Source organism: Aeromonas sp. Y318-3, assembly GCF_027706185.1.
Lineage (GTDB): Bacteria > Pseudomonadota > Gammaproteobacteria > Enterobacterales > Aeromonadaceae > Aeromonas > Aeromonas veronii.
On the sequence record NZ_JAPDCN010000024.1, the window covers coordinates 1 to 55118 of the forward strand.

A 55118-nucleotide genomic window follows, 5' to 3' on the forward strand; every position below is an offset into this window, starting at 1 on the left:
TCATGCTGAACCTTATCCCTGATGCCAAGTGGGGCTCATGATCTCACATCAGGGACTTGTTCGCACCTTCCCTAGCATTACTTCCAATACTTATGACGATGAATCAAGCACTGTATTATCAATACCTGTAAGCAAAAGAGACTTAGGTGGCTTTATAAGTGATCTGCTAGGTCAAAAACAATCTCTTGAAAGAACTTACGATGTTACATTTGAAATAGATCACTCATGGCTTATAAATTTACATGAGATGATAGATCAACGTATTTCACAACAAGCAAACTCACATTTAATAAATTTTACTGCTGTTGTTTACTTCGACAATGGGGTAAAAAGAACTATCACAACAGTTGACTCATTTCGCGCTTATAATGAAACAAAACCAGAAATTTCAAACGGTGTGAAGATTGTCTGGGAATATCTTGTTCAATTTCCTAACCGGCCTCACCCAGAAAAACAACAAATTTCGTTTACTGCCTTAATTTACAATAAAAAACCATCAGAGAAATCTCTACTCGTCGAGAGGTACACGGATCTTTTCCTATTTAGCACTAAAGATTCCCTTATTAATATTCAGATTGACCATACAGAACGGACATGGGGTGATGATATAGAAAACATTATTTCCACCTGTATTAAAGAGGTCACAGAATCTCGCCGTTTGAGAGATACGATAGTTGAATTATCCCGACTAATTATGGCATTGGCTATATTCGGACTAATGACATTTTATCCTATCTATAACGAAATAAATTCTGGAAATGATGCACTACATACCCTACAACAAGAATACCAATCTCTTATAAAAATTGAAAATATTGATATTTCGATCATAAATAAAAAACTAGACACTATATTTGATGCTGTCTCTCAGATTGAAGCGTCAAAAAGATCAAAGACTCTTTGGTGGCTGGCCTGCCTATTTTTCGCACCGATAATCACTGCCTTGTTTTTAGCTTTCACTCGTAGCGCACGACAATCACATGTATTACTTTCCAGCAAAGCAATTAAGTTAAAAGACTCTATAGATAAGAAAAGTAAAAACACTACGATAATTATAATATTTTCATATGTTGCAAGTATTGCCGCTGGAATTATAGGTAACTATGGCTTCATGTTTTTGACAAAATAACTTCAATGGTAATATACACTCGTAAGCTGGTGTAAAAAAATACCTGTACAGTTCTAGTTATCACCTAACACCGGCCTCAAACCGGTGTCTTGTTTACGCTACTATTAGTGCGTGGTGCGCACTTCCTTCGGTATCAATTTCAGACCCTTCTTGAACATGCTGTAGGGGGTTTGACCCTCCATCATCCTGCCCTGATGTGGCCGCTGGGTGTTGTAGTGCACCAGATAGCTATCCAGCTCTGTCTGCATCTGCTCTACCGACTCATACCAGGTCGTCCTCCCCTTGATGCGGAAGTGTTCATCCAGCAAGGTTCGATGCAGCCGCTCGATAAAGCCGTTGCTCTGCGGCCTGCGCACCTTGGTTGTCCGGTGCTCAATCCCCTCCAGTTGCAGGAACAGCTCGTAGGGATGGTGGTCTGGGCGCCCACAGAACTCGCGCCCGTTATCTGACAGGATGGTATAGACCCGTGCCTCATGGGCCTCGAAAAACGGCAGCACCGTTTCATTGAGTGCATGCACCGAGGTCACCGGCAGCTTGCTGGTGTAGAGCCGCCACCAAGCGTGACGACTGTAGCAGTCCAGCACGGTTTGCAGATACACCTTACCGACCCCTTGAGCGCGCCGACGAAGAAGGTGTCGACCGCCACCAGTTCCCCGGTGTAGTGGACCTCAATCTGACGTTCGCGAAACTCGGGGCTAAAACGTTCTAACAGGCGAATTTGCTCGTCATTGAGCTCAATGGTCTACTCACGGTGAGTTTTCTCAAGGCGCAAAAAGCGGTCGTGTTTGGAGAGCAAGTCGTGACGTTGCCACACGCCACGCACCCCACCGGCACTGACGTTGATGCCTTGCAGAGCCAGTTCTTGTGCGACCCGCAGCTGGCCATGGGTTGGTCTGGTGAGGGAGTAATCGAGGATGGCCTGTTCAATCTCGGGCGCAACCCGGTTGGGATGAGCCCCTTTACAGCCGGGTAATTTATCGAGCAATCCCTCGGCGCCATAGGTCTGGTAATTACGGCGAATTTCGTAGAACTGCTGACGGCTGTAGCCGATGAGCTTGCAGGCTTTGCTGACGTTATTGAGCTCTTTGGCGAGCGCTAGCAGGCTGAGTTTGCGACGTGCTACTTTCTCGTTGGTGGTCATACGGTGACTCCAGATAACACGGTAGGGGTACCGTTTTGTTATCCGGTTTGAAGCCGTATGACCACTCCCTACCATCTCCATACAGACCACAATTAAGCATTTCCACTGTTTTACCATTTTTGTTGTGCATTGATGTCACAGAATTCCGTAACCTCCCTCCCCCGCCAGCAAGCGGGTCGCAGGAAAACGCTGCGCGGGATCCTGGCTAAAGAACTGGCTCAGTTGCCGGTATACCGCGGGATAGACCTGCTGCAGCCGCAGCGGATCGGTAAAGAAGCACTCGCAGCTGACAGCAAAAAACTCGGCAGGGTGTTCGGCAGCATAGGGATCGATGGCGGTCACTTCGTCCCGGTCGAGTTGCTGGCACAGCTCATCGAAGGCGGCCTGAAAGGCCTGCTGCCACAGCTGGCTGCTCATCGGCCCCGGCAACGGCGGCGCACCGTCCGCCTCACCGCCCAGCATATCGAGCTTATGGGCCAGCTCGTGGATCACCAGATTAAAGCCGTCCCAGTCGCCATCCTGCTGCAGTTCGCTCCAGGCCAGCACCAGCGGCCCTTGCGGCCAGGATTCACCGGCGTTCTCCTCTTCAAACTCGCTCACCAGCCCGAACTCATCCTGCACCTCCTGGCGCCGGGTGACGGGCTCGGGAATAATGATGACTTCGTGAAAGCCGCAATACCAGTCAAGGCCAAGGTGCAAGATGGGCAACGCCGCCTGCAGCGCCAGCACCGCCTGTTGACGGCGGCTGAGCTCGACCCCGATCAGGGTCAGGGTCTTGCGCTTGAGCAGCTGTTGCCCCAACCCGATAAGCGTCGTCTGCTCGGTGTCGCTGAGCCCTTGCAAGATGGGCACAGCCGCCAGCGCCTGACGCCACAATGCCAACTCATCCTCACTCATGGACGTTTGCGGGCGACCACCCAGCCATTTGAACCATCCCAGCACGCCGACTCCTTCTTTTGATGCAAACAACAGGTCACAACAGTTTGACGAACCGTTTCGGCCGCTCCTGATAATCCTGCGCCAGATAGAAACGGTGGGCCGCCTCGCGCTTGAGGCTGCTGGATAGCTCCAGCTGGGCGCAACCTGCGGCCCGCGCCATCGCTTCTGCTCCTTTGAGCAAGGCTGCGCCCACTCCCGCCCCTCTTGCCCCTTCATCGACAACCAGCGCCGAGATCAGGCCCCAAGCTGGTGCAACATGCAGCGGTGCCAGCTTGTGCCACACCAGCACGCCGACCACCTTGTCGCCCTGGGAGGCGAGCAGCACAACGCTCGCGGGATCCGGCGCCAACAGGCGCGCCGTCACGTCAGCGCCTTCGGCAGGATACCCCAATTGGGTGAACAGGTGGGCGATGGCGCTCCCGTCGTCGGCCTCAGGGGGACGGATCGTCAACGTCTCAGGGTCATTTTTCATTGTTGGCCTCATGTTTGCTTTCCATTGTGTTACGCCCGTCACATTGTCCGGCGCAGATCAACAAGGAGGATCTCATCTTTACTCATAGAAAACGCTGCCTGCCATTATCCCCACACCCTTGTCAATTCACAAATTTGCAACAAGGCAACATTTTTCGCTGGGAAGCACCGATACAACTCGATATGTTACAAGCCATGCATGGCGCGTGTTTGCGCTCTGCTTACCCCCTCAACCTCGCGCTCATTTGTTAACTGGATTGTTAACAAAAAAGGGCCGAAAACAGTGACAGAGAGCGAGGCCAAGATCTCGCCAAGACAGCGCCACAAACACAACAAAGGAGTTGTTGTACATGAATGAAATCGTCAATGCCATCAATGGTGTAATCTGGAGCCCTGCGCTCATCTACCTGTGTCTGGGGGTCGGTCTTTACTTCTCCCTGCGCACCCGTTTTTTGCAACTGCGTCATATCAAAGAGATGGTGCGCCTGATGTTTGATGGCAAGAGCACCGATGCCGGTGTCTCCTCCTTCCAGGCGCTAGCCATGACCCTGGCCGGTCGCGTGGGTACCGGTAACATCGCAGGTGTGGCCACCGCCATCACCTTCGGTGGCCCGGGTGCCCTGTTCTGGATGTGGATGGTCGCCTTCCTCGGCGCCAGCTCTGCTTTCGTGGAGTCCACCCTGGGGCAGGTTTACAAAGAGAAGATCAACGGTGAATACCGCGGCGGCCCGGCCTTCTATATCGAGAAGGGACTTGGCATGAAGTGGTACGCCTGGACCTTCGCCATCGCGACCGTCTTCGCCTGTGGCGTGCTGCTGCCGGGCGTGCAGGCCAACTCCATAGGTTCAAGCCTGCAGACCGCCTTTAATATCGATCCGAATGTCACTGCCGCCGGTCTGGCGCTGCTGCTCGGCTTTATTATCTTCGGTGGCGTCAAGCGTATCGCCAACTTCGCCAGTACCGTAGTGCCCTTTATGGCGCTGGGCTACATCATCGTGGCTTGCGTCATCATCGCCCTCAATATCGGCCAGCTGCCGGGCGTGATCCTGCTGATCTGGAAGAGCGCCTTCGGTCTGGATGCCGGTTTCGGTGCCATTCTGGGTCTGGCCATCATGTGGGGGGTAAAACGCGGGGTCTACTCCAACGAAGCGGGTCAGGGTACCGGGCCGCACGCCTCCTCTGCTGCGGCAGTGAGTCACCCTGCCAAGCAGGGTCTGGTGCAGGCGTTCTCCGTCTATATCGACACCCTGTTCGTCTGCTCCGCCACCGGCTTTATGCTGCTGATCACCGGTCTCTATAACGTACAAGGGCCGGACGGCGCCGCTATCTACACGGGTATTGCCGGTATCGCAGCAGGCCCGGGCTATGTGCAGACCGCCATGGAGAGCATGATGCCGGGCTTTGGCAGCATTTTCGTGGCTATCGCGCTGTTCTTCTTCGCGTTCACTACCATCGTTGCCTACTACTACATCGCCGAAACCAACATCGCCTACATCAACCGCAAGATTAATCGCCCCTGGCTCACCTTCTTGCTGAAAATTGCGCTGATGGCTGCCACTGTCTACGGCACCGTCAAGACGGCGGATCTGGCGTGGGGCATGGGTGATATCGGGGTCGGCCTGATGGCATGGCTCAACATCATCGCCATTCTGCTGCTGCAAAAGACCGCCTTCACCTGTCTGAAGGATTATGAAGCGCAGCAGGCACAAGGGATTGACCCCGTATTCCACCCGGAGAAGCTCGGCATCAAGAACGCCGATTACTGGGTGGGCAAACGCTCCGAAGAGAACCTGGAGCGGGAGAAATCGGGCCATCAGTTCGAGCCGGATCAGGATCGCAAAACCTCCTGAACCAGAACGACATAAGACATCAATAAAAAATGGCAGCCTCGGCTGCCATCTTTATTTCTTTAATTTCAATTGTTTACATCAAAACCAAGGAGTTAAGTGCCACATAAGGGGACACTTTGGGACGTGAAAAGACACCAAAATTGGCAAAATGTGGACACTTTTTTCTGCCGATTCTCGGGGAAGATCAAGCTGGTTGAAGATGGTTTTCCAACGGGTTAAAGCGAACCGCGTCATTGAGATAATCCGGTGCAAAGTGGGCATACGTCATCGTCTGATGAATGTTCTGATGCCCCAGAATTTTTTGCAGCGCAAGGATATTGCCACCCGCCATCATGAAATGAGAAGCAAACGTATGGCGCAGCACATGAACCGCCTGCCCTGCTGGCAAATCAGGGGCCACTTGCTTGATCACATCACGCACCAGCAGATAGTCAACGTCGTGAAATAGCAGGCCGCGGTGAATACCCTGGGTGATCTCCTTTGCCAGGGCGGCCGAGATGGGTACTGTCCGGTTCTTGCCGTTCTTGGTGTTGATGTAGGTCACCCGGCTGGCAATCACATCATCCCGTCGCAGTCCTGTCGCCTCGCTCCAGCGCGCTCCGGTGGCCAGACACAACTTGACCACCTTCAGGTTGTCACCTGTCAGCGCGGCCAGCAGGCGACCAATTTCCTCATGGGTGAGATACCCCATCGCCCGGTCTACCTGTTTGACCTTTTTCAGCCCTTTAAGCGGGTGCTCGTTGTGGTAGTGCCCCAATGCGATCAACACCGAAAAGACGCCGCTGAGCCTGTCCTGCTCCCAGTTGAGCGTACTGGGCTGGCAACCGGCTTGCAGGCGCTGCGCCCGATACTCTGCAAACAACAGGCGGTTTATTTGCCGAGCTTGAGGATAGCCCAACGCCGCATCCAATTTGCACAGTCGGGTAATGGCATTTACCCCCGACTTCAGCGTCTGGCCATGGTAGCGCCACCAGAGTTCGATAAGCTCGGTGAGCGTCCGGTTATCTGCTGGGCGCTCCACCCACTCTTTATTGTGTTCGGTGGCAATCACCCAACGCTCGAACTGCTGGGCCTCGGACTTGGTCTTGAAGCGCTTGCGGATCCGCTTGCCTTCCCTCCCCTGCGGACGGATATCGACTAGGTAACCCTCGGGCGTGGACTTGATGCTCATCGCCCCCCCTTATACAAGAGGGCACCCACCCATCTCCGCTCCCCATTGCTCGACACTACACCCAATCGCAGCACTCTCACTATCATCACCCCTTCATCAAATATACTGTTATTTTACACAGCACTTGACACTACTTTAGCAGTGTTTAATTGAGGTGATTACATATATATGGATATCGAAGCACTGGACTATCGGCTGAAATATACAAAACCATTTGGGAGATATTACGGGAAAATGTCATCGAAACACGGAATAACACACGACATGAAAACATTACTTGAGAACACAAAAGCCCCCATGAAAATGGGGGCTAATCGTGATATTAGGCTATCTATTTCAAAGAAACATAGCGTCTCTTATTCAAGTTACAGCTACATGCACTATAGAATGCCTACCATAAAGTCTCTTACCTAGATAGCCTTGAAACTTCAGCACTTGCTAGTTCAATCAAGTTTGTAACTTTCAAGGATATATTTTGATAATCTTCTGTAATTTGTTCTTGGCTTTTATTTGCCAAGAAGAAAAGCTGGGCTCCAGTATTTTTCACTAAGCACACAAGTGTTGACGAATCGTCTAAGGAATTATTTTTCACCCAACGGTCAATAGCACCAGCAGATAATCCAAATAACTCTTCTTTTAACTGCAGAGCATTTACAACGTTCAACATTTTGCTCTGAGCTTTGATTCTATTCAAAAATTCACTCATAGCAAACACTCTCCGTTAGTTTCCTCACCCATGATTCTATCACATAAATATGATTTTTTACAATTTCAATTTCATCTTGCGAAATTATATCACCAACCCCCCTAGTTGAAAGTACCCTTGATTTTAGCAAAATGCGGTATACATCTTCATCTAAATCAAGTTTAGGTGTAACTAGATATGGTGAACTTCTTGAAAAAATAGGTTTCTTTTGATGCAGCGAATAGCATGTTGCTATATTTCTAATTGCTAAAAAAACACAAGACAAATAAAATACTGAACTTGTTCCTTCGTTAATTAGCAACGATGAATACTCATCGAATAACGCTTTAAACTTTAAACAATCAGATTGGGCATTACTGTAAGGATTAGGCGCTCCTAGTTCTTGAATAAAATCAGTCCCGTCAGAAGAAAAAATCAATTTAGATTCAAGATATAGATGCCACGCAAAGGGATTTCCCTGCTGCCAAAGCTCCAACAGTCGTTGATGCTCATAGATTGAAAATTTGCTGGGTTCAAAATGTGATTCATTTTCAGATCCAGACATACAAACAAGCAAGTCAATATCTGAATTTGATTCGTATTCCCCTCTGCAAATAGAACCAAAAGCATAAATATGAGTTGTCATCTTTTATTGAGCCTTTTAACAAGAAGCGCAGTGAAAAAAGCCAACAAAATCAATCGCATAACTACCAATACACATTTGAGATAATCTGGGTAAGCGTGCTCGACACCAGCCAATGTTATACCAAAAATTTCAGCAAAAGAATGTAGAATGCCATTGGCGTAAGCACTTATACTGTCCGGCATATTATGATAGTGAAGGTTATCCCATATACCTAACACTACTAGTAATGTTAGCATTAGGTACACTGGGCGGCTTGGCTTTTCACCATTACCCCATAGATAATCTAAACACTTAAACTTCAACCACCCCTTGAACTGACAAAACCTGTCATTATTTTTGTATTTTTTACGGTAATATTCTTCATCAGAAAACCACCCTTTTAACAAATGCGCTTCTGTTGCTTCCAACTCTAAAGCTACCGCTTTGTTAACCGACTCAGCATCACCTATTTGTTGATAGTTGACCTTTAGACTTCTTGCGAAAGCCATTTTTAAATTTTCTTCTGCAGGTGCTTGCTTTAAAATATCGTTATCGACGATTGTCCGCTCAAACGTTGCATACTTAAATGATGAGCCAGGAAACGTTGTTCCTCTAAAATTACATCCAATGAACTTACACCCATTGAATGAACAAGTATCAAAAACACTTTTGTGAAAATAGCAATTATCAAAAATACAATGGTCGAATACTACGCCAGCCACCCTTGTATTAGCATAACAATTCAAACGAATAAACACCTTGAATTTAAAATCATGCCTATTGCCAATAAAATCATTACTAATAACATGATCTTTAACCTCAACTCGATTACCTGGGATCACGTTAAATGACAGGGTTTGAGCTGGATTTACTTCAACAGGTTCATTGTTCGGTGGACTATTATCTTCGGTCCGGGCCACTGTGGACATCTGCATTCCTTCCTAACATGTAACATGCCTAAAACACACGGCGTAAAACATCATCACCCAATTTGTCTTTTTCTATATGATCTGTGTTCTACCATCACGCCGATGATCTGGATGTGCTGTCGGTCGGAATGCATGGTGGGGTAATCATCATTGAGGGGGACCAGTTCAAACACCTCTTGGCCGCTCTCGTCTATGCCACGGGGCCGGTACTTCTTGAATGTAGCCTCATCGCTACCATTTTTGGCCACGACGTAATCTCCAAGCTGAGGTGACTCATCAGGATCAACGATGATGAGATCCCCGTCCTTGAATAACGGCAACATGGAATCACCCCGTAACCACAGGCCAAAGCCGTATGGGCCGATCTCGCCCCCTGCTGATATATATTCGACATTGCCATCGAAGGTGGTGGCTTGCTCGCACATCTCGCGCCAGTTGCCAGCTTGGACATAGCTGAGGATCGGAACCCTGTTACCTTGCGGGATCACTGCAGGTTCCACGTTCGAAAGCTCAGGGGAACCCTTCCCTGTAGCAAGCCAATGTGCGGACACTCCAAACACCTTGGATAACTGGGCCAAGTTGTCGCCACTGGGAGAGTGCTCATCATTCTCCCACTGAGAAATGGATGACTTTTTTACACCAATGAGTTCACCAAGCTTTTGCTGGGTAAGTCCATGCTTTTTCCTGAGTTCTCTAATACGTTCACTTTTCATAGTTCAGTAATCTAAACAATTTTCAGCCTAAAGTGCTTAACCCAAAAGTCCAGACTATTTAACTTCACGTAAGATTAAGTCATTTGAACCCCGTTCAGCAAGCAGAACATTTAAGTGAGCATGAAAACTGAATTAACCGTCGTCTACTTCGGCACCAAGGCAGCCATGGCTAATACCCAGCTCAAAGCGCATTGCGGCGCGGCCCGAAGGGCAGCCGCCAGCGAAACAGGCTGTTAAGGGTGGCCCGCCACTGATTGGGACGTCCCAGGATCTGCTTCTGCAGCCGAGTCTCCTCTTTGAGCATCGCCTCGTCACTACGAGCCCAGGCCTGGCTGTAAAGCTGCTTGATCCCCGCCAGTGCATCGGGCGACTTGGTGATGAGGGTGCGGGCAAACTCTCGCGCCTCCACCAGCGGATCGGCGCAAACACGGCTCACCAGCCCGAGGGATTTCGCCTCGACGGCATCCAGCTCGCGCCCGCTCATGGCCAGCTCCATAGCGGTATCCAGCCCCATCAGGTTGCGCATGGTGACGCTACCGCTCATATCGGGAATGATGCCCCACTTGATCTCCATCACCGAGAAGCGGCAATCAGGTGTGCTGAAACGAAAATCGGCCCCGAGCGCAATCTGCAAGCCACCGCCAAAACAGACTCCTTGGGTCACCGCAATCACCGGCACAGGCAGCTGATGCCAGCCATAGGCGACCCGCTGGGCCAGATTGGTCGCTTCGTCTGCTTCACGCTTGAGAATATCGAGCGCCGCCACCGGCTGGCGCAGCATGGATTTCACATCCAGCCCGGCGCAGAAGGCCCGCCCCTCGCCATGCAGGATCACCGCCCGCAGCCCCTTGTGCCGGGCGAGCTGCGTCAATGTCTCGTCGATGGCACTGAACATGGCGCGGTCCAGCGCATTGAGTTTATCCCCCCGCGTCAGCATCACTTCGGCAATCCCGTCGTGGATCTCGCACTTGACCCTTGGTTTTTCCATCTCCCTTATCCTCTCCTTGATCCCTGAAACTGACCCACTGGTCATACCACCACGTTATCAGAGTGTGAACAGGCGGTACAGCTGAGACTAAAGTCGGCTGGTCGCCTCCCCCTCCCTTTGTCACACTGGGAGCTGCATGAGTGCCGCAAGCCAGCAGAGGACGCTGTCATGTCAACCCTGTTCAATTTTGCCAGACCACCGTTCGACCGACTGGGCGAGGAGGCGCGCGAACGGCTCTCCCGTCACCTCTCGCTCTGCTATTTTCGGGCTGGCGATATTCTGCTCAAGGAGGGGGACGAACCTCCCGGCCTCTATCTCATCATCAAGGGGGCGGTGGAAGAGTCTGCCCCTCACCACCAGTTTGGTGATTACGGGGTCGATGACCTGTTCGATGTGCGCGCCCAGTTTGACGGCCGCTGCCGCCACCGCTTCACCGCGCTGGAAGATAGCCTCTGCCAGCTCATCCCTCGCCACACCTTTCTGACGCTCTGTGAGCAGGATCCGCAGTTTGCCAGCTACTTCACCGCCAATCTGGCCGAGCGCCAGCGCCAACAGGAGCAACGCGAACAACTTGGGCAGAAGAATCTGGCTGAATTTATCCTGACCCGCATCGAACCCGGCCACCTGCAGGCACCGCTTATCGTCGACAGCAAGCTGTCACTGCTGGCGGCCACCGAAGCCATGGTGAGCAAGGGGACCGATTGCCTGCTCTACCCGGCCCACGACGGCTCCCTCACGCTGGCAACCCGCAAGACCTTGCTCCACGCCCTGACCCTCAAGGGATTGCCGCTGACGGCCCCGCTCTCGGTGCTGACCCCCACGCCCCTGATTGGTCTGCCGCTGGAGAGCTATCTGTTTGATGCCCTGCTGCTGATGACCCGCCATCGCATCAAGCGACTGGTGGTGTGGCGCGGCAATGAGGTGGCGGGGATCCTGCAACTGACTCAGGTGCTGGGGCTCTTCTCTACCCACTCCCACGTGCTGACGTTGCGTATCGCCCGCGCCGACAGCCTGCCGGCGCTGGAGGCGGTCGCCCGCGAGCAGCAGCAATTGACCCGCTCGCTGTTTGCCCAAGGGATCCACACCGCCTTTTTGATGAAGCTCATCGCCACCATCAACGAACAGCTGATCGCCAAAGCCTTTGCGCTGGTGATCCCCCCCGAGGTGCAGGATAAGGTCTGCCTGCTGATGCTGGGCTCGGAGGGGCGCGGCGAGCAGATCCTCAAAACCGATCAGGACAACGCCCTGATCCTGCCAGAGGGGCTGGCATGGCCCACCCAGGCAGCCGATCTGGCCAAATTCAGCGTCCTGCTGGAACGCCTCGGCTACCCGCTGTGCCCCGGGCAGGTGATGGTGAACAATCCGGCCTGGGTAAAAACAGGCAGCGAGTGGCAAAGCGCCATTGCCAGCGCCTGCACCACGGCAAAAGAGGATGAGCTGCTCTGGCTCGCCACCTTGGCCGATGCTCACCCCATCGCGGGGGATCGACAGCTCCATCTGCCGGTTGCCAGAGCGCTGCGCGAGCAGTTGGCGGACAGACGGGATCTGCTGGCGGAGATGGTGCGACCGGCAGTGGCCTTTCATGCCCCCCTCACCCTGTTTGGCCGGCTGGAGCAGCCACCGGAAGGGCTGGATCTGAAGCGGGGCGGCCTGTTCCCGCTGGTGCACGGTATCCGCATGTTGGCCCTTGAGGCAGGCATTCTGGAAACTTCAACCCTGGGGCGTATCGACGCACTGGTGGCCGCCGATCGGCTCAGTGCCGACTATGGCAGCAATCTGGCGGAGGCGTTCCGGCTCTTTATCCGGCTGAGGCTGCGCAGCCAGCTAAAGGGAGGCAATAGTCGGGTGCAGACAAGCGAGCTCAGCCACAGCGAGCGGGATCTGCTGCGCCAGGCGCTGCATCAGGTGAAGAAGTTCCAGCAGTGGCTCACCTTGCACTTTCGTCTGAGACAATAGCCATGTTGAACCGCGTTCGACGCTACTGGTATGGCCGTGCGTTCCGAACGGGCGAGTTCGCGCCGCTCTTTGCCACCCCACCGGAAGATGAACGGATCGCCCTCGATTTCGAGACCACCAGTCTCGATCCCGAGCAGGCCGAGATCGTCTCCATCGGGGCGGTGCGCATTCAGGGTAACCGGCTGCTGACCGGCGAGGCCCTCGCCATCAAGGTACAGCCACCGGCCAGCCTGACCAGCCAATCTGTGGTGATCCACGGTCTGCGCCATCAGGATCTGCAACAGGGGATGACGCTGGAAGCCGCGCTGCGCCTGCTACTCGACTTTATCGGCCCCCGTGAACTGGTGGGCTATCACGTCGCCTACGACCTGCGCATTCTCAATCTCGCCTGCCAGAAATTGTGGGGATTGACCCTGCCCCAGCGAGGGATCGAGGTGAGCCAGCTTTATCACGACCACCTCTATCGCCGCTATCCCGATGCGGCCATTGACCTCCACTTGAGTGCCATCTGCCGTCACTTGGCCCTCCCCTCCCTGCCCGCCCACGACGCCCTTGCCGATGCCACCACGGCCGCGTTCATCTATCTGCGCCTGACCTGTGGCTCGCCACTGGCTTATCCCAAAGTCTAATTGTCGACAAATAACATTTAATTCACATTTTGCTTACATGAGCAGATTGCCTGCTCGTCGGGGTTACCCCATCCACCGCTGACACTCATGTCATGGAGAACTGCAATGGAACAGCAAAGCTATCTGAGGATCCAGCAAGATCCCAACTTCCAGGAGCTGGTCGCCAAGCGCCAGCGTTTTGCCTGGGCCCTCTCGGCTCTGATGCTGGGACTCTACCTGGCGTTTATTCTGCTCATCGCCTTTGCCCCCGGTTGGCTCGGCACCCCGCTCAGCGACAGCACCACCGTCACCCGTGGCATTCCGGTCGGGGTGGGACTGATCCTCTCCTCCTTCGTATTGACCGGCATCTATGTGTTTCGGGCCAACGGCGAGTTTGACGAGCTGAATCAGAAAATCCTCAAGGGAGTGCAGTCATGAGAGCAAAAAGCATGAAAGGCAAGTGGCTGCTGTTGGCCTCACTGGCCTCCTCCCCCCTGCTGGCAGCGGATGCGCTGACCGGCGAGGTACAACGCCAACCCCTCAATGTGTCGGCCATCGTGATGTTCGTGGTCTTTGTAGCCGCCACCCTGTTCATCACCTACTGGGCCTCCAAGCGCAACCGCTCGGCTTCTGACTACTATGCCGCCGGTGGCCGTATCACCGGCTTCCAGAACGGTCTGGCCATCGCCGGTGACTATATGTCAGCCGCCTCTTTCCTCGGGATCTCCGCGCTGGTCTACACCTCCGGCTACGATGGTCTGATTTACTCCATCGGCTTTCTGGTGGGCTGGCCCATCATCCTGTTCCTGATCGCCGAACGGCTGCGCAACCTCGGCAAATACACCTTCGCCGATGTCGCCTCCTATCGTCTCAAACAGACTGAAGTGCGTACCCTCTCCGCCTGCGGTTCGCTGGTGGTGGTCGCCCTCTACCTGATCGCCCAGATGGTCGGTGCCGGCAAACTGATCGAGCTGCTGTTTGGCCTGCAATACCATGTGGCCGTGGTGCTGGTCGGCATCCTGATGGTGCTCTACGTGCTGTTTGGCGGCATGCTGGCCACCACCTGGGTGCAGATCATCAAGGCAGTGATGCTGCTCTCCGGTGCCAGCTTCATGGCCATCATGGTCATGAAATCGGTCAACTTCGATATCGGCGCCCTGTTTAGCGAAGCGGTCAAGGTGCACGAGAAAGGGATCGCCATCATGAGCCCAGGTGGCCTGGTTGCTGACCCCATCTCCGCCATCTCGCTCGGCCTGGCATTGATGTTCGGTACCGCTGGCCTGCCCCATATCCTGATGCGTTTCTTCACCGTGAGCGATGCCAAAGAGGCGCGTAAATCGGTGTTCTACGCCACCGGCTTTATCGGCTACTTCTACATTCTCACCTTCATCATCGGCTTTGGCGCCATCTTGCTGGTGAGCACCAACCCGGCCTTCAAGGACGCCACCGGCGCCCTGCTGGGCGGCACCAACATGGCGGCAGTCCATCTAGCCAATGCGGTCGGTGGCAGCCTGTTCCTCGGCTTCATCTCCGCCGTGGCATTTGCCACCATTCTGGCGGTAGTTGCCGGATTGACCCTGGCCGGTGCCTCTGCGGTCTCCCATGACCTCTATGCCAGTGTGCTGAAGAAGGGCAAGGCCAACGAGACCGATGAACTGCGTGTCTCCAAAATGACGACTCTGGTGCTGGGTGTGGTTGCCATTGGTCTGGGGATCCTGTTCGAGAAGCAGAACATCGCTTTCATGGTGGGTTTGGCCTTCTCCATCGCCGCCAGCTGCAACTTCCCGGTACTGTTCCTCTCCATGTTCTGGTCACGCCTAACAACCCGTGGCGCCGTCTACGGTGGCTGGCTGGGACTGGTGAGCGCAGTGACCCTGATGATCTTGGGTCCGACCGTGTGGGTGAAAGTGTTGGGCCATGCCCAGGCCATCTTCCCTTACGAATACCCTGCCCTCTTCTCCATGGGGTTGGCCTTCGTCGGGATCTGGTTCTTCTCCATCACCGACAGCTCCCAGAACGCCGCCGACGAGCATGCCAAGTTCCTGCCGCAGTTCGTTCGCTCCCAGACCGGGCTGGGTGCCTCTGGCGCCACCTCCCACTAGCAGATCAAGTTCATCCTTCCAAGCCGGCTTCGCGCCGGCTTTTTTTATTGCCCATCAATCGGCTGCACGCCCCGCTTGCCCCGATCAAGATCACACTTCTCGCTAAAACTTTCGGGGGATCTGTGCCATAATGCGCGCCATTTGACAGACCAATCGGGACACATACCTTGTTAAGTAGCAACAACATCACCATGCAGTTCGGCGCCAAGCCGCTGTTTGAGAACATCAACGTCAAGTTTGGCGGCGGCAACCGCTATGGCCTTATCGGCGCCAACGGCTGTGGCAAGTCCACCTTTATGAAGATCCTCGGCGGTGATCTGGAGCCCACTGGCGGTAATGTGAGCCTGGACGTCAACGAGCGCATCGGTAAGCTGCGTCAGGATCAGTTCGCCTACGAAGATATGCGCGTACTGGACGTGGTCATGATGGGTCACACCGAGCTGTGGGCGGCCATCGCCGAGCGCGATGCCATCTACGCCAACCTCGAAGCCACCGACGATGACTACATGAAGGCCGCCGAGCTGGAAGGTCTGGTCGCCGAGTATGACGGCTATACCGCCGAATCCCGCGCAGGCGAACTGCTGCTGGGTGCCGGTATTCCCATCGAGCAGCACAACGGCCCGATGAGCGAAGTGGCCCCTGGCTGGAAACTGCGGGTGCTGCTGGCACAGGCGCTGTTCTCCAACCCTGACATCCTGCTGCTGGACGAACCGACCAACAACCTGGATATCAACACCATTCGCTGGCTGGAGCAGGTGCTCAACGAACGTGAAAGCACCATGATCATCATCTCTCACGACCGTCACTTCCTGAACTCCGTCTGTACCCACATGGCGGATCTGGACTACGGCGAGCTGCGCGTCTACCCGGGCAACTACGATGACTACATGCTGGCCGCCACTCAGGCGCGCGAGCGTCTGCTGGCCGACAACGCCAAGAAGAAGGCCCAGATCGCCGATCTGCAATCCTTCGTCTCCCGTTTCAGTGCCAACGCCTCCAAGTCCAGCCAGGCGACCTCCCGCCTCAAGCAGATCGACAAGATCAAAATTGAGGAAGTGAAGGTCTCCAGCCGTCAGAACCCCTTCATCCGCTTCGAGCAGGAGAAGAAGCTCTACCGCAACATTCTGGAGATCGAAGGCCTGTCCAAAGGTTATGGCGAGGCTCCCCTGTTCAAGGGCCTCAACATGATGCTGGAAGTGGGTGAGAAGGTCGCCATTCTGGGTACCAACGGTATCGGTAAATCGACTCTGATCAAGACGCTGGTCGGGGATCTGGCACCGGATACCGGTACCATCAAGTGGTCCGAGAACGCCCAGATCGGTTACTATGCTCAGGATCACGCCGAAGATTTCGACACTGACCTCAACGTGTTCGACTGGATGGCCCAGTGGAAACAGGATAACGAAGACGAGCAGGCTGTACGCTCCGTACTGGGCCGTCTGCTCTTCTCCCAGGACGACATCAAGAAGCCGGTCAAGGTGCTCTCCGGTGGTGAACAGGGCCGCATGCTGTTCGGCAAGCTGATGATGCAGCGCCCCAACATCCTGATCATGGATGAGCCGACCAACCACCTTGACATGGAATCTATCGAATCCTTGAACCTGGCACTCGAGATGTACAAGGGCACCCTGATCTTCGTCTCCCACGACCGCGAATTCGTCTCCTCTCTGGCGACCCGCATTCTGGAGCTGAGCGAAGATGGTATCCGCGACTTCGGCGGCACCTACGAGGATTACCTGCGCACCCAGGGCGTGGTATAACCCCGCTCCTGCGCAAGTGCGCAATGCAAAACCGGCACTCAGGTGCCGGTTTTTTTATATCCCGTTTTTAGTCGACTGAGATGGCGTATAACCGCGGAGTGAATACACGCAACAGAGCAGAGCACAGAGCACAGAGCACAGAGCACAGAGCTTGAGTCTCCCCCTCTTGCCCACAGATAAAAAAACGGCTCCATCAAGGAGCCGTTTTCAATGGATTGCGCAGTGCCGATTACTCGACGGTCGCTTCCACACTGGTGAAGTACTCGATCTTGGCCGCTTTGCGCAGCTCGTCGATCAGAGACTTGTAATCCACTTGGGCTTTGCCCTGACCCAGCTGAGCTTGCAGCATGGCGGCCATGCCGGATGCGGCGGCAGGTACGTTGACCTTGTCCAGCGCAACCACAACGCGGTCACCATTGGTCTCGGCAACCAGAGCCACACTCGGCTTGCCGTCGATCGGATGGGGCAGCGTGAACGCCTGAGCAATCAGGTTCTGATCCAGCTCGCGATCGAAGCGGGCAACCCCTTTGTGGGTCTCCACTTTCAGACCGAGTGCAGTCAGATCGGCGGTGATGCTCTCACCGACTTTCAGCTTGTCCAGCAGGCCCTGGGCCTTACCACGGGCCACTTCGCTAGCCTTGTCATGCTTGATGGCGGCAATCACCTGCTCTTTCACCTCGGCCAGCGGCTTGACCGCTTTGGGCTTGTGACCAGTGATGTGCAGCACCAGCGCCTTGCCGTCAGCCAGCTCGATCACGTCGGAGTTGGTGTTGTCATCGCGCAGCTGTTCGGAGAACGCAACTGAGAGCACCTTGGGATCGTTCAGCGGAGCCGGAGCAGTCGCTTGGGTGAAGAAATCGGAAGATTGAACCTTCATCCCCATGGCATCAGCGGTCAGATCCAGCGAGTCCGGGTTTTCGAAGCTGTTGTCAGCCATCTTCTGCTGCTCGGCGAAGAACTTCTCCTTGGCCTTGTCAGCTTGCAGACGAGTGATGGTCTCTTCTTTCACATCGGCAAACGGCTTGGTCTGGGCTGCTTCAACCCCCAGCAGCTTGATGATGTGGAAACCGAACGGGCTCTTCACCACGCCGGAGAGATCGCCAGCCTTGTCCAGGGCGAACGCGGCTTTCTCGAAGGCCGGATCCATCACCCCTTTCTCGAACCAGTCCAGCTCGCCGCCTTTTTTGGCAGAGAAGGTATCGGAAGAGTCAGCCTTGGCCAGCGCAGCGAAATCTTCACCCGCCTTGGCTTTGGCCAAAACGGCTTCTGCTTTCTGCTCGGCCGCTTTCTCATCCTTGCCAAACGGGATCAGGATATGAGCCACATGGCGACGCTCGGCACGCTGGAACAGATCCTGGTGCTGATCGTAGTAATCCTGGGCATCCTGCTCGGTGACCTTGATATCCTTGGCGAGGTTGGCGGCGTCCAGCAGCAGATAGTCGACCTTGACCTGCTCGTCGTTCATGAAACGGGCGCCATTGGTCTTGTAGTACTGCTCCAGCTCGTTGTCGGAGACCTGAACATCAGCCATGTAGTTGGCGGCAGCCAGACGTACCAGACGCAGATCGCGAGTCTGGTTGTAGAGCTTGTCGAGCTGCTCCGCTTCACCCTTGAGGGAGAATTCGGTGCCCAGCAGGGCGCTCATCAACTGTTGACGCACCATGTCCTGACGCAGGGAGTCACGGAACATTTCAGGAGTCATGCCGGCACGACGGATCAGTTGCAGATAGCGGTCATTGTTGAACTTGCCGTTCTCGGCAAACTCCGGCATGGCCACGATGGCTTGCTTGATCTGTTCATCGCTGATGCGCAGACCCAGTTCACGGGCCTTGCTGTCCAGCAGCGCCTGATCGATCAGGCGATCCAGCACACCGCGACGGAACTGTTTCATGTAATCGGGGTTCGCGGCTAGCTGGCTGAATGCCTCTCCCATCTGGGATTCCATGCGGGCGCGCTCGTTACGGTAGGCATTTTCCAGTGCCGCAGCACTGATCTCGGTGCCATTGACGGTGGCGGGGGCGGTACGGGCCGGGCCGTTCAGGTAACTACCTACACCAGCCAAGGCAAAGGAGAGGATGATCAGGCCCAAGATAACCTTGGCTACCTTGCCCTGCGCCCCTTCGCGTAGTTTATCCAACATCATGTTTGTACTTATGCTCCCGAACTCGATGGGCGTAAACAATAAAAAGGCGCACCGATTGCGATGCGCCTTGGTCAATCAGTATGAGAGAAGACTCTCTAACTTGTCTGGTCTGCGACCAAGGACGGTAGCCGACGGATATCAGCGACCGACTTAGTTAACAGCGTCTTTAAGGGCCTTACCGGCTTTGAAGGCAGGAACTTTACCAGCAGCGATTTCGATGGTCGCGCCAGTCTGCGGATTACGGCCTGAACGGGCAGCACGCTCGCGTACAGCGAAAGTACCGAAACCAACCAGAGCAACCTGGTCACCCTCTTTCAGCGCTTCACCAACAGCATCAATGAAGGCATCCAACGCACGGCCAGCGGCAGCTTTGGAGATATCGGCACCGTCTGCAATCTTGTCAATCAGTTGAGATTTATTCACTCTTATATTCCCCTTTTATCAAACACCGCTGCGGCGCTGATTTCCCTGGCCACAACAAGTGGAGGTTTTATAGCAAGCCTCCTGATCAGTTGCAAGTGACAATCTGGCGCAAACCCGCGCCACACAACGCATTGCGACTCATCACGAGTACCCGATCGGTGGTCAAGGCTACTTCCGTTATCGGGCGCATGCAAGCCTTAACCACCCGCCGAATGCGCCAAATTTGCGGCGCATCAACATTTACACGACAGAAACGCGCTCAAACCCCTGTGGATTGTCCTGCAACGCCAATTCCAGCACCTCGTCAATCCAGCGAACCGGATAAATTTCAAGGTCTTGTTTGACGTTTGCCGGGATCTCCTCAAGGTCACGCTCGTTCTCTTTCGGAATAAGCACTCGCTTGATGCCGCCACGGTGGGCTGCCAGCAACTTCTCCTTGAGACCACCGATGGGCAGCACTTCGCCGCGCAAGGTGATCTCTCCTGTCATCGCCACATCAGCACGAACCGGATTGCCGGTCAAGCTGGAGACCAGGGCAGTACACATGGCGATACCGGCGCTCGGACCATCTTTCGGGGTTGCCCCTTCCGGTACGTGCACGTGGATATCGCGCTTCTCGTAGAAGTCGGCGTTGATGCGCAGCTTCTCGGCACGGGCACGCACGACGGTCATGGCCGCCTGGATGGACTCCTGCATCACATCACCGAGAGAACCGGTATAAGTGAGCTTGCCCTTGCCCGGCATGTTGGTGGTCTCGATGGTGAGCAGATCGCCCCCCACTTCGGTCCACGCCAGACCACACACCTGACCCACTTGATTCTGGTCGGTGGCCTTGCCGTAATCGAAACGCTGCACCCCGAGGAACTCCTTGAGGTTCTCCTGATTGACATGAACATGCTTGATGCTCTTGTCCAGCAGGATGCGCTTGACCGCCTTGCGACAAATCTTGGAGATCTCGCGCTCCAGACTCCGCACCCCTGCCTCGCGGGTGTAGTAGCGGATCACTCCGACCAGGGCAGAATCTTCGATGGTGATCTCGGACTCTTTCAGGCCGTTGCGCTGGATCTGCTTGGCAACCAGATGCTGCTTGGCAATGTTGAGCTTCTCATCTTCGGTGTAACCGGAGAGACGGATCACTTCCATCCGGTCCAGCAACGGACCCGGGATGTTCATGGAGTTGGAGGTAGCCACGAACATGACGTCCGACAGGTCATAATCCACTTCCAGATAGTGATCGTTGAAGCTGTTGTTCTGTTCCGGATCCAGCACTTCCAGCAAGGCGGATGCGGGATCGCCGCGCATGTCCGAGCTCATCTTGTCGATCTCGTCGAGCAGGAACAGCGGGTTCTTCACACCGACTTTCGCCATCTTCTGGATGAGCTTGCCAGGCATGGAACCGATATAGGTACGGCGGTGACCGCGGATCTCCGCTTCGTCACGCACCCCACCGAGGGCCATCCGCACATATTTGCGGCCTGTCGCCTTGGCGATGGATTGGCCCAGCGAGGTCTTGCCTACACCGGGAGGCCCAACCAGACAGAGGATGGGGCCCTTGAGCTTATTCACCCGTGCCTGTACCGCCAGATATTCGAGGATGCGATCCTTGACCTTCTCGAGGCCATAGTGATCGGCATCCAGCACCTCTTGCGCCTTGCCAAGATCTTTCTTGACCTTGGATCGCGCCTTCCACGGCACCTGTACCATCCAGTCCACATAGCTGCGAACCACGGTAGCCTCGGCGGACATGGGAGACATCATCTTCAGCTTGGCAAGCTCGGCCTGGGCCTTTTCACGGGCATCTTCCGGCATGCCAGCCTCTTCAATCTTGCGATTGAGGGCTTCAAACTCATCCGGGCTATCTTCCAGCTCACCCAGCTCTTTCTGGATGGCCTTCATCTGCTCGTTGAGGTAATACTCGCGCTGGCTCTTTTCCATCTGCTTCTTGACGCGAGTACGGATGCGCTTCTCAACCTGCAGCAGGTCAATTTCCGACTCCATCATCGCCATCAGGAATTCGATGCGGTCGGAGACCGAGACGATCTCCAGCACCTTCTGCTTGTCTTCCAGCTTGAGCGGCATGTGGGCCGCCATGGTGTCAGCCAGACGCGCTGCATCGTCGATCGCCGAGATCGAGGTCAGTACCTCGGGCGGGATCTTCTTGTTGAGCTTGATATAGCCTTCAAACTGGCCGATGGCGGAGCGAACCAGCACTTCCTGATCCTTCTCCTCAATGGCTTGGGAGGGAATGTACTGGGCCTCGCAGACAAAGAAATCCTTGTCGTCGATCATCCGCTCCAGGCGGGCACGCTGCCCCCCCTCTACCAGCACCTTGACGGTGCCGTCCGGCAGCTTGAGCATCTGCAGAATATTGGCCACTGTCCCGACGGTGAAGATCTCCTCCACAGTCGGCTCATCGGTTGACGCATCCTTCTGGGCCACCAGCAGGACTTTCTTGTCCTGCTCCATGGCCGCTTCCAGACAGCGAATGGATTTTTCCCGCCCCACAAAGAGTGGAATGACCATGTGGGGATAAACCACCACGTCACGAAGAGGCAGGACGGGAATCTCGATGCGTTCTGAACGCTCTAGGTTCATATATGTCCTCTCGGCTTGTTATACCGTTGGCAAAGCGCTTGGCTGAGTATATGGGGGCGCTGAGATGAGATTCAATCGCCGAAACCGTAAAAAGCATGAAAGGGGCAAAAAGCCCCTTCCATTTGATTAAAAATCAGACATTTACTCTGATGCAGCTGCCTGGGTCTCGGGATTTTCGTAAATCATCAAGGGCGCGGAGTCCCCTTTGATCACGGTCTCGTCGATCACCACCTTGCTGACCCCTTCCAGAGAAGGCAGGTCATACATGGTATCCAGCAACACGGCTTCCACGATGGAACGCAGACCACGAGCACCGGTTTTACGCTCCATCGCCTTGCGGGCAATGGCGTTGAGTGCGTCGTCACGGAACTCCAGCTCGACCCCTTCCAGATCGAACAACGCCGCGTACTGTTTGGTCAGCGCGTTTTTCGGCTCTTTCAGGATCTGGATAAGGGCAGACTCATCCAGCTCGGTCAGGGTCGCGACCACCGGCAGACGGCCGATGAACTCGGGGATCAGACCATATTTGATCAGATCTTCCGGCTCTACCTTGGCGAAGGTCTCGCTCAGGGTGGCCTTGGCATCCTTGGATTTTACCTCGGCGCCAAAACCGATACCGGTTCCCTTCACGGAACGCTGCTCGATCACCTTGTCCAGACCGGCAAAGGCACCGCCACAGATGAAGAGGATCTTGGAGGTATCAACCTGCAAGAACTCCTGCTGCGGGTGCTTGCGACCACCTTGCGGCGGTACGGAAGCGATGGTCCCTTCGATCAGCTTGAGCAGTGCCTGCTGTACCCCTTCCCCGGAGACATCGCGAGTAATGGAGGGGTTGTCCGACTTGCGGGAGATCTTGTCGATCTCGTCGATATAGACGATGCCACGCTGGGCCTTCTCTACGTCGTAGTCGCACTTTTGCAGCAGCTTCTGGATGATGTTCTCCACGTCCTCGCCCACATAACCGGCTTCGGTCAGGGTGGTCGCATCGGCCATGGTGAACGGCACATCCAGCAGACGAGCCAGGGTTTCAGCCAGCAGGGTTTTACCGCTACCGGTCGGTCCAATCAGCAGAATGTTGGATTTGCCGAGCTCAACACCACTGTTTTCGCCGCTGTTGCGCAGACGCTTGTAGTGGTTGTAGACGGCTACAGCCAACACCTTCTTGGCGTACTCTTGCCCGATCACATAGTCATCGAGATGAGCGCGGATCTGATGAGGGGTTGGCAGCTCGTTACCATCGCGCTTGGGCGAGATCTCGCGGATCTCTTCGCGGATGATGTCGTTGCACAGCTCGACGCACTCATCACATATGTAGACGGAAGGGCCAGCGATCAGCTTGCGCACTTCATGCTGGCTTTTGCCGCAAAAAGAGCAGTAGAGCAGCTTATCACCCTCACCCTTGCGTTTCTCTGTCATTCAGCAACCTCGTTTTATCAATAGAGGATGGATCGGCCTGTTGAGTTTACAACAGACCGGGACACCCTGCTCAGCTACGCTGGCTCAGGACACCGTCTACCAGACCATAGGCCACGGCCTGCTCGGCGGACATGAAGTTGTCACGATCGGTGTCACGCTCGATGGTAGCCATGTCTTGACCGGTGTGGAACGCCAGGCGCTCGTTCAGGGTATTTTTGATCTTCAGGATCTCCTGGGCGTGGATCTGGATATCAGATGCCTGCCCCTGGAAGCCACCCAGCGGCTGGTGGATCATCACGCGGGCATTAGGCAGGCAGAAACGCTTGCCCTTGGCACCGCCAGCCAGCAGGAAGGCACCCATGGAGCAGGCCTGCCCCATGCAGACGGTGCTGACATCCGGCTTGATGAACTGCATGGTGTCGTAGATGGACATGCCCGCAGTCACCGAACCACCCGGCGAGTTGATGTAGATATAGATATCCTTGTCCGGATTCTCGGACTCGAGGAACAGCAACTGGGCAACCACCAGATTGGCCATGTGATCTTCAACCTGACCGGTCAGGAAGATCACCCGCTCTTTCAGCAGACGGGAGTAAATATCGTAGGAACGTTCACCCTTGGCAGTCTGTTCGACCACGATGGGGACCAGCGCATTGCTGGGAGAATCGGTCATATCGTTATAGTTCTTGTACATAAGGCATTGTCCCTAAAATAAAATGGCCCGAGTGGAGATCACACGAGCCATTATACTTAACAGTCTTGACCTTAAGTCAAATGTTCTTAGGCAGCGGCGCCAGACTTGTTGATCACTTCGTCAAAGGCAACTTCTTTTTCGGTCACTTGCGCTTTGGACAGGATCAGGTCGATAGCTTGATCTTCTACTGCCAGGTTACGAACGCCGTTCAGCATCTGTTCGTTCTTCTGGTAGTACTCGATCACGTCCTTCGGATCTTCGTAGGCAGTCGCCATGGACTCGATGATGCTGTTTACACGGGCATCGTCAGCCTTGATCTCGTTGGTGCGGATCACGTCACCCAGCAGCAGGCCTACGCGTACACGACGCTCGGCTTGAGCCTGGAACAGTTCAGCCGGCAGCTCGGGAGCGTTGCCGCCCTGGAAGCCACCGAAGCGCTGCAGAGCCTGCTGACGCAGTGCGTCGATCTCTTGAGCAACAGCTGCTTTCGGCAGGTCGATTTGGTTGGCTTCAACCAGACCGTTCAGAACCTGCTCTTTCACGCTGTTTTTCAGGGCTTGAGCCAGTTCGCGCTCCATGTTCTTGCGCACTTCGGCTTTCAGCTCTTCAACAGAACCGCTTTCGATACCGAAACGCTTCACGAACTCTTCGGTCAGCTCAGGCAGGATCTGCTCTTCAACCTTGATCAGCTTGGAAGCGAACTTGGCTTCTTTGCCTTTCAGGTTTTCAGCGTGGTAATCAGCCGGGAAGGTCACTTCGATGGTGAACTCGTCGCCCGCTTTCTTGCCCAGGATGGCGTCTTCGAAGCCCGGGATCATACGGCCAGCGCCCAGCACCAGGTTGAAGCCTTCAGCTTTGCCGCCGTCGAACTCTTCACCGTCGATGGAACCGACGAAGTCCATGGTCACACGCATGCCATTGGCAGCGGCAACATCGGCATCAGCCCAGGTAGCGTGCTGCTTGCGCAGGGTGTCGATCATGTTGGCCAGATCTTCATCCTTCACAGTCGCAACCGGCTTCTCGACCTTGATGGTCTCAAGACCTGCAACTTCGAACTCCGGATACACTTCGAAAGTGGCGGTGAATTCGAAATCCTGACCTTCTTTGATCTCTTTCGGCTCCATGGTCGGGGCACCGGCCGGGCTCAGTTTGTTTTCGATGATGGCTTTGATGAAGTTGCTCTGCATCATTTCATCAGCAACGCGGGCGTGAGCCATGGCGCCGAACATCTTCTTGATGATGGCAACCGGAGCCTTGCCAGGACGGAAACCGTCGATGCGACGAGTTTTGGCCAGGCCATTCAATTCTTTACGCACAGCGGCGTCTACGGTAGCGGCCGGTACAGTGATGGTAAGACGGCGTTCCAGACCCTGGGTTGTCTCTACAGAAACTTGCATTCTTCTACCTCGTTCAACTCAGCACTGTGTGCTGACCCTTTATTGCCCCTGGGCAAAGCCCGGAGTCTTCCTGTTTATAAAGACAACGATATGTCTTTGTGATGAGAAAATATGACGCGGCATTATAGCGGCGCACTTTGGTTGAGTCGAGCCACACATCCCCCACATTGAGCGGCGTGCAAGCACAATTCGTGCAAAACTGCCCCTTATATGGGGAGAGAGGTGCCCGACTTCAACTATCCGATGGCAATAATTTTGCGTTTGCTCACCTTTTTTCATCCGAACGCCGCTTTATTACCCATCTTTCGCCGAAAAACAGCCCATCGTTGCGGGCGGCGACTCAATTTGACCAGCCAAATGGCGATTGGACCAATCAACCATTGCGTCCCTACCCCTCCCTCGTTATGGTGGCAACCAAATTGATGATCTGGAGTCACTCACATGGCCTTTTTCCGCTTCTTGTTCAATCTGCTCTGGTTTGTACTGGGAGGTGTCTTTATGGGCCTGGCCTGGTGGCTGGCCGGTCTTGTCTGCTTTATCTCGCTGGTCGGCATCCCCTGGGGACGTGCCTGCTTCGTGATCGGCACCTTTACCTTCTTCCCGTTTGGCAAGCAGGCGGTCAATCGCAAGACCATGACCGGCCAGAGCGATATCGGCACCGGTACTCTGGGGCTGATTGGCAACATCCTCTGGTTCGTGCTGATCGGCGTCTGGCTGGCCATCGGCCACATCGCTTCCGCGCTGGCCTGCTTCGTGACCATTATCGGTATCCCGTTTGGTATTCAGCACCTCAAGTTGGCACTCATCAGTCTGGCGCCCATTGGCCAGATGATTGTGACCAATCAGGAGGCGGAATCGGGCCGCTATATCCGCTAAACACGGGAAATGCGCGGGCAGACGCTGCCCTGCAACGAAAAAAAAGGGCAGACTAGGGTCTGCCCTTTTCTATTCTCTTTTGTTGAGGCCATCATGTTACCCAGCCACTTTTTCGCCAATCTCGCCCGCATGAAACTCATCTACCGCTGGCCCCTGATGCGCAACATCCAGCCGGAAAACATTGCCGAGCACAGCCTGCAGGTGGCCATGGTGGCCCATGCCCTCGGCATCATCAAAAACCGGCTGTTTGGCGGCAGCGTGAATGCCGACCGCGCCGCGGTGATGGCCCTCTACCACGACAGTAGCGAGGTGCTGACCGGCGATCTGCCCACCCCGGTCAAATACTTCAACCCCGAGATCGCCCGCGAGTACAAGAAGATAGAACTGGCCGCCGAGCAGCGTCTGCTTGGCATGCTGCCGCCGGAACTGGTGGAGGACTTTCGCCCCCTGCTCGATTCGGCAGCCCAGGATGACGAGCTGGCCAGGCTGGTCAAGGATGCCGACACCCTCTGCGCCTATACCAAGTGTCTGGAGGAGATCAACGCGGGCAACCGGGAGTTCGAACCGGCTCGCAAGCGCCTTGAAGCCATGCTGGCAGCCCGGATGAGCGATGAGATGCGCTATTTTATCGACACCTTCGTAGCCAGCTTCTCCCTGCCACTCGATGAGCTTAACGCTCACTAAGCCAGTCTACATGACCTGAAAACAGAAGGGCCCGCCGGTTTGCACCAGCGGGCCCTTCGTTCTTTATTGCGCATTAGATGCAACGCATCAGTGACCCAGCTCGCGAGATGGCACCAGACCGCTCGCCCGCCAGGCGGGATAGAGGGTCGCCACCAGACTCATCAGGATGGCGGCGCCCGTCACGATGAGCAGATCCTGCATATGCAACTCGGTCGGCAAAAAGTCGATAAAGTAGATATCCGGATTGAGGAAGCGGTGACCGATGAGCTTTTCGACAACGCTCAGGATCTGGGTCAGCTTGCTGGAGAGCAGCCCGCCCAGCAGGGCGCCGAGCAGGGCACCGGCCACGCCGTTGACCATCCCCTGAATGACGAAGGTGAGCCGGATCTGGCCGGGGCTCGCCCCCATGGTCTTCAGGATGGCGATCTCGCTGCGCTTCTCGTTCACCGCCATCACCAGGGTGGAGACGATGTTGAAGCAGGCGACAGCCACCACCATCAGCATCACCACATACATGACGGTACGCACCATCTGGATGTCCTGATAGAGGTAGCCCTGGCTGTTCATCCAGCTGCGGATATAGACGTGATGAGGGAACTGCTGCGCGGCGGCTACGGTGATGGATTGCGCCTTGAGCACATCGCTCACCCGCAGGCTGAAGCCCTCCACGCCGCTGCCCATGCCGGTGATCGCTTGCGCATCGGCCAGATGCATAAAGCCGAGCAGACCGTCGAGCTGACCACCGATCTCCAGCAGCCCCACCACGGTCAGGGCTTCGCGCCGAGGATTCTTGATCCCCGCCTGATCACCCCCTTGCGGCAGCAGCAGGGCGACCGAATCCCCCACCTTGACCCCCAGCTTGTCGGCGATGGTCTTGCCAAGGATCACCCCACGTTCACCCGGTTGCAGCTCACGCAGACCACGGCCCGTCATGTATTTGCCGGCATCCGACAGATTGGCTTCCAGATCGGGCAGCACGGCGCGCAGTTGCACCCCCTTGAGGGCAGAGCCATGCTCCAGCAGGCCATTGAGGCGAATGACCGGCGCTGCCGCCTCAACGCCCGGCTGGGCCAGCAGGTAGTCGCGCAGACGTGGCCAATCCGGCAGCGGCCGCTCGACGGCGTCCAGCTCACCTTGCGGCACGACCGAGAGCACCCGATCTTTAAGCTCCCGCTCGAAACCGTTCATGGCAGAGAGGCCCAGGATCAGCGCCATCACCCCGAGGGCAATACCGATCAGGGAAGAGGCAGAAATAAAGGCGATAAACCCGTTGCGACGGCGGGAGCGGCTGTAACGCAGGCCCAGAAAGAGGGGCAGCGGTTTGAACATCAGGCAACCTCCGCCATCACGCCGCTCACCAGGGTCACCCGGCGATGGAGCTTGGCCGCCAGGCTCAAGTCGTGAGTCACCACCACAAACGCAGTGCCCAGCTCACGATTCAGTTCACACAGCAGTTCGTACACTGCGGTGGCACTGGCGTGATCCAGATTACCGGTAGGTTCGTCCGCCAATACCAGACTCGGTTCGTTGACCAGCGCCCGGGCGATCGCCACCCGCTGACGTTCGCCACCGGATAGCTCGGAGGGACGGTGATTCAAGCGATGGGAGAGCCCCACCCGCCCCAGTATCTTGGTTGCCTTTTCGGTGGCAACCGCCACTGACTCACCGGCGATCAGCAGCGGCATGGCCGCATTTTCCAACGCACTGAACTCGGAGAGCAGGTGGTGGAACTGGTAGACAAAGCCCAGCTCGCGGTTGCGAAAACGGGCCTGGGTTCGGCTATCCCAATGGTGGATATCCTCCCCCTTGAACAGCACGGCGCCACTGGAGGGGTTGTCCAGCGCCCCCATCAGATGCAGCAGAGTGGTCTTGCCGGAGCCGGAGCTCCCCACCACCGCCAGCATTTCACCGGGTGCGACGCAGAGATCGATCCCCTTGAGCACCTGAGTCTCCAGCTCCCCCTCTTTATAGACATGATTGAGCGCCTTGCAGCGCAGCAGAGGTTCACGGGATACGGCTTCATTCATAACAGGGGCTCCACTTACGCCAGTGACCACAGAGGCACCAGTAACAACGCCGGTACTCGCACCGGAGGTAACAACAGAAGATGTATTATTCACGGCATTACTCATAACGCAGCGCCTCGGCCGGTTTCACCCGTGCGGCGCGGGCCGCCGGATAGAGGGTGGCACTGAAGCTCAGCAGCACGGCGCCCAGCAAAATGGTGATTACCTGAGCCGGCTCGACAATCACCGGCAGGCCACTGCCGCCCGCCGCCATATAGAGGTTGAGCCCCACCGCATTGAGCAGGGGGTTGAGACCCAAGGAGAGCGCAAGGCCCGCCAGTCCGCCAAACAGAGCACCAATCACCCCGCTGGAGGCGCCAAGTACCATGAAGATTTTGACGATCCCCGATTCACTCATGCCCATGGTGCGCAGGATGGCCACTTCGCCCTCCTTGTCCGTTACCACCATCACCAGCGCGGAGAGGATGTTAAAGGTGGCGACGGCGATGATCAGCACCAGCATCAGCCCCATCATCCGTTTTTCCATGGCGACCGCCTGGAACAGCTCGCCCCGCTCGCGGCGCCAATCCTGCCATAGCAAGCCATCCGGCAGCGGCGTCTTGATCACCTCGTCAGCGGCAAAGGGATCATCTAGCCAGAGGCGAATGCCACCGACGGTTTCTGTCGGCAGACGCAGCAGCCGCTGGGCATCCCCCAGCGCGATCAGCGCAATCTGGTTATCCACATCGGCGCCGACCCCGAAGATACCGGAGACGGTAAAGAGGCGCTGGGCCGGTACCCGACCAAACGGAGTGAAGCGGGTCCCTTCGGTCAGGATCAAACGAACCTGATCGCCGATGGAGACATTGAGGCGGCGTGCCACCCCCTGCCCCAGCACGATGCGGTAGTGGCCGGCCTGCAGGGTATCGAGGCGCCCCCCCAGCATCTGGCTGTGGAGGATGTCATCCTTGGGCCACTTTGCAGGGTCGATCCCCTGCACGCTCACCCCGGTCAGCTGGCCGGGGCTTTGCAGCATCCCTTCGCTGTCGAGCATGGGGGCCGAGGCAACCACATGGGGTAATTTGGCCAGATCCGGCAAGCCTTGCGGGTCAGCATCAATACGGCCAGCCTGATTGGTCACCACCACATGGGGGATCACCCCGAGGATGCGCCCTTTGAGCTGCCCTTCGAAACCGTTCATCACCGAAATGACCACCATCAGGGCGGCAACCCCGATGGCGATGCCAAAGGTAGAGAACAGGGAGATAAATGAGACGAAGCGATTGCTGCGCTTCGAGCCTGCATACCGCAGGCCGATGGCCAGCGAAAGGGGCTGAAAAAGTCCGGTCTTCAAGGATATGTACGTTGCCAACAAAATAAGATACCGGATAATAAAGGGAAACCGTCCATGACAACAAGGGATAGCCTCCATGCAGGAACAGTTCTTCAGCGTCACTCATGCCACGCCGGTCAATGTGATCCCCATGCCGGCCGACTTCCACCTCCCCTCGCTGGAGGAGCTGGACGCTGAGCTGCCGGAGCCCTTTCGGATCTCTTCGGCCATTACCTCCATCGATCTGGTGACTACTCGCCTGCTGCGCAACCAGAACGAGTCGATGCACGATCTGATCGAGATCGTCAATCAGCAGTCCCGCAAGATCGACATGATCATGGGCTATGTGCTCTCCCTGCAGGACCATCCGGAGCAGCGCTTCCACACCCTGCGCTTCGGGGCTGGTCAACTCACCTACCTGCACCCCTATCATGGTCACGGGGATGCGCCGCACCTGCACCAGATCGTCCGCCTCAAGATCTTCCTGCGGGAAGAGGCGGCCGCCATCTACTGCTATGGCCAGGTCAAACAGCTCGACGGCAGTGAACATGGCACCCATGTGCAGCTCGACTATGTGCGGATCCGCGAAGATGACCGTGAACTGCTGGTTCGTGCCAGCCTCCACGTGCAATCAAAGCAGCTCAAGCTGCGCGCCCAAGAACGTCAGCGCTAACCAGAGCGAACGTCGCGATAGATAACGTCAACGTTAAAAGAATCGAACCATGCCAATGACACTCCCCGCCTTGCCCGCCAAAGCGGGCCAAAAGATCACACTCGGCCAGCTGGTCGGCAGCAGCCTCTCGCTGATTGCAGCCCGTCTCACCAGTGAAGCCAAGGGGCCGGTACTGCTTATCACCGCCGATACCCCGAGCGCCCTGCGCCTGGAGCAGGAGTTACAGTACTTGCTGGCAGACAAGCAGCTAGCCGATCAGTTCGCCCCCGTATTGCTGTTCCCCGATTGGGAGACCCTGCCCTACGACACCTTCTCCCCCCATCAGGACATCATCTCCCAGCGGCTCGAGACTCTCTACAAGCTGCCGCAGATGAGCAAGGGGGTGCTGATTGTCCCCATCTCCACCCTGATGTTGCGCTGCGCCCCCCGGGTCTATCTCGACAAATACAGCCTGATGGTGAAGGCCGGTCAGCGCCTCAACCTGCAACAGCTGCGCGGGCGGCTGGCCGAGGCGGGTTACGTGGCAGTGGATCAGGTGCTGGAACATGGCGAATTTGCCGCTCGCGGCTCCCTGCTCGATCTCTTCCCCATGGGCAGTAGCAGCCCCTATCGCATCGACTTCTTCGACGATGAAGTGGACTCCATCCGCCCATTCGATCCCGAAACCCAGCGCTCCAGCGAACCGGTCAAGACGGTCAGCCTGCTGCCCGCCAGGGAATACCCTACCGACGAGGCGGCCATCGAACTGTTTCGCGGCCAGTTCCGCGAGCAGTTCGAGCTGTCGCGGGCCGAGGGCTCCGTCTATCAGGAGGTGAGCAAGGGGCGCTGGCCCGCTGGCATCGAGTATTATCTGCCGCTCTTCTTCAACCAGACCGCCAGCCTGTTTGACTACCTGCCGGAAGAGACCCTTCTGCTCACCGTGGGGGATATCTACCCCGCCGCCCAGCGTTTCTGGAACGATATCGGCCAGCGCTATGAAGACAGACGCTGGGACAACACTCGCCCCCTGCTACCCCCGGCCCAGCTCTATCTGCCGGTGGAGCAGCTCTTTGCCTCTCTGGGCCAATATGGCGCGGTGCGGCTGCAAGAGGCCGCCACCGCGGGCGATGCCGGTCAGCACGATCTGCCCATCGAGGCGCTGCCGGATCTGCAACTCGATCACAGCAAGGAGCAACCCCTGCTGGCGCTCAACCAGTTCCTCCAAGGTTTTGCCGGGCGCACCCTGTTTGCGGTGGAGTCCGAAGGACGGCGGGAGGTGCTCGGCGATCTGCTGGCGCGTATCTCGTTGCAACCTAAAGAGTTCCCCTCCCTCGACGCCTTTATGGCAAGCCAGGATCGTCACGGCCTGCTGGTGGCACCGCTTGAACGTGGCTTCCTGTGGCAGGAGGCCGGTCAGGATCCATTGGCGCTGATCACCGAGACCGAACTGCTGGGCGGCAAGGTGCGCAGCAAGCGGGCACGGGAGAAGAGCAAAAACTTAAGCTCCGATGCGGTGATCAGAAACCTGGGCGAGCTGACCCAGGGCCAGCCGGTGGTCCATCTCGATCACGGGGTCGGCCGCTATCTGGGGCTCGAAACCATCGACGCTGGTGGTCTGCCCACCGAGTTTTTGACCCTCGAATATGCCGGCGGCGACAAGCTGTTCGTGCCGGTCACCAGTTTGCACCTTATCAGCCGCTACACCGGCTCTGATAACCCACCCAGCCACAAACTCGGCGGCGAGGCCTGGAGCAAGGCGCGGCGCAAGGCGGCGGAGAAGGTGCGCGATGTGGCAGCCGAGTTGCTGGATGTCTACGCTCATCGCGCCGCTCGCGCCGGTTTTGCCTTCAAGCACGACAAAGAGGCCTATCGCCAGTTTGCCGCCAGCTTCCCGTTCGAGGAAACCGACGATCAGCTCAACGCCATCAATGCGGTGCTGGGGGACATGTGTCAGGCCAAGAGCATGGACCGACTGGTGTGTGGCGACGTAGGTTTCGGCAAGACCGAAGTGGCGATGCGGGCGGCGTTTGTGGCCGTCCACGGCGGCAAGCAGGTTGCCGTGCTGGTGCCCACCACCCTGCTGGCGCAACAGCACTACGACAACTTCCGCGACCGCTTCGCCAACTGGCCGGTGCGGGTCGAGGTGCTGAGCCGCTTCCGCTCCGCCAAGGAGCAGAGCGCTGTGATGAAGGAATTGGCCGAAGGCAAGGTGGATATCATCATCGGCACCCACAAGCTGCTCGGCTCCGAGCTCACTTTCAAGGATCTGGGACTGCTCATCGTCGATGAGGAGCACAGATTCGGGGTGCGCCAGAAGGAGAAGATCAAGGCGCTGCGGGCCGATGTGGATATCCTCACCCTCACCGCCACCCCTATTCCGCGCACCCTCAATTTGGCGATGTCCGGCATGCGGGATCTCTCCATCATCGCGACTCCACCCGCCAAGCGACTCGCCATCAAGACCTTCGTGCGCCAGCACGAACCGGCTGTGGTGCGCGAGGCGGTGCTGCGTGAACTCAAACGTGGCGGCCAGGTCTACTACCTGCACAACGATGTCGAGAGCATCGAGAAGTGCGCAGCCGATCTGGCGGAGCTGGTACCCGAGGCACGCATCGGCATCGCCCACGGCCAGATGCGCGAGCGCGACCTTGAGCGGATCATGTCCGACTTCTACCACCAGCGCTTCAACCTCCTGGTTTGCACCACCATTATCGAGACCGGTATCGACGTACCGAGCGCCAACACTATCATCATGGATCGGGCGGATCACCTGGGTCTGGCCCAGCTGCACCAGCTGCGGGGTCGGGTTGGCCGCTCTCACCATCAGGCCTATGCCTACCTGCTCACTCCCCATCCCAAGCTGATGACCAAGGATGCGGCCAAGCGGCTGGAGGCGATCGCCTCGCTGGAAGATCTCGGCGCCGGATTTGCGCTGGCGACCCACGATCTGGAGATCCGTGGCGCAGGCGAACTGCTCGGCGACGATCAGAGCGGCCAGATCGAATCGGTCGGCTTCACCCTCTATATGGAGATGCTGGAGCAGGCGGTCGAGGCGCTGAAAAATGGCAAGGAGCCGTCGCTGGAGCAGCTGATGAGCCAGCACACCGAGGTGGAACTGCGCCTGCCTGCACTGCTGCCGGATGACTATATTCCGGACGTCAACATGCGCCTCTCCATGTACAAGCGGATCGCCAGTGCGGCGGACGAGCAGGAGCTGCGCGAGCTGAAAGTGGAGCTGATCGACCGCTTCGGCCTCTTGCCGGAGGCAACCAAAACCCTGCTGGAGCTGGCCGCCTTCCGCCAGAGTGCCACCGCCCTTGGCATTCGCCGGGTGGAGATGAGCGAGCGTGGCGGCTATCTCGACTTCACCCAGGAGACCAAGGTCAATCCGGCCTATCTGGTCAAACTGCTCTCCAGCCAGCCAAGGGTCTACAAGATGGACGGGCCGACCCGGTTGCGTTTCCAGGTACCGACCCAGGATCGCGCCATGCGCCTGAAACTGGTGGATGGTTTGCTGGCTGATCTGGCCAACAACAGCCTGTGAATATCTGCAACACTGGCGGCGAGCCAGAGAGATAATGCCAACTAAAACGGGAGCCAAATCGGCTCCCGTTTTTTATTTGCTATCTGACTACTGCGTACGTTCAGCCTTGGTTAGCTGGATCCTCATGGGCGGAGAACTCGCGCATAAAGGCCTCGGCCCGCTCCACCATCTTGGTCGAGCCAACAAAGTAAGGGGTACGCTGGTGCAGCGCGGTGGGCTGGATATCCATGATGCGGCCAAAGCCGTCGGAGGCCTTGCCACCAGCCTGCTCCACCAGAAACGCCATCGGGTTGCACTCATAGAGCAGACGCAGCTTGCCGTTCGGCGAGTTGGTGCCGGACGGATAGATGTAGATGCCGCCCTTGAGCAGGTTGCGATGGAAATCGGAAACCAGGGAGCCGATATAACGGGAGGTGTAGGGTCTGTGGGTCGCCTCATCGCGTTCCTGACAATATTTCAGGTACTTCTTCACCCCGTCCGGGAACTTGATGTAGTTGCCCTCGTTGATGGAGTAGATCTTGCCCTCTTCCGGAATGCGGATGTTCTCGTGGGAGAGGCAGAAGCAGCCAATGGAGGGGTCATAGGTAAAGCCGTTGACGCCAAAGCCGGTGGTGTAGACCAGCATGGTGGAAGAGCCGTAGACCACATAACCGGCGGCGACCTGACGGTTGCCCGGTTGCAGGAAGTCCTCCAGGGTCACCGGCGAACCCTGCGGGCTCAAACGGCGGTAGATGGAGAAGATAGTCCCGACCGAGACGTTGACGTCGATATTGGAGGAGCCATCGAGCGGGTCGATCAGCACTACATACTTGGAGTTTTTGGAGAGCGGCGAGTCAAAGGCGACGAAGTCCTCTTCTTCTTCCGAGGCCATGCCACACACCTCACCGCGCGCTTCCAGCGCCGCCTTGAAGCGTTCGTTGGCGTAGACATCCAGCTTCTGCTGCACCTCGCCCTGTACGTTTTCAGCGCCCATGGAACCGATGATATCCGCCAGTCCCGCCTTGTTGATCTCCCGGTTCACCACCTTGGCAGCAAGGCGGATCGAGCTGAGCAACGAGGTCAGCTCGCCAGTCGCGGTAGGATAATCCGCCTGCTTTTTGACGATGAACTCACCCATGGTGATCATGTTTCGCATTTTTGTTCCTTTAGATCGCATCCGTTGGCGTTGAAAACGTTTGCAGGCATCAGCAAAAAAAATGCCGATCACCGGCGGCCTTGATTTGTAACCTAATGTAACGTCTGTTTTTTGTTTTTGCAGCGAATTAAGCGGCCTATTAAATAGGCTATTTCGCCTCATGTTATGGTAAAAGGCGCGTTTTATTCGGTTTCAATCGATAACTTTCGGCCTCTTAATTCGTGGCAATAACCTGCTGCAAGCCATGAGTTGACTGGCCTTGAGCCATTAAAAATGGAGTCTGATGGGCCTGCCGTTCCCTCAGCCATTGCCTCTTGAGATCCGATCGCCAATCCAGCACACTGATTTCGCTTTGGAAGCAAATAAAACTCAAGGATTATCAATGAACAAGACTCTCATTGCCGGCATGGTAGCCGGACTGTTTGCCCTTCCCGCCTGGGCTGCCCAGGTGCCTGCCGGTACCAAGCTGCTGCCGGATGCCCAACAAATCTACGTGACCAATATCGGCACCGAGCCCACCACCATTGACCCCCAGCTGGTAGAAGAGACCGCCGGTAGTGCCATCGTCAACGATCTGTTTGAAGGGCTCTATGAGCTGGATAATACCGGCAAGATCAAGCCAGCAGGTGCCGTCAGCTACGACGTCGACAAGACAGGTACCATCTACACCTTCAAACTGAGGCCCGAGGCCAAGTGGTCAAACGGTGAACCGGTCACCGCCGCCGATTATGTCTACGGCTGGCAACGGGCGGCCGATCCCAAGACCGCCTCCAACTACGCCTGGTTTATCGAATTGACCGGAGTGGTCAATGCAAGCGAGGTGACACAGGGCAAGAAGAGCCCGTCAGAGCTCGGGATCAAGGCGCTCGATGACCACACCCTGCAGGTCACCCTGAAAAATCCGGTTCCCTTCTTCCTAAAAACGCTGGCCCACTACACCACGTTCCCGGCCCCCAAGGCCACCATTGAAAAATTCGGTAAGGATTGGGTCAAACCGGGCAATATCGTCTCCAACGGCGCCTTTGTACTCAAGGAGTGGACCCCCAACGAGCGGCTGAGCGCCGAGCGCAATACCCACTACTGGAACAACCAGCACACCGTCCTGAACAAGGTGATCTATCTGGAGATCGTCTCGGAAACCGCCGCCTACAACCGCTATCGCACCGGTGAACTGCACTACACCACTTATCCGCTGGAGCAGTACAAGCAGCTCAAGAGCAAGAGCCCGGAAGAGCTGGTCAGCGTCCCCACGCTGGCCAGCTATTACTATGTCTTCAATACCCAGCGCAAACCGTTCGATGACCCGAAAGTACGCAAGGCGCTCTCGCTCGCCATCGACCGGGAGACCATCACCGACAAGATCCTGGGGCAGGGACAAATTGCCGCATATAGCTTCACGCCCCCCATTGTGGACGGTTTTGAATTGAAAAAACCGGCTAGCCAGCTGCAGAGCAAAGAGGAGCGGATCAAGCAGGCCAAAGCCCTGCTGACCGAAGCAGGTTATGGCCCGGACAAGCCACTCACAGTGGACATTCTCTACAACACCAACGAGAGCCACAAAAAGATTGCGCTGGCCGTCTCCTCCATGTGGAAACACAACCTGGGGGTCACTGCCACCCTCAACAACATGGAGTGGAAGACCATGGTCTCGGCACTGAACGAGGGGGATTTCGGGGTTAGCCGCTATGGCTGGAACGGGGATTATAACGATGCCTCCACCTTCCTCGACATCATGACCTCCAGCAGCAGTGCCAACAGCGGCAAGTGGTTCAACAAGGAGTACGACGCCCTGCTGGCCAAGGCCCACGACTCGCTGGATCCCGCTGAACGCAATGCCCTGTATCAACAGGCAGAGGCACTCATTGATGCGGATGCCCCCATCGCCCCCATCTATTTCTCGGTCAAATCCAGGTTGCTCAAGCCTTTCGTGAAAGGCTATCCCCACCTTAACCCGCAGGATGTGGTCTACAGCAAGGAGCTCTATCTAGTTGCCCAGTAACCGGCTAGGAAGATGTAACCATAAAAAAGCGCCTGCATTGCTGCAGGCGCTTTTCATTGGCGGCCAAGCAGGCCACTTGGCCCCTCTACGCTTTCGCGCAAGATTACTCTTCGGGACAGGGTGCCAGCACCACCCGGCGGCGACCCATCACCACCGGACGCACCAGCAGCTGTGCCAGCAAGACACCCAGCAGGGTCAGACCGCCCCCGATCAGGTGATAGCTGGTCAACCGCTCACCCAACAGGGTGATGGCAAGGCCAGCCGTCATCACCGGCAGCAGGTTCATAAAGATGGCGGTACGGTTGGCACCGAGCAGGGCGATACCCTGCATCCAAAGCCAGGGTGAGAGCGCCGAAGTGGGGATACCCGCATAGAGGATCAGCCACAGGGCCCGCCTATCAGGCCACTGGCCATCCACCAGCAAAAAGAAGGGGGTCAGGATCACCACACTGCAGATCACCTGACCGTAGAGCAGCGACCAGTTGTCGAGCCCAAGATCCCACTTCTTGAGCAGCACACTGTAAAGGGCGTAAGTACCCGCCGAAATCAGCATATAGACAGAGCCGATATGAATGCCTTGGGTAAACAGCCGGGTAGGATCTCCCTGCCCCAGCAAGATAGACAAGCCAAGGATGGAGAGCAGCGCCCCCAGTACAGCGCCCCAGGTGGGCCGCTCACGCAGCAGCCAGATGCTGAACAACACGGTCAGCAGCGGCGTCAGTCCCATCATCAACCCCATCTCGGTGGCTCCCAGGGTTTGCGCCGCGTAGTAACCAAAAGTCTGGTTGAGCACCATGCCCAGCGAGGCCAGCATGGCGATCTGCCAAAGGCCAGCGCGCAGACGGGCACGCGCACGCCATACCCGACGGGCCAGAAACGGACTTAATACCAGCGCAGCCACCACCCAGCGCGACCAGGCCAAGGCTGCGGGGGACAACACACCAACCGCCAGTTTGCTGACGATGCCATTGCCAGCCCAGATGGCAATGCAGGAGAAGGGAAACAGAAAGGCAAGGGGCATGAGAGGATCCAGACCGAAGAGACAACAGCGGGCCAGTATAGAGGGCGATGGGAGAGAAACAAAGGTGTGGGCCTGAACAGCCACGCAGTGAACGCCAGTCGCCAGAAACAAATATGCCCACAAAATTGCGGGCATATCAGTGCAGAAACAGGTTCAGAAGCGCATTACGCGGCATCCATGTGCAGTCTGGAGATCAGCTCGTTGACCTCGGTGACTGTCTGGCGATGGGGAATATCCGCCGGATTCGGCATCAGCAACAAACCGGATTGGAAATCAAACCGCCCCCGACCATGGATGTAAATCCGACCTTTAAAGAAGGTTTTGACATGCTTTGCCACCATCAGTGGCAGGTACTTCTTGAACACTCTCATCGTTTGCAACCTCTTGCAGTTGTATCCGTATGACAGCAGCTTCTGCGAATTAATTCCGTAAAATATTTATAAAAATCCGGAAAACTCGCCCATCTCTTCCCAAAAAATTCAATCTATAACTTTTTATTAACTTTTAGCCTATTGTATGCGGCCCTTCGAGCCAGAGCAAGGCTCCTTTGCCATCGTGCCACTCGATACAGGCGATCCCCGAGGTGGCGAACATGGGTGCTCCTGCGGCCGGGCAGAGGCTTTGCACCAGATAACCCACCAGCGGCAGATGGCTGACCATCAGGATTTGGTCATGTTGTTCAGCCAAAGTGGTGAGGTAGCTGGCCACGAAAGCGGGATCACCGTAAGGGGTAATGTCGCCACTCTCTTCAACGGCTGCTGCGTCAGGTAATTCACTGCATATGGCTTGCCAGGTCTGGCGTGCCCGCAGATAGTTGCTGTGGATCACCCGATCCAGCGGGCCAATCAGCTGAGGCGCCAGCCAGCGGGCCATCTGGATAGACTCTTCAATACCCTGCTCGGTCAATGGACGCTGTTCATCTGTTTTCGCATTCATGCCAGCCTGGCCATGACGCATGATATAGATCTTCATTACAACCTCGCCCAACGGGCCTGTTTTGATAGCCGGGGGATCTTACCCCGCCACGGGTGTGGAAACAATTGCGCTACCTCTCAGAAAAGGGTTTGCCTGACGGGATAGCGGGGTCGATAATCATGTTTAAATTCAAATAAATCCAACGTGAGTCACACGCCAATGAGCCCATATGCCAGTCCCAATGACCATCGGCAATACCATTTTCTGGAGCTGGCCAACCGGCTCAGGGTCTTGTTGATTTGTGATCCCGACACAGACAAATCCGCCGCCTCGCTGGCGGTCAATACCGGCCATTTTGACGATCCCGCTGACCGGCAGGGAATGGCCCATTTTCTGGAGCACATGCTGTTTCTCGGCACCTGCACCTACCCCAAGCCTGGTGAGTACCAGCAATTTATGAGCCGTCATGGCGGCAGCAACAACGCCTGGACCGGTACCGAGTTCACCAACTTCTTCTTCGAGATCGACAACGGTTTCTTCGAAGCGGGGCTGGATCGCTTCTCCCAGTTCTTTATCTGCCCCACCTTTGATCCTGAGTGGGTGGACAAGGAGCGCAACGCGGTCGACTCCGAGTATCGCCTCAAGCTGCAGGACGACATGCGCCGCAGCTATCAGGTGCATAAAGAGACGGTCAACCCGGCGCACCCCTTCTCCAAGTTCTCGGTGGGCAACCTCGATACCCTGGCTGATCTGCCGGGACGGGATCTGCGCTCCGACCTTATCCGTTTTTACGAAAGCCACTACAGCGCGGATCGCATGGCGCTGGTGATGATCTCGCCGGAATCCATCGATACCCAGTTGCAGTGGTGCTGTCGCTACTTTGCTCCCATTTTGAATCGCAATTTGGGAACCCCGACCCTCACCATGCCGCTCTACCGGCTCGACGATCTCGGCGTGCGCATCCACATCAATCCGGTCAAGGAGACCCGCAAGCTGTCGCTCAGCTTCCCCCTGCCCAATGTGGACGAGTTTTACGACAAAAAGCCCCTCACCTTCCTGAGCCATCTGATTGGCTACGAGGGGGATGGCAGCCTGCTCTCCCTGCTCAAGGCGAAAGGCTGGGTCAACCAGCTCTCAGCGGGCGGTGGCATTAGCGGCGCCAACTTCAAGGATTTTGGCGTCAACTTCGGCCTCACCCCTCTGGGCCTTGAACATGTGGATGACATCCTCGCCACCCTGTTTGGCTATCTGAAACTGATCGGCCGCGAAGGGCTACAGAGCTGGCGCTATGACGAAAAACGGACCGTGCTCGAATCGGCGTTCCGTTTTCAGGAGCGCGGCCGCCCCCTCGATACGGTGTCGGGGCTGGTGCTCAACCTCTTTAGCTACAAACCTGAGGATCTGCTCTACGGCGACTACATGATGCGCGAATATGACGAGGGGCTGATCCGCCGCTTCCTCGCCAAACTCACCCCGCACAACCTGCGTATCACCATCACTGCGCCGGAAGTGGCGACCGATCGACTGGCCCGCTGGTATCAGACCCCCTATAGCGTGGCGACCATTACCGAGGCCGAGAAAATTCGCTGGCAGCAAAGCGAGCCGGATCCGGCGCTGGCGCTGCCCAAGCCCAACCCCTTTATCAGCAGCCGACTCGATCCGCGCACTCCCGAGCTTGCCGCCGACATGCCCGCCTGCCTTATCGATCGCCCCGGTTTTCGCCTCTGGCACCTCCATGAGCACCTGTTCAGCGTGCCCAAGGGCAATCTCTACATCTCCATCGACAGCGAACATGCGGTCAAAAATCCGCGCAATATCGCCATGGCGCGCCTCGCCGTGGAGCTGTTGGCCGACCACCTCAACGCCCTCACCTATCCGGCGGAGCTGGCGGGGCTGGGCTACCAGATCTATGCCCATCAGGGGGGCTTTACCATCAACCTGAGCGGCTTTGCCGACAAGCAGCCGCTGTTGCTCGACATGATCCTTGGCAACCGCACCCTGGGGTATCCGGATCCGGGTCGCTTCGCCGAGATCAAGGAGCAGCTCATTCGCAACTGGGACAACCAGTCCAAGGCGCGCCCCATCTCCCAGCTCTTTAACCAGCTCACCAGCCTGTTGCAACCCAACAACCCGCCGTTCGAGCAGTTGCTCCGTCACCTGCGCACCGTCGAGCTGGAAGAGATGCCCGGCTTCGTGGCCCAGCTGTTTGGCGAGGTCCATGTCGAAGCGCTGGTGCACGGCGACTGGACTGCCGCCGAAGCACTGGAGCTGGCCGCCCTGATGGAGCGCCACCTGAGCGACATCAATGGCACCAGCAGCAAACCGAGCGGCGAGACCCGTCGTCCGCTCATCTCCATTCAGGACAGAGGCACCCTTATTCGCGAGCAGGGTTGCGATCACGAAGACTCGGCACTGCTGGTCTACTACCAGTCCCGTACCACCCGGGCGCGGGATCTCGCCTGCTTCACTCTGGCGAACCACATCATGTCCTCCACCTTCTTCCACGAGCTGCGTACCCGTCAGCAACTGGGGTATGTGGTGGGTGCCGGCAACCTGCCCCTCAATCGCCACCCGGGCCTGATCTTCTATATCCAGTCGCCGGTGGCTGGGCCGCAGATCCTGCTCGATGCGGTGGAGGAGTTTATCGACCTCTTCCCGCTCGCCATGCTCGAATTCACCGAGCAGCAGTGGCAGGAGAGCAAAGCGGGGCTGCAAGCCCAGCTGAGCGAGCGGGATGCCAATCTGCGCAGTCGCGGCCAGCGGCTGTGGGTCAGCATCGGCAACAAGGATCTGGGGTTTGATCAGCGGGAGCGGGTCTGCGACGAGGTGGGCAAGTTGAGCCGCGCCGATCTGGTGCGCTTTATCACCCAGCTGCGATCGCGCACCTCCGATCGGCTGATCCTCTGCAGCTATGGTCAGGGGCACGAACATGACGAGCGGATCACCGGCCAGTTTATCGATGATCCACGAGCATTTCGGCTCAATGCCGCCACCTTCGAGGCCTGATCAGGCCTCGCACTCCTCCGTTTTTCCTGCCCACGGCAAATCGCAGGCAATAAAAAGCCGACCCATCAGGGTCGGCTGGAAAAACCATAACAATTGCGACCAAAGCCGCCAAAAGTGAACATGAGCGTGAAAATCAGACACTGAGTTGCTGATCAGCAAGCGGGAAAGACCCGATACTCGCTTTGCAATGCCAACAGTGATTGAGAAACAGCCTCATATTAGGCACTCCCCCCGCCAGTCACGTTGATCTACGTCAAAGGAGGTAGCGAAGAGCGCACAGCCCGACGATTTGTCGGCGCAGATCACCCTTTGGCCGCCCGTTAGCTGCCCGTTAGCCACGGCGAGCCAGCCGGTAGGCCACTTCATCGAAGTAGGAGAGCTGACCCGACAGCACCCGCGGGTGATCCACCTCGGCGGCGCGCCCCAGCACCTCGATACGAAAGTCCCGTTCAAACAGGGCTCGCACCTCCATCTCTCCCACCGAGAAGGGGGGCTGACTCTGCTGCTCCGGCTGATATTCGAGGGTCACCAGCAGGATCTGGCCACCGGTCTCGACCAGCGAACTGATCAGGGCCGCATACTGGCGGCGCATCGCGGTCGGCAGGGCGATCAGCGCCGCGCGGTCATAGACCAGCCGGTAACGGCGACCCAGACTGGGGGCGGCGAAAAAATCCCCCTGAAAAATGCGCAGGCTGTCCACCTGATGGCACTGATAAGGGCCCACCTCGCTCACGGTCGCGGCGAGCTGGTTTTCACTGAAGAACTGACTGACGGCAAGGCTCGATAACTCGAAACCGTCGACCGGATGGCCCTGAGCGCTCAGCCAGAGCATGTCGCGGGACTTGCCGCACAGGGGAACCAGTACCGGCTCGTCCGCTTGCTGGGCTGACCACCAGGATTGCAGCCAGTGGTTGAAGTCCGCCTGATGAAAGCCAATCCGGTTCTCTTCCCAACGCTGATGCCAAAACGCAGCTTCCATCGTTATTACCCTTCTGTACTAAAGATGCCTCAATATCACAACTTAACCGGCACCGCGCAACCCTCTGTCCTCCCCTTTTTGCCGCGCAGTCTCTGCGTGTTATCCGGCAAATGACGGGACATCCCCTTGCCGTGCGCCTCGCTGTCACAATGGGCGCTCCTGGATACGTTTATGACGGGCAGAGGCATACCAACCCATGCAAAAACGTCATGGGTGTATGGCGATGAATGAATAAAAGGAATGACGCTAGCAGGCCAAAACGTGCCTGCCAACGCCAGAAAGATCACGACAGTGTGGCGCGAACGGCCGCCAGCTGACGCTCGATATAAGCAAAATCGGGACGATCGGCGGGGAGTTCCGAGAGGCAGGCCGCTTTGAGCTGATGCAACCCATCAAGCGGTGAGTCTTGCGTATCGCAATGGGCCAACAGCTCCTCCAGCAGGCAACCAAAGGCGCGCACTTCCAGTCGCTCAAGGCCCACGGCCCGCTCGCGGTTGCTGCGCTCATATAAAGAAGCGGCGCCAAAATCCCCCAGCAGGGCGCGAGCCGGTGCGTCAGACCAGCGGGTAAACAGGATATTGTGGCCGTAGAGATCCCCGTGCATGATGCCCGCGCGGTGCAGATGGCCCGCCACCGAGGCGATGCCGTGGGCCATCGCCAGCGCATCCGGCACACTCAGATGCAGCCCCTCTGGATAGACATCCCGGGTGCAGGAGTCCAGGCTCGGCGGTCCGGCCAGATTGGCAAAGGCCGGGGCGATCAGCTCCATCACCAACGCCGGAATGCCGGAGGGGTGATCCGCCACCTTGCCTATCACCTTGATAAGGTTGGGATGAGTGCCCGCCGCCAGCGACGCCGCCATCTCGCAGCGAGGCAGCCCGTCGCTGGTCACCGCCCCCTTGAACAGCTTGACCGCCACCTGACTTACATCGCCTCTATCGCTCGCCCGAGTCACTTCATCAGCAGGATTACCCACAAGGGTGGCGCGATGGATAACGCCGGATGCTCCCTGCCCCAGCAGCTCGCCCAGCGCCAGCGTCTCCCAGGCAAGGGGTTCGACATGGACATCATCGATGGCCCGCGCCTCCGCCCCTTCGCTAAAGGGGTTGCCGGAGTAGGCGAGCCATGAAAGGCGCGGCAGCGAGAGCAGCCACTCGGGGAAGCGCTCGATGCGGTTGGCAGCGATGCGCAGCAGCTCCAGATTGCGGCAGTTGGCAAGACTTGCGGGCAGCTCGCGCAGGCGGTTGCCTGCCAGCATCAGCTTTTGCAGGGCGTCGTACTGGCCCAACTCATCAGGCAGGTGCTCAATTGCGTTATCGGTCAGGATCAGCCAGCGCAAACCGGCGGGCAGCGCTTTGGCCGAGACGGTAGCAATCCGGTTGGCCTTAAAACCCACCATGGTGAGCGCCGGACAGCGTCCCAACACCTCGGGCAGCTCGGTAAAGCGGTTCTCGGAGCAGAAGATGATGCGCAGTTTGCCAAACCCGGCCAGCTCGTCAGGGAGCGTGCTCAGCTGGTTGCCGGTGAGATCCAGCACCTCCAGCGTCTCTTTCAGGCTCAAAATCTCGGTGGGGAACTCCGTCAGATTTTCAGAGAGCTTCAGATGGCGGGCACCGCACAGTTCACCTGCGCGCAGCTGTTCCAGAGTATGCATAACCGTTTCTCAATCCTGATGATCTGCCTGATGGCACAGCGACCATCAGCGCGCGCCGAACCCGGGTCCGGCGGTTTTAAAGGGGGGCATTATAAAGAATTCGGGGCGCAGTTCGCCCCTTTTGTTGTCACGAAGGCCTGTATCGACATGTAGCAAAACGACTTGGGAACAAAGAGAGCAAGATTCGGGTCGTTCCAGCGAGGAGTGGTTGCCATAGTGGGGGCCAAACCCAAGACGGTTGGAACCTATTGGGGTTCCAACCCACAGCCAACCCTGTGCCCCACTGATTTGGCGCACAACACACCTGCGAGGGAACTGCCATGTCATTACTGTCCAACAAGGTCGCCATCATCACCGGCGCCAGCTCCGGCATCGGCCGCGCCAGCGCCATCCTGTTTGCCCGCGAAGGGGCCAGCGTCGTCGTCGGCGCCCGCCGCCAGCCCGAGCTGGATCTGCTGGTGGATGAGATCCGCCATGAGGGGGGCCAGGCGGTGAGTCTGGCGGGAGATGTGAAAAGCGAGACTTACGCCCGCGCTCTTGTTGATCTCGCGTTAACCCGTTTCGGCGGGCTCGATATCGCCTTCAACAACGCAGGTATCACAGGCACGCCGGGCAGCGTAGAGGAGCTTGAGCTGACGCAGTGGCAGGAAACGCTGGATACCAACCTCACCAGCGCCTTTGTGGGAGCCAAGTACCAGATCCCCGCCATGCTGGCGCGTGGCGGCGGCTCGCTTATCTTTACCTCTACCTTCGTCGGCCATACCCTGGGGCTGCCCGGCATGGCGGCCTATGCGGCGAGCAAGGCAGGTCTCATTGGCCTGACCCGGGTGCTGGCTGCCGAGTATGGGGCACAAGGGATTCGGGTCAACGCCCTGCTGCCGGGGGGCACCGACACCCCCATGGGGCGGGCTTTTGCCAATACGCCAGAGAGCCTCGCCTTTGTGCAGAATATGCATGCCCTCAAACGGCTAGCCCAACCGGAGGAGATCGCCCGTTCGGCCCTCTACCTCGCGTCCGATGCATCCAGCTTTACCACCGGCATTGCCCTGCTGGCCGATGGTGGGGTATCAATTTGTCGCACATGACCTTGTCGCCCCCAAGATCCTGCGACCGAAACCTTATCGTGAGAGCGCCTTATGTCTGATTACGCCCGTATCGCCGATGCCATCCGTTTTATCGCAAGTCAGGTGGAGCGTCAGCCCACTCTGGACGAGATAGCGGCGCACGTTCACTTAAGTCCCTTTCACTTCCAGCGGCTGTTCAGCCGCTGGGCCGGAGTGACGCCCAAACGCTATCTGCAAGTGCTGACCCTGGAGCGGGCCAAGGCGCTGTTGCAGGAGTCGCGCCCGCTGCTTGAGGTGGCCGATACCCTGGGCCTTAGCAGCGGCTCGCGACTCTACGATCACTTCGTGCAGCTCGAAGCGGTGACGCCGGGCGAGTACAAGCAACGGGGGGCCGGGCTGGTTATCGATCACGGGGTGCACGACACCCCCTTCGGTCAGGCATTCGTCGCCCTGACCCCGCGGGGGGTGTGCAACTTCTCGTTTCTCGATGAAAAGGCCCCAGAGGCGCCGCTGGCCGCCCTCGCCCAGCACTGGCCTGCGGCAAGGCTGCAAGAAGCGCCATCACGCACCCAGAACGTCATCAACACCATGTTCGATGGCAGCAAGGCGCCGGATCGCCCCATCTCCTTGCACGTGAGCGGCACCAACTTTCAGATCAGCGTCTGGCGGGCGCTGCTGCAGATCCCGCCCGCCAAGGTGGTGAGCTACGCCCAGGTGGCGAGCGCCGTCGGCAATCCCAAGGCTGCCCGCGCCGTGGGTCTGGCGGTGGGCGCCAACCCCGTCGCCTTGATGATCCCCTGCCACCGGGTTATCCAGCAAAACGGCAAACTCGGCGGCTATCACTGGGGCGAGACCCGCAAACAGGCGATACACGCCTGGGAAGCGGCGAGGTATGAGTAAACGTGGCCTTTTTCTGCCCGCCAATTTCCTGATAGGGGAAAATGCAGTGGTCAACTAAATCCGGACACTCGGTTAGGCCGATGTTCGGCTTTTGCTGGCAGTATCCCGTCATTGTGTTGATGTGGACATCGCCAGTTGTAGTAATCCATCAGGTAATAACCGATATCCCGCTTCGCTTCCCGCAGACTCATGTAACCCGTCGCCGGAAGCCACTCCGCCTTCAAGCTCCTGAACAACCGCTCCATCGGCGCATTGTCCCAGCAGTTGCCACGCCGACTCATGCTCTGGGTCATGCGATAGCGCCACAGTCGTTGCCGAAATACCCGGCTGCCGTATTGGCTGCCTTAGTCGGAGTGAAACAGCACACCTGACGGACAACCTCGTTGCTGATACGCCATCGCAAGTGCTTTGATGGCCAGCTCGGCATCTGGTTTATCTGACATCGCCCACCCCACAACCCGCCGGGTATGCACCGCCGCCAAGTAATACCAACGGCCACCTGCCCATACGTAGGTGATGTCGCCGCACCACACCTGATTGTGGTTGCTGGAAATTAAATTCACGCGCCAGAAGATTGGGTATATCCGGTCGTTCAGACCGCACGACCTGATAATGATGAGCTCCCGGTTGTTTGGAGACCAGCCCGGCTGCCTGCCGAGTCCCGGCTCGCTTTGAACAAACGGCGCAACTCGCTGCGTTGCTGCATCCGCTCACGGTTAATCGTCCGCTTGCGGGCCAGATAGTCGTAAAAACAGGATGTTGGAACATCGAAAGCGCAGCAGACCAGAGTGATGGGGGCTTGCTCTCTTAATCGGTCTATCTGCGCGTACGAGTGAATTCGTCCGTAATCAAGAGAGCCGTAGCTTTTTTAGAATGACCTTTTCGCGCTCGAGCCGGTTGATGCGTGCTTCCAGCTCCTGGATTTTCTGCTGCTCCGGGGTCAGTGCTTTGCCGATTTGGGTGGTGCCGGTTCGTTCGGATTGAAGCTGCTGAACCCATCGGCGAAGTATGGTGTCACCGACATCCAGTGAACGGTAGGCTTCGGGGATAGAGTATCCCTGGTCGAGCACCAGGGATGCTGCTTCGAGTTTGAATTCAGCAGTAAATGAGCTGCGTCATCTTGTCATTGAACACCTCTGGTCATGGTGGCGACTGTACCACCTAAAATGGTGTTCGGGATGATTAGACCGCTACAAGCCACGAACTCGCCGGAGGCGGGGATGTCGGCTTAAGCCCCTTGTTGGGCCATGCCAAGTTCCCTTACGACGCCCCGGACCCGCTTCAGTCCTTCATCCGGGTTCGCATACACACCTTCCCTGCGAACGATGCTCCCATCTTGATTCAGCACGATCCAAAGACAGTTTTCTAACGGATCATCGTCGGGAACGAGAGCTGCTGCGTCTCTGTCGCTTCGCGGCACTAGAGCCGAAATGAAATGATCATGGACAAGTCTTTTAGTCGTGTAGTACTCCATAAAATACCCGAGCGAGTAATAGAGCTTGCTCTTTGATGGATGAGTCTCATCGTATACAACAAGAAAAATTGGCTTTCCAGTTGCCTTAGAAGTATCGGCAGCCTCTCTCACTGTCCGCATCGGCTCTTCGATAAAAAATGGGTTGTCGCCAGAAACCGAAGGCATGTGTGTTTTCTCAGCGTCTACTTTTGAAACGGTAGAACTCCGCTGGATTCGCATAAGCTCCTGCTCAGCCTGCTCTTTAGACTTCAATCTCCAGAGCATTACCACGCAAGCGATCGAAATGCCGATGCCCGAGACAATAACGGCAACTTGCTCAGGCCTCTGGGTGAAAATATAAACAACATCTTGATAGAAGATGCCGCTCAAGGTCATAAGTACGCCGATGACTGAGTAGAGTTGGAGGACTAGCTTGTAAGACGAGGATCTCTTTCGATAAAAGAGTTTGTAGTGCCCCATTTCTTCTTGAGCCTCTTTTACGTCGGCTCCAGTGATTTCAATCAGGTCATCACCGAGAACATACTTTCTCTGCTTGATGCTTTCCTCTAATTCCTTGGCTTTGTTTTCCTTAAAGCTTTCGAGCGCATTTTTTCCTGATTCTGTGTAAATAATTTTCATGGCTGCTTCAGCCTCGTGCTACGAACAACGAATAGGACTACAGCTATTGCCACACTTAAGACGAATAGCGGTGTTCCCCAGGACTCTTTCAAAGAGCCGCCACCAACTCCTGCGAGAGCTGTAAAAACATACTCACCGATTTGAACCGGAATAGACCAAGGTGACGGTTTCGATTTTCCGAGGCTGGCGGCCATTGCCATGGCGCCCGACCGGACATGATCATGAGTTACTTCGACATTCGAGTCATCTGCTTTATCTGCTTGGGCGAAAACGATCGCCTTTTCAAGAAGAGTTTTTTCGAAGTCCAGCACTGCATCCTTGTACCGCTTCAGGCCTGATGTAGTAAGCCCAGCCTGTACTAATTCGTGATCTGTCTTCACATAAGTCCCCGACTGCGTAAGTTCCGCATGTTTCTGATTTTCTCTATTAGAGGCCCAACAGTGATTAGATAGAAGGCGGTACTAATCCAACATCAGAACCTTCCGCATAACTCCGCCTCACATTCATAACCAACTCAAAAAAAATCATTTTAAATCATGATATTATCACACCAATACTGATGTTTTAACGTATTCACTTGACTTTTTCTTTTTGCCATTCCATCAACTGATGGCACCCACTGGATCTCAGTGTGCTCGTGCCATTCCTGAATTGCATCCAAGCTACTGCTCGACAGCCTCCACCAGCCTAGTTCATAGGTGACTCCATAGAGGCCATTCCTAAATGACTATCCTAACGAGCGAAAGAGATAAGAAAAAGAGGAAGATAGGCGTTTCCCAAGCCAGATCAAGAAATTACCCCATCTTGGGAGGTGTATCAGCCGCTTGCATCAATATGGAGCATCGAAGCAGCGGGTATCCGGCTCCATTGTCCCATAGCTTCTTATGGACGGAGCTTGCTCCCGATAAACCACATCCTGCCGCCATATGTGAACGCGATAGATGACGCTCTGCCGATCGACTCAGGAACTCACCATGACGACATTGGCACCACGGCCTCTCCCTTTCGCCAAGAGTAAAATTTTCTCGCAAACAATTGGAAAATGAAAAGACGCCCTCGGGCGTCTTTTCTATTGCTGGTAGTTAGAGCCAACCGGCTGGAGGCTATGTCCTCCCTACTTAGCCCCTAAACCACATCAGATCGGGGTAATGGAGGTGATATGTGCCGAGCCATCCAGGGATTGGAAGATCTGCACCACGGCTTCCCCGTGGATCGGGTTGGGCAGCGGCACAGTGCTCTTGCACTTGAAGCGGTAGTTGGTGCCAGCCACCACCTGGGTGGAGACTTCAAAGGGTACGTACTGCACCCCGACAAATCCTTTCAGCGCCTGATCAAATACCGCCTGATCCTCGGCGGTCAGTTTGTGATATGCGGTCCATCCACCCACCAACACTGCTTGTTCTGACATATCAAACTCTCCGTGCTCTATGATCCCGACTCGTTTGGCCGTTCGGGCTGCGCCCCGTTGATTCAAGTGGTTTCCGGTCTCCACCGGGGTGTCATCACTGCCGATTGGCGCGATGACGATGGGCAAATTTGCGCAGCTATCTGCAACTGGATCAGCCCTCCCCCTTGCCACAAACCGCTGTTGACAGCAGGCTCAATTGGCATGAGAGAGCCTAGTGCGGGATGACAAAAATGCCCCTGTCACATATGACAGGGGCAAGGTGGCGAAAAAGCTGCTCGAAAAAAGAAGATGTGTGGCGCAAACGATTGAGAAAAGAAAAGACGCCTCAAGGGCGTCTTTTTGCATTTTTATGCTCGATGGGCAGAAGGGCGCGAGCCGCTTATTCCCATTCGATGGTTGCAGGCGGCTTGCCGGAGACGTCGTACACCACGCGGGAGATACCGTTGATCTCGTTGATGATGCGATTCGATACGTGACCGAGGAAGTCGTACGGCAGGTGAGCCCAGTGGGCGGTCATAAAGTCGATGGTTTCGACGGCGCGCAGGGCAATGACCCAGTCATATTTGCGACCGTCGCCCATCACGCCAACGGAGCGCACCGGCAGGAAGACGGCGAACGCCTGGCTGACCTGGTTGTAGAGGTCGGCTTTGCGCAGCTCTTCGATAAAGACCGCATCGGCGCGGCGCAGAATATCGCAGTACTCTTTCTTCACTTCACCAAGGACGCGCACGCCCAGACCCGGGCCCGGGAACGGGTGACGGTAGAGCATGTCGTAGGGCAGACCCAGCTCGAGGCCGACGCGGCGCACTTCGTCTTTGAACAGCTCGCGCAGCGGCTCGACCAGACCCATCTTCATCTCTTCCGGCAGGCCGCCGACGTTGTGGTGAGACTTGATGACGTGGGCCTTGCCGGTCTTGCTGGCAGCGGATTCGATTACGTCCGGATAGATGGTGCCTTGCGCCAGCCACTTGGCGTTTTTCAGCTTTTTCGCTTCATCATCAAACACTTCAACGAAGACGCGGCCGATGATCTTGCGCTTGGCTTCCGGCTCGTCAACACCGGCCAGGGCAGAGAGGAAGCGCTCTTCCGCTTCAACCTTGATGATGTTCAGACCAAAGTGGTCACCAAACATCTCCATCACCTGCTCGCCTTCGTTCAGACGCAGCAGACCGTTGTCCACGAAGACGCAGGTCAGGCGATCTCCGATGGCGCGGTGCACCAGCATGGCGACCACGGAGGAGTCGACACCGCCGGAGAGACCGAGGATCACTTCATCGTCGCCCACCTGCTCGCGGATGCGGGCAACGGCGTCGTCGATGATGGTGGCCGGGGTCCAGAGGCATTCGCAGCCGCAGATATCTTTGACGAAGTGCTCCAGCATGCGGGCACCCTGACGGGTGTGGGTCACTTCCGGGTGGAACTGCACGCCGTAGAAGCGCTTGGCCTCACACGCCATGGCCGCGTGCGGGCAGGTCGGGGTCTGGGCAATGGTGGTGAAGTCGGCCGGAATGGTGGTGACCTTGTCACCGTGGCTCATCCAGACATCCAGCAGGGCATTGCCGTTGTCTGCGATGGCATCTTCAATATTGCGCAAGAGCGCGCTGCTCTTGCCAGCTTCGCCCAGCACTTCCACCTTGGCGTAACCGAATTCACGCTCGGTGGAGGATTGCACCTTTCCACCCAGCTGCTCGGCCATGGTCTGCATGCCGTAGCAGATACCGAACACAGGGACACCGGCGTTGAACACATACTCGGGGGCGCGCGGGCTGCCCGCTTCGGTGACGGACTCGGGGCCGCCGGAGAGGATGATGCCGCTCGGATTGAATTCGCGGATCTGCTCTTCGGTCACATCCCAGGCCCACAGTTCGCAGTAAACGCCGATTTCGCGCACGCGGCGGGCGATCAGCTGGGTGTACTGGGAACCGAAGTCGAGGATAAGGATACGGTGCTGGTGAATGTCTTTAGTCATTTTATTCCTGCATCAGGCTGATGTTGTCACAAAGGGCACGGGATAAAAAAAGGGTGGAAAAACGGGGCGCAGGGCCCCGTTTTATCAGCCCATCCGATAGTTGGGGGCTTCTTTGGTAATGGTCACATCGTGGACGTGGGACTCTTTCATCCCGGCGCCGGAGATGCGCACAAATTCAGCTTTAGTGCGCATATCGTCGATAGTGGCGCTGCCGGTCAGGCCCATGGAGGAGCGCAGGCCGCCCATCTGCTGGTGGATGATCTCTTTGAGGCGACCCTTGTACGGCACGCGGCCTTCGATGCCTTCCGGCACCAGCTTGTCGGCGGCGTTGTCGGTCTGGAAGTAGCGGTCGCTGGAGCCTTTGGACATGGCGCCCAGAGAACCCATACCACGGTAGGATTTGAAGGAGCGCCCCTGATAGAGCTCGATCTCGCCCGGCGCCTCTTCAGTACCGGCGAACATGGAGCCCACCATGACGCAGCTGGCGCCCGCGGCAATGGCCTTGGCGATGTCGCCGGAGAAGCGGATACCGCCATCGGCAATCACCGGAATACCGGTGCCTTCCAGCGCGTCAACAGCGTCGGAGATGGCGGTGATCTGGGGCACACCCACGCCGGTCACGATACGGGTAGTACAGATGGAGCCCGGGCCGATACCGACCTTGACCGCATTGACACCGGCAGCAGCCAGCGCCTTGGCGCCCGCGGCGGTCGCCACGTTGCCACCGATGATCTGCAGATCCGGATAGGCATCGCGAGTGGCCTTGATGCGATCCAGCACGCCCTGGGAGTGGCCGTGGGAGGAGTCGATCAGCAGCACGTCAACACCGGCTTCTACCAGCGCGGCGACGCGCTCTTCGTTGCCAGCACCGGCACCGACCGCAGCACCGACCCGCAGACGACCCTTGTCATCTTTACAGGCGTGAGGCTTGCGCTCGGCTTTCTGGAAATCTTTAACGGTGATCATGCCCTTGAGTTTGAAGTCGCCGTTCACCACCAGCACTTTTTCGATACGGTGCTTTTGCATCAGGGCTACCACCTCTTCGCGAGGGGCCCCTTCACGCACGGTGACCAGACGATCTTTCTGGGTCATGATCTGTTCAACGGTCTGGGAGAGGTCAATCACGAAGCGCACGTCACGGCCGGTGATGATACCGACCAGCTGATTGCCGTCAGTCACCACGGGGTAACCGGCAAAGCCATTCTTGTGGCTCAGCTCCTTGATTTGGGCGATGGTCATGTCAGGGCGCACGGTGACAGGGTCAGTGACCACGCCGCTCTCGTACTTCTTGACCTTGCGCACTTCGGCAGCCTGCTGCTCGATGGACATGTTCTTGTGGATAAAGCCGATACCGCCTTCCTGGGCCAGTGCGATAGCCAGACGGGCTTCGGTCACTGTGTCCATGGCAGCGGAGATCATCGGGATGTTCAGGCTGATGGCAGAGGTCAGCTTGGTACGCAGATCGGCAGTATTGGGAAGAACTTCGGAGTGGGCGGGAACCAACAGTACATCGTCGAAGGTTAACGCTTCTTTGGCAATCCTGAGCATGGCAATATCTCACCGTTGAGGAAGTGGGGGTGTAAAATATTGCCGACGAAGTTTACTCACGCATTGGTCACTGGTAAAGAAGTTTTTTGAATTTTTTATGGCATAGCCCTCGTTTAGGCGGCCAAAACGCCAAAAAACCAAGATTATCAGTACGAAAAGTGCCATTTCGGGGCAAAAGAGTTGGCTAACCGGTGATTTATGCAAAACCGGTAGGTGCCGACGCAGCCTAACCCCCATGCAACGGGATGATCGACAGGGGCTCAGGGGGCAAGCGGCCTCTGATCACCCTCCCCTTGTCTTGTGTCCTTGTATTGTCTCTTGCCCTCGCGGCGACCACTCGCACCGGTATCATTCTCTTCTCAATGTCCTTTGCTCGGTCTGGATAATAAATTTCGCCCGCTGACAATATATATTTTCTGGCACAACAAGGGTTGCCTCTCTTTATTATTTTCGTCCCACCATCCGCAGCAAGGTATTATCTTTATCCAGCAGATGATGTTTCAACGCCCCGACAATGTGCACTAGGGAAGGTGCGAACAAGTGGATCGCACCTTCACCACGAACTCTTTGTCCGCATTTGAAATGCCCATCACTCCAA

The 55118-nt window shown here is 56.8% G+C and carries 43 protein-coding genes and 2 pseudogenes; 15 read left to right on the forward strand and 30 right to left on the reverse strand.

What is annotated here, in order from left to right:
- The first annotated feature begins 37 nt into the window (after window positions 1–37).
- Window positions 38–1129 carry a hypothetical protein gene (locus tag OKB77_RS22015; protein WP_270818498.1) on the forward strand — a complete coding sequence of 364 codons (1092 nt, stop codon included), beginning with the start codon at window positions 38–40 and terminating at the stop codon, window positions 1127–1129.
- Window positions 1130–1233: 104 nt separating this feature from the next.
- Here OKB77_RS22015 and OKB77_RS22020 read toward each other — a convergent pair.
- The 3 genes and pseudogenes from OKB77_RS22020 to OKB77_RS22030 all read right to left on the reverse strand — a co-directional run bounded on the left by OKB77_RS22020 (window position 1234) and on the right by OKB77_RS22030 (window position 3681).
- A pseudogene (locus OKB77_RS22020) lies at window positions 1234–2270 on the reverse strand (IS481 family transposase).
- 135 nt (window positions 2271–2405) lie between these two features.
- Window positions 2406–3167 (reverse strand): zinc-dependent peptidase, encoded by a 762-nt coding sequence (locus OKB77_RS22025; protein WP_265776265.1) that lies wholly within the window; start codon window positions 3165–3167, stop codon window positions 2406–2408.
- Between the two features lie 76 nt (window positions 3168–3243).
- A complete protein-coding gene (locus tag OKB77_RS22030; protein ID WP_103252200.1) occupies window positions 3244–3681 on the reverse strand; it encodes a GNAT family N-acetyltransferase in 438 nt (145 codons plus the stop codon).
- 349 nt (window positions 3682–4030) lie between these two features.
- On the opposite strand from OKB77_RS22030, the gene OKB77_RS22035 reads away from it, so the two are divergent.
- The gene (locus tag OKB77_RS22035; RefSeq protein WP_139476900.1) at window positions 4031–5530 is read left to right on the forward strand and encodes an alanine/glycine:cation symporter family protein; all 1500 of its coding nucleotides are present in this window, start codon (window positions 4031–4033) and stop codon (window positions 5528–5530) included.
- A 184-nt stretch (window positions 5531–5714) separates the two neighbouring features.
- Here OKB77_RS22035 and OKB77_RS22040 read toward each other — a convergent pair whose 3' ends face one another.
- The 6 genes from OKB77_RS22040 to OKB77_RS22065 form a co-directional block, all read right to left on the reverse strand.
- Window positions 5715–6701, reverse strand: coding sequence for a phage integrase (locus OKB77_RS22040; protein WP_265776263.1), 987 nt, complete (start codon window positions 6699–6701; stop codon window positions 5715–5717).
- Between the two features lie 406 nt (window positions 6702–7107).
- On the reverse strand, window positions 7108–7407 hold the full coding sequence (locus tag OKB77_RS22045) for a hypothetical protein (RefSeq protein WP_270818501.1): 300 nt from the start codon (window positions 7405–7407) through the stop codon (window positions 7108–7110).
- Window positions 7400–8032 (reverse strand): nucleotidyltransferase domain-containing protein, encoded by a 633-nt coding sequence (locus tag OKB77_RS22050; protein WP_265776261.1) that lies wholly within the window; start codon window positions 8030–8032, stop codon window positions 7400–7402. Before OKB77_RS22050 ends, OKB77_RS22045 begins: the two co-directional genes overlap by 8 nt.
- Window positions 8029–8940, reverse strand: a complete 912-nt coding sequence (locus OKB77_RS22055; protein WP_265776260.1) for a pentapeptide repeat-containing protein — start codon at window positions 8938–8940, stop codon at window positions 8029–8031. The genes OKB77_RS22050 and OKB77_RS22055 overlap by 4 nt, the downstream gene beginning before the upstream one ends.
- A gap of 53 nt (window positions 8941–8993) precedes the next feature.
- Entirely contained in the window at window positions 8994–9653 is a 660-nt protein-coding gene (locus tag OKB77_RS22060) for a LexA family protein (RefSeq protein WP_265776259.1), read from the reverse strand.
- A 181-nt stretch (window positions 9654–9834) separates the two neighbouring features.
- Window positions 9835–10641, reverse strand: a complete 807-nt coding sequence (locus OKB77_RS22065) for a crotonase/enoyl-CoA hydratase family protein (RefSeq protein ID WP_005336965.1) — start codon at window positions 10639–10641, stop codon at window positions 9835–9837.
- A gap of 168 nt (window positions 10642–10809) precedes the next feature.
- Between OKB77_RS22065 and OKB77_RS22070 the strand changes: the two genes are divergently transcribed.
- From OKB77_RS22070 to OKB77_RS22090, 5 genes are all read left to right on the forward strand, one after another.
- On the forward strand, window positions 10810–12597 hold the full coding sequence (locus tag OKB77_RS22070) for a putative nucleotidyltransferase substrate binding domain-containing protein (protein ID WP_265776258.1): 1788 nt from the start codon (window positions 10810–10812) through the stop codon (window positions 12595–12597).
- 2 nt (window positions 12598–12599) lie between these two features.
- Complete coding sequence (locus OKB77_RS22075; protein WP_265776257.1) at window positions 12600–13226, forward strand: 3'-5' exonuclease; 627 nt, start codon at window positions 12600–12602, stop codon at window positions 13224–13226.
- 105 nt (window positions 13227–13331) lie between these two features.
- On the forward strand, window positions 13332–13643 hold the full coding sequence (locus OKB77_RS22080) for a DUF485 domain-containing protein (RefSeq protein ID WP_005336970.1): 312 nt from the start codon (window positions 13332–13334) through the stop codon (window positions 13641–13643).
- 11 nt (window positions 13644–13654) lie between these two features.
- Entirely contained in the window at window positions 13655–15307 is a 1653-nt protein-coding gene (locus OKB77_RS22085) for a cation acetate symporter (protein ID WP_026035062.1), read from the forward strand.
- A gap of 167 nt (window positions 15308–15474) precedes the next feature.
- A complete protein-coding gene (locus OKB77_RS22090) occupies window positions 15475–17067 on the forward strand; it encodes an ABC-F family ATPase (protein WP_005336974.1) in 1593 nt (530 codons plus the stop codon).
- Window positions 17068–17296: 229 nt separating this feature from the next.
- On the opposite strand, the gene ppiD is transcribed toward OKB77_RS22090, so the two are convergent.
- The 6 genes from ppiD to tig form a co-directional block, all read right to left on the reverse strand.
- A complete protein-coding gene (gene ppiD, locus OKB77_RS22095; protein ID WP_162517381.1) occupies window positions 17297–19210 on the reverse strand; it encodes a peptidylprolyl isomerase in 1914 nt (637 codons plus the stop codon).
- 150 nt (window positions 19211–19360) lie between these two features.
- Entirely contained in the window at window positions 19361–19633 is a 273-nt protein-coding gene (hupB, locus tag OKB77_RS22100; RefSeq protein ID WP_005315375.1) for a nucleoid-associated protein HU-beta, read from the reverse strand.
- Between the two features lie 240 nt (window positions 19634–19873).
- Window positions 19874–22228: an endopeptidase La gene (lon, locus tag OKB77_RS22105; RefSeq protein WP_270818508.1), complete on the reverse strand. Its 2355-nt coding sequence runs from the start codon at window positions 22226–22228 to the stop codon at window positions 19874–19876.
- A 141-nt stretch (window positions 22229–22369) separates the two neighbouring features.
- Window positions 22370–23644 (reverse strand): ATP-dependent protease ATP-binding subunit ClpX, encoded by a 1275-nt coding sequence (gene clpX, locus OKB77_RS22110; RefSeq protein ID WP_005336977.1) that lies wholly within the window; start codon window positions 23642–23644, stop codon window positions 22370–22372.
- 70 nt (window positions 23645–23714) lie between these two features.
- Window positions 23715–24338, reverse strand: coding sequence for an ATP-dependent Clp endopeptidase proteolytic subunit ClpP (gene clpP, locus OKB77_RS22115; RefSeq protein ID WP_005336979.1), 624 nt, complete (start codon window positions 24336–24338; stop codon window positions 23715–23717).
- Window positions 24339–24424: 86 nt separating this feature from the next.
- Window positions 24425–25735: a trigger factor gene (gene tig, locus OKB77_RS22120; protein ID WP_270818510.1), complete on the reverse strand. Its 1311-nt coding sequence runs from the start codon at window positions 25733–25735 to the stop codon at window positions 24425–24427.
- 441 nt (window positions 25736–26176) lie between these two features.
- Here tig and OKB77_RS22125 point away from each other — a divergent pair, with 441 nt between their 5' ends.
- A complete protein-coding gene (locus OKB77_RS22125) occupies window positions 26177–26611 on the forward strand; it encodes a YccF domain-containing protein (RefSeq protein WP_005336982.1) in 435 nt (144 codons plus the stop codon).
- Between the two features lie 93 nt (window positions 26612–26704).
- Window positions 26705–27295 (forward strand): 5'-deoxynucleotidase, encoded by a 591-nt coding sequence (gene yfbR / locus OKB77_RS22130; protein WP_047436789.1) that lies wholly within the window; start codon window positions 26705–26707, stop codon window positions 27293–27295.
- Between the two features lie 87 nt (window positions 27296–27382).
- Here yfbR and lolE read toward each other — a convergent pair whose 3' ends face one another.
- The 3 genes from lolE to OKB77_RS22145 form a co-directional block, all read right to left on the reverse strand.
- A complete protein-coding gene (lolE, locus tag OKB77_RS22135) occupies window positions 27383–28624 on the reverse strand; it encodes a lipoprotein-releasing ABC transporter permease subunit LolE (protein ID WP_019445067.1) in 1242 nt (413 codons plus the stop codon).
- Window positions 28624–29322, reverse strand: a complete 699-nt coding sequence (gene lolD, locus OKB77_RS22140; RefSeq protein WP_270818512.1) for a lipoprotein-releasing ABC transporter ATP-binding protein LolD — start codon at window positions 29320–29322, stop codon at window positions 28624–28626. The genes lolE and lolD overlap by 1 nt, the downstream gene beginning before the upstream one ends.
- Window positions 29323–29419: 97 nt before the next feature.
- Complete coding sequence (locus tag OKB77_RS22145) at window positions 29420–30655, reverse strand: lipoprotein-releasing ABC transporter permease subunit (RefSeq protein WP_040068101.1); 1236 nt, start codon at window positions 30653–30655, stop codon at window positions 29420–29422.
- A 76-nt stretch (window positions 30656–30731) separates the two neighbouring features.
- On the opposite strand from OKB77_RS22145, the gene OKB77_RS22150 reads away from it, so the two are divergent.
- Entirely contained in the window at window positions 30732–31307 is a 576-nt protein-coding gene (locus tag OKB77_RS22150; RefSeq protein ID WP_064338110.1) for a hypothetical protein, read from the forward strand.
- Between the two features lie 55 nt (window positions 31308–31362).
- Window positions 31363–34830, forward strand: a complete 3468-nt coding sequence (gene mfd / locus OKB77_RS22155) for a transcription-repair coupling factor (protein WP_270818522.1) — start codon at window positions 31363–31365, stop codon at window positions 34828–34830.
- A 100-nt stretch (window positions 34831–34930) separates the two neighbouring features.
- Here the strand turns inward: mfd and fbp are convergent, their stop codons facing one another.
- The gene (gene fbp / locus OKB77_RS22160; RefSeq protein WP_005336993.1) at window positions 34931–35965 is read right to left on the reverse strand and encodes a class 1 fructose-bisphosphatase; all 1035 of its coding nucleotides are present in this window, start codon (window positions 35963–35965) and stop codon (window positions 34931–34933) included.
- Window positions 35966–36347: 382 nt separating this feature from the next.
- Between fbp and OKB77_RS22165 the strand changes: the two genes are divergently transcribed.
- Complete coding sequence (locus tag OKB77_RS22165; protein WP_064338112.1) at window positions 36348–37964, forward strand: peptide ABC transporter substrate-binding protein; 1617 nt, start codon at window positions 36348–36350, stop codon at window positions 37962–37964.
- A 103-nt stretch (window positions 37965–38067) separates the two neighbouring features.
- On the opposite strand, the gene OKB77_RS22170 is transcribed toward OKB77_RS22165, so the two are convergent.
- The 3 genes from OKB77_RS22170 to sixA form a co-directional block, all read right to left on the reverse strand.
- Entirely contained in the window at window positions 38068–38985 is a 918-nt protein-coding gene (locus OKB77_RS22170; protein WP_064338113.1) for a DMT family transporter, read from the reverse strand.
- A gap of 164 nt (window positions 38986–39149) precedes the next feature.
- Window positions 39150–39356, reverse strand: a complete 207-nt coding sequence (locus OKB77_RS22175; RefSeq protein WP_005336998.1) for a DUF1107 domain-containing protein — start codon at window positions 39354–39356, stop codon at window positions 39150–39152.
- A gap of 133 nt (window positions 39357–39489) precedes the next feature.
- Entirely contained in the window at window positions 39490–39957 is a 468-nt protein-coding gene (gene sixA / locus OKB77_RS22180) for a phosphohistidine phosphatase SixA (RefSeq protein ID WP_021230584.1), read from the reverse strand.
- A 162-nt stretch (window positions 39958–40119) separates the two neighbouring features.
- Here sixA and OKB77_RS22185 point away from each other — a divergent pair, with 162 nt between their 5' ends.
- Window positions 40120–42906, forward strand: a complete 2787-nt coding sequence (locus OKB77_RS22185; RefSeq protein WP_201941653.1) for an insulinase family protein — start codon at window positions 40120–40122, stop codon at window positions 42904–42906.
- Between the two features lie 331 nt (window positions 42907–43237).
- Here the strand turns inward: OKB77_RS22185 and OKB77_RS22190 are convergent, their stop codons facing one another.
- Window positions 43238–43885, reverse strand: a complete 648-nt coding sequence (locus tag OKB77_RS22190) for a thiopurine S-methyltransferase (protein WP_265776255.1) — start codon at window positions 43883–43885, stop codon at window positions 43238–43240.
- A gap of 283 nt (window positions 43886–44168) precedes the next feature.
- On the reverse strand, window positions 44169–45539 hold the full coding sequence (locus OKB77_RS22195; protein ID WP_129504189.1) for a leucine-rich repeat-containing protein kinase family protein: 1371 nt from the start codon (window positions 45537–45539) through the stop codon (window positions 44169–44171).
- A gap of 320 nt (window positions 45540–45859) precedes the next feature.
- Between OKB77_RS22195 and OKB77_RS22200 the strand changes: the two genes are divergently transcribed.
- Both OKB77_RS22200 and OKB77_RS22205 read left to right on the forward strand, forming a co-directional pair.
- Window positions 45860–46624, forward strand: a complete 765-nt coding sequence (locus tag OKB77_RS22200; protein ID WP_265776253.1) for an SDR family oxidoreductase — start codon at window positions 45860–45862, stop codon at window positions 46622–46624.
- A 51-nt stretch (window positions 46625–46675) separates the two neighbouring features.
- The gene (locus tag OKB77_RS22205) at window positions 46676–47503 is read left to right on the forward strand and encodes a bifunctional transcriptional activator/DNA repair enzyme AdaA (RefSeq protein ID WP_265776252.1); all 828 of its coding nucleotides are present in this window, start codon (window positions 46676–46678) and stop codon (window positions 47501–47503) included.
- Window positions 47504–47553: 50 nt separating this feature from the next.
- Here OKB77_RS22205 and OKB77_RS22210 read toward each other — a convergent pair.
- The 6 genes and pseudogenes from OKB77_RS22210 to guaB form a co-directional block, all read right to left on the reverse strand.
- A pseudogene (locus tag OKB77_RS22210) lies at window positions 47554–48618 on the reverse strand (IS3 family transposase); the annotation flags it as partial.
- Window positions 48619–48731: 113 nt separating this feature from the next.
- Entirely contained in the window at window positions 48732–49595 is an 864-nt protein-coding gene (locus OKB77_RS22215; RefSeq protein ID WP_201888849.1) for a hypothetical protein, read from the reverse strand.
- The gene (locus tag OKB77_RS22220) at window positions 49592–49906 is read right to left on the reverse strand and encodes a hypothetical protein (RefSeq protein WP_201888848.1); all 315 of its coding nucleotides are present in this window, start codon (window positions 49904–49906) and stop codon (window positions 49592–49594) included. The genes OKB77_RS22215 and OKB77_RS22220 overlap by 4 nt, the downstream gene beginning before the upstream one ends.
- Before the next feature lie 824 nt (window positions 49907–50730).
- A complete protein-coding gene (locus OKB77_RS22225) occupies window positions 50731–51003 on the reverse strand; it encodes a hypothetical protein (protein WP_265776251.1) in 273 nt (90 codons plus the stop codon).
- A gap of 379 nt (window positions 51004–51382) precedes the next feature.
- Window positions 51383–52972 (reverse strand): glutamine-hydrolyzing GMP synthase, encoded by a 1590-nt coding sequence (gene guaA / locus OKB77_RS22230; protein ID WP_019445882.1) that lies wholly within the window; start codon window positions 52970–52972, stop codon window positions 51383–51385.
- Between the two features lie 84 nt (window positions 52973–53056).
- Window positions 53057–54520 (reverse strand): IMP dehydrogenase, encoded by a 1464-nt coding sequence (gene guaB / locus OKB77_RS22235; RefSeq protein ID WP_005345006.1) that lies wholly within the window; start codon window positions 54518–54520, stop codon window positions 53057–53059.
- Window positions 54521–55118: the final 598 nt, after the last annotated feature.

What these genes read in the sequence shown, in the direction of transcription:
- OKB77_RS22015 (WP_270818498.1), top strand. Translation starts at nt 38, where the DNA reads ATGATCTCACATCAGGGACTTGTTCGCACCTTCCCTAGCATTACTTCC.
- OKB77_RS22025 (WP_265776265.1), bottom strand. Translation starts at nt 3,167, where the DNA reads ATGAGTGAGGATGAGTTGGCATTGTGGCGTCAGGCGCTGGCGGCTGTG.
- OKB77_RS22030 (WP_103252200.1), bottom strand. Translation starts at nt 3,681, where the DNA reads ATGAAAAATGACCCTGAGACGTTGACGATCCGTCCCCCTGAGGCCGAC.
- OKB77_RS22035 (WP_139476900.1), top strand. Translation starts at nt 4,031, where the DNA reads ATGAATGAAATCGTCAATGCCATCAATGGTGTAATCTGGAGCCCTGCG.
- OKB77_RS22040 (WP_265776263.1), bottom strand. Translation starts at nt 6,701, where the DNA reads ATGAGCATCAAGTCCACGCCCGAGGGTTACCTAGTCGATATCCGTCCG.
- OKB77_RS22045 (WP_270818501.1), bottom strand. Translation starts at nt 7,407, where the DNA reads ATGAGTGAATTTTTGAATAGAATCAAAGCTCAGAGCAAAATGTTGAAC.
- OKB77_RS22050 (WP_265776261.1), bottom strand. Translation starts at nt 8,032, where the DNA reads ATGACAACTCATATTTATGCTTTTGGTTCTATTTGCAGAGGGGAATAC.
- OKB77_RS22055 (WP_265776260.1), bottom strand. Translation starts at nt 8,940, where the DNA reads ATGTCCACAGTGGCCCGGACCGAAGATAATAGTCCACCGAACAATGAA.
- OKB77_RS22060 (WP_265776259.1), bottom strand. Translation starts at nt 9,653, where the DNA reads ATGAAAAGTGAACGTATTAGAGAACTCAGGAAAAAGCATGGACTTACC.
- OKB77_RS22065 (WP_005336965.1), bottom strand. Translation starts at nt 10,641, where the DNA reads ATGGAAAAACCAAGGGTCAAGTGCGAGATCCACGACGGGATTGCCGAA.
- OKB77_RS22070 (WP_265776258.1), top strand. Translation starts at nt 10,810, where the DNA reads ATGTCAACCCTGTTCAATTTTGCCAGACCACCGTTCGACCGACTGGGC.
- OKB77_RS22075 (WP_265776257.1), top strand. Translation starts at nt 12,600, where the DNA reads ATGTTGAACCGCGTTCGACGCTACTGGTATGGCCGTGCGTTCCGAACG.
- OKB77_RS22080 (WP_005336970.1), top strand. Translation starts at nt 13,332, where the DNA reads ATGGAACAGCAAAGCTATCTGAGGATCCAGCAAGATCCCAACTTCCAG.
- OKB77_RS22085 (WP_026035062.1), top strand. Translation starts at nt 13,655, where the DNA reads ATGAAAGGCAAGTGGCTGCTGTTGGCCTCACTGGCCTCCTCCCCCCTG.
- ppiD (WP_162517381.1), bottom strand. Translation starts at nt 19,210, where the DNA reads ATGATGTTGGATAAACTACGCGAAGGGGCGCAGGGCAAGGTAGCCAAG.
- lon (WP_270818508.1), bottom strand. Translation starts at nt 22,228, where the DNA reads ATGAACCTAGAGCGTTCAGAACGCATCGAGATTCCCGTCCTGCCTCTT.
- clpX (WP_005336977.1), bottom strand. Translation starts at nt 23,644, where the DNA reads ATGACAGAGAAACGCAAGGGTGAGGGTGATAAGCTGCTCTACTGCTCT.
- clpP (WP_005336979.1), bottom strand. Translation starts at nt 24,338, where the DNA reads ATGTACAAGAACTATAACGATATGACCGATTCTCCCAGCAATGCGCTG.
- tig (WP_270818510.1), bottom strand. Translation starts at nt 25,735, where the DNA reads ATGCAAGTTTCTGTAGAGACAACCCAGGGTCTGGAACGCCGTCTTACC.
- OKB77_RS22125 (WP_005336982.1), top strand. Translation starts at nt 26,177, where the DNA reads ATGGCCTTTTTCCGCTTCTTGTTCAATCTGCTCTGGTTTGTACTGGGA.
- yfbR (WP_047436789.1), top strand. Translation starts at nt 26,705, where the DNA reads ATGTTACCCAGCCACTTTTTCGCCAATCTCGCCCGCATGAAACTCATC.
- lolE (WP_019445067.1), bottom strand. Translation starts at nt 28,624, where the DNA reads ATGTTCAAACCGCTGCCCCTCTTTCTGGGCCTGCGTTACAGCCGCTCC.
- lolD (WP_270818512.1), bottom strand. Translation starts at nt 29,322, where the DNA reads ATGAATGAAGCCGTATCCCGTGAACCTCTGCTGCGCTGCAAGGCGCTC.
- OKB77_RS22150 (WP_064338110.1), top strand. Translation starts at nt 30,732, where the DNA reads ATGCAGGAACAGTTCTTCAGCGTCACTCATGCCACGCCGGTCAATGTG.
- mfd (WP_270818522.1), top strand. Translation starts at nt 31,363, where the DNA reads ATGACACTCCCCGCCTTGCCCGCCAAAGCGGGCCAAAAGATCACACTC.
- fbp (WP_005336993.1), bottom strand. Translation starts at nt 35,965, where the DNA reads ATGCGAAACATGATCACCATGGGTGAGTTCATCGTCAAAAAGCAGGCG.
- OKB77_RS22165 (WP_064338112.1), top strand. Translation starts at nt 36,348, where the DNA reads ATGAACAAGACTCTCATTGCCGGCATGGTAGCCGGACTGTTTGCCCTT.
- OKB77_RS22170 (WP_064338113.1), bottom strand. Translation starts at nt 38,985, where the DNA reads ATGCCCCTTGCCTTTCTGTTTCCCTTCTCCTGCATTGCCATCTGGGCT.
- OKB77_RS22175 (WP_005336998.1), bottom strand. Translation starts at nt 39,356, where the DNA reads ATGAGAGTGTTCAAGAAGTACCTGCCACTGATGGTGGCAAAGCATGTC.
- sixA (WP_021230584.1), bottom strand. Translation starts at nt 39,957, where the DNA reads ATGAAGATCTATATCATGCGTCATGGCCAGGCTGGCATGAATGCGAAA.
- OKB77_RS22185 (WP_201941653.1), top strand. Translation starts at nt 40,120, where the DNA reads ATGAGCCCATATGCCAGTCCCAATGACCATCGGCAATACCATTTTCTG.
- OKB77_RS22190 (WP_265776255.1), bottom strand. Translation starts at nt 43,885, where the DNA reads ATGGAAGCTGCGTTTTGGCATCAGCGTTGGGAAGAGAACCGGATTGGC.
- OKB77_RS22195 (WP_129504189.1), bottom strand. Translation starts at nt 45,539, where the DNA reads ATGCATACTCTGGAACAGCTGCGCGCAGGTGAACTGTGCGGTGCCCGC.
- OKB77_RS22200 (WP_265776253.1), top strand. Translation starts at nt 45,860, where the DNA reads ATGTCATTACTGTCCAACAAGGTCGCCATCATCACCGGCGCCAGCTCC.
- OKB77_RS22205 (WP_265776252.1), top strand. Translation starts at nt 46,676, where the DNA reads ATGTCTGATTACGCCCGTATCGCCGATGCCATCCGTTTTATCGCAAGT.
- OKB77_RS22215 (WP_201888849.1), bottom strand. Translation starts at nt 49,595, where the DNA reads ATGAAAATTATTTACACAGAATCAGGAAAAAATGCGCTCGAAAGCTTT.
- OKB77_RS22225 (WP_265776251.1), bottom strand. Translation starts at nt 51,003, where the DNA reads ATGTCAGAACAAGCAGTGTTGGTGGGTGGATGGACCGCATATCACAAA.
- guaA (WP_019445882.1), bottom strand. Translation starts at nt 52,972, where the DNA reads ATGACTAAAGACATTCACCAGCACCGTATCCTTATCCTCGACTTCGGT.
- guaB (WP_005345006.1), bottom strand. Translation starts at nt 54,520, where the DNA reads ATGCTCAGGATTGCCAAAGAAGCGTTAACCTTCGACGATGTACTGTTG.